This window comes from Nocardia salmonicida NBRC 13393 (assembly GCF_001613085.1).
Taxonomy (GTDB): domain Bacteria; phylum Actinomycetota; class Actinomycetes; order Mycobacteriales; family Mycobacteriaceae; genus Nocardia; species Nocardia salmonicida.
Genome location: NZ_BDBR01000002.1, coordinates 113,641 through 171,074, shown reverse-complemented (window position 1 = coordinate 171,074; position 57,434 = coordinate 113,641). Strand labels below are relative to the sequence as shown.

Genomic DNA, 57,434 nt, shown 5'->3' with positions numbered 1-57,434 from the left:
TCGTGCAGGTCCTTCGCCACCGCGTCCAGTCGTGCCGCCGCAGAGCCGGCGGCGGCGTCGGCCGGGGGTTCGTCGACGATGTCGTCGGCCCACCGGGCAAAGCCGTAGAGCGCGTGGATCGCGGGCCGTTGGGCGGGCGCGAGCAGCCGAGTGGCGAGGAAGAACGTGCGTCCATGGCGCGCGTTGAGGTCCCGGCATCGCTGATAGGACTCCCGCAGCCCCGCAGCGCGGATGCCGGCGGCGTCGAGTTCGGTGTGCATCATCGTCGATCACTCCTGGTCGCAGTCGAGGTCCGCGAGGTCGACACCGTGCCGGTGACGCGGTCGGCGGCGAGACGGCCCGACAACAGGGCCGTCGGCACGCCGACGCCGGGCACGGTGCCGCAGCCGGCCAGCACCGCGTTGGCCGTGCCGCGTGGCATGTTCGCGGGGCGGAAGGGGCCGGTCTGGGCGAAGGTATGCGCGAGTGAGAACGGAGTGCCGGCCAGCAGGCCCTGCCGTTCCCAATCGGCGGGAGTATCCACGTGCATGATCTCGGCGTTTTCGACGAAGCCCGGGACCACACGGTCCTCGACGATCGCCGCGAGCTCCTCGCTGTAGGCGGTGGCGCGGCGATCCCAGTCCAATTCCTTGCTGCGGTAGAGGTTGGGTACCGGAGCGAGAACGGTGAACAGGTCGCGCCCGCGCGGAGCGAGGGCGGGGTCGGTCGCGGTGGGCCGGGTCACCAGCAGCGACGGGTCAGACATCAACTCCCCCGCACCGATCAGTTCGTCGAAGGTTCGCTTCCACGCTTCGCCGAAGACGAGGTTGTGATGTGCTGTCGGCACCGTGGCGGGCATTCCGATATGCATGACGACCGCAGAGGGTGCCGGGCGCCAGCGGATCGGACGGCGCGGTGTGCGATCGAGCAACTCGTAGGCAGTGGGCAGTTCAGTCGCCAAAACAACGGCATCGCAAGGGATTCGACGACCGCGGTCGGTGAGCACCGAGGTGATCCTGGAACCGCGCCGTTCCAGGTCGTGAACTGTCTCGCCGTAACAGAACGTCACACCGGCATCGACGGCGGCGGCGGCGAGGGCCTCCGGTAGCGCGCGCATTCCTCCGCGCGGGAAGTAGACCCCACCCACCGTGTCCATGTAGGAGATCACCGCGTACAGCGCCAACGCTCGTTGTGGCGACACCCCCGCGTAGAGCGATTGGAAGGTGAACACTCGGCGCAGTCGTTCGTCGGTCAGAAAGGATCCGATCGCCCTGTCGAGGCGCCGGAATCCGCCCAATGCGATCAGCCGCGCGAGCGCCGGTGTCAGCAACGAGAGGGGGGAATCGGCGTTCGCGGCGATGAACCGATCGAATTCGACGCGGTACAGCTCGCTCATCCACGCGCGCATTCGGCGATACCCGTCGACTTCCCTGGGTCCGGCGAATGCCAGAACCGACTCTTCCATCGCCGATGCGTCGCTGTGGACATCCAACCCGCTGCCGTCGGCGAAGTGCGCGCGGTACGCGGGAACGACCGGCAACAGGTCCAACCGGGAGTCGAGATCCTCTCCCACCGCGGCAAGGGTGTCGGCGACGATATCGGGCATGGTCAGCACCGACGGCCCGGTGTCGAGCAGATACCCATCGACATCGCGGCGTCCCGCTCGACCACCGGCGAACATCTCACGCTCCACCACCGTGACAGTGCGACCACGTCCGGCCAGGTGCAACGCCGCGGCCAGACCCGCCAGACCGGCGCCGACGACGACCACCTCATCGGTTCTTCCCGAGATCGTTCGCATCGTTCCCTTTCAGTCGGTGGTGACGGCGGTCAGTGCGTGCGGTGGGTGCACAGCAGCGCCATTCGGTGCAGAGCATCAGCCACCGATGGTTCGAGATCGGCGACGTCGAGCAGCCGACGCGCATGGTCGACGCGGTCGCCGATCATCTGTTCAGCGCACTGTGCCGCGCCGCTGTCGGTGACCACCGCCTGTGCGAGCGCCACGTCGCGCTCATCGATGACCTTCTTCGTCCAGAGATCTCGTAGCCGGGCGCGGTCCGACGGCTCGGCCAGCTGATCAGCCAGCGCGATCACGGTGGTCGCCTTCCGTTCTCGGACGTCGTCGCCGGTCGGTTTGCCGGTTGTCGCGGGGTCGCCGAAGATGCCGAGCAGGTCATCGCGAATCTGGAATGCCTCCCCGATCACTTCGCCGTATTCACCGAGAAGGCGCATCACCGTCGCGTCGCAGTCGGCCATTGCCGCACCCAGCTCGAGGGGTCGGCGCACGGTGTAGTTGCCGGACTTGCGGCGCGCGATGTCCATCACCGCGTCCAAGGTCGGAACGCGGTTCGCGTCGTTGGACAAATCCGCGAGCTGGCCGACCGCCAGTTCGCTGCGCATCGAGTCATAACGTGGCCATGCGCGATCCAACGCGGCGGCACCGACCCCACTTTCACGCAGCATGCGCTCGGCCCACACCAAGTACAGGTCGGCGAGCAGGATCGCCGCCGACTCACCGAATCGGGCCGACGATCCGGACAACCCCTGATCGCTGTGCCACGCGGCGAGCCGCAGATGGGCCGACTTCCGTCCCCGCCTGACCTGGGACTCGTCCATCACGTCGTCCTGCACGAGCGCGAACGCGTGCAGGAGCTCCGCGCTGGCGGCCGCGCGCAGCGCGGGTTCGGACTCACCGAGACCACCGCACAGCCAGCCGAGATAGACGAACACCGACCGTACGCACTTGCCGCCCGACGCGAAGTCGATCATCAGCCGACCGGGGAGCGAGAACCCTTCTGGGTCCAGTTCCGCCGTGCAACGCGCCCGGACGAACTCATCGACGTGATCGCGTACCGAGCGCTGCGTACGGTCGAGCCACCCTGCGAACTGCGCGGAACCGTCCTCGCTCGGCGACGCTCGGCAGTGCTGGATCGCGATAGCTGTTCGCTCTGCATCCACATCTCCCATTGTGGCATCAACTCCCGCATTTTGCATCGTTTATGCATCGAATACTGGGTCCGAGATAGATCACGCCTAGGTACAACACCCAAGATTCACACGGTTCGGCCCTGAGATCGGGCAGGCACGCACCAACGGCGACGTGTCGTGGCCCGGAGCGGCGGGTAGGCCCCGAGCGGTCGGCGGCCCACCCAGTATTGTGAATCGTTCACCTGCGGGGACGGGTGCCGAACGACGGGACTGACGACACATGAGCGACGAGCGACAAATCCTCACTCCCGGCGAAACCTGCTGGCAGATCGCCCAGGCAGATCGCCTGGCCTGCATCATCGACGCGGCGGACTACTTCCACTACGCCAAGGCCGCGATGCTGCGGGCGCGCAAACGCATCGTGCTGATCGGCTGGGACTTCGACACCCGGATCAAGTTCGAACCGCAGGGCAAGACCCTCGAAGGGCCCGATCGGCTCGGCAAATTCCTGTCCTGGCTGCCGAAGCAACGTCCAGATCTCGAGATCTACCTGCTGAAGTGGAATGTCGGTGCGTTCGCCGCGATCGGCCGGGGGATGACACCGATCTTCGTCGTCAATTGGATGACCGACCGACGCCTGCACTTCGAAATCGACGGCGCGCACCCCGTCGGCGCGGCGCACCATCAGAAGATCATCGTGATCGATGACCAACTCGCGTTCTGCGGCGGCATCGACATGACCGTCGACCGCTGGGACACCAGCGACCACCGCGACGACAACACCTACCGAACCGCGCCGAACGACGACCGCTACGGCCCTTGGCACGATGCGACCACCGCCGTGGACGGCGCCGCGGCGAAGGCCATCGGCGAACTGGCCGCCGCCAGGTGGAAATCGGCGACGGGACAAGAACTGAGCCCGGTCGACGAGATCGCCGGGGACACGCCGTGGCCGGAAGACCTGGAGCCGACGATGCGCTCCGTCGACGTGGGGATCGCCCGAACTCTGCCCGAACTCGCCGACCGCACCGAGGTCCGTGAGATCGAGGCGCTGTATCGCGCGGCGATCGCGGGCGCCACCCGCGCGCTGTACATCGAGAGCCAGTACCTGGCATCGCGCACCCTCGCCGAGGCGATCGCCGCGCGCCTACGCGAGCCGAACGGCCCGGAGATCGTGCTGGTACTCCCCCGCAATGCCGACGGTTGGCTCGAGCAAGCGGCCATGGACGGCGCCCGCCGACGCCTCCTGCATCTGCTGTGGAAAGCCGACATCCACCATCGACTCGGCGTCTACTACCCGGTCACCGCCGCCGGTGCGCCCATCTATGTCCACGCCAAGGTGCTGGTGATGGACGACCGCCTGCTGCGGGTCGGATCGTCGAACCTCAACAATCGATCGATGGGCTTCGACACCGAATGCGACCTCGCCGTCGAGGTCACCCCGACAACCGCCGACGGCGAAGTCCTCCGTGACACCATCCTCGGCATCCGCCGCCGCCTGCTCTGCGAACACCTCGACGCCGACCCCGCGAAATTCGACGCCACCCTCGCGGAAACATCCTCGCTCGTGCGCACCGTCGAAGCGCTGCGCGGCGAAGGCCGCACCCTGGTCCGATTCGACCCCGACACCGTCGCGGACGAGGACAGCGTCCTGGCGGAAAACGAGCTGATGGATCCCGAACGCACCCCGACAAAACTGTGGGACAGCCTCTTTCCGAGCCGAGACGTTCGCCGCACGAGGTCGACTCGATAAGCACGGCTACCTCCTCGGCGGGGCACTAATCCGCGCCACACCCATTCTTGCCAGGCCGAAAAGGCGCGACTCAGCCGTGGACCAGCGGGCTCAGGGCCTTGCCCGCCAGTTCGAGGATGCCCGGTTCGTGACCGTTGGCGACCATGTTCACGATGAGGCCGTCGACCCCGTGATCGAGGATGCGGCGCTGGACCTGCTCCGCCACATCGTCGGGGGTGCCAGCGAACACGCTGTCCTGCGAGATCACCACCACGACATCGCGCTGCATGAACTCCCGCGCCAGCTTGCGCGCGCGGTCGCCGTTCTCGTCGACGACGACGACCGCGCGGAAGCTGGTCTCCAGGGTCTGCGGGTCGCGCCCGGCTTCCTCGCAGCGCTGTCGCAGTGTGGCCAATTTCCGCGGTAGGTCGGTGGTGTGGCAGAGGAGGTTCAGGTGGTCGGCGTACCGCGCGGCCAGGCCGAAGGTCTTCTTCTCACCGCCGCCACCGAGCAGGATCGGTAGGTCGTCACGCACCTTCGGCTCGTTGATCGCGTTCTCGGCGCGGTACCACTTGCCCTGGAAGGTCGGCCGCTGCCCGCGCAGCATCGGCGAGATGATCTGCAGGGCCTCGTCCAGCCGCTGGAACCGCTCGGTGAAGCTGCCGTATTCGAAGCCGTAGCCGAGGTGCTCCTGCTCGAACCAGCCCGCGCCGATGCCGAGGGCCGCGCGGCCGCCGCTGATCACATCGAGCGTCGTGACGATCTTGGCCAGCAGCGCCGGATTGCGGTAGGTGTTGCAGGTCATCAGGGTGGCCAGCTGGATTCGCTCGGTGACGGTGGCCAGCCCGGCCAGGGCGGTGTAGGCCTCCAGCATCCAGTCGTCGGGTTGCCCATAGACCTGATAGAAGTGGTCCATGAAGAGCACGGCATCGAATCCGGCCGCTTCCGCCTCCCGCGCCTGCGCGATGACCTGCGGGAACAGTTCGCGTGGGGAGGCCGCGTAGCCGAAGTAGGGCATCTGGTATCCGAGACGAATGCTCATGTTCGACGACCCTACGGCCGTTTCGAGCGTCGACAGCGAGCGATAGCCCATGGCAATCAACCGAACCTCACACAGCAATGGCTCGGAAATTCACCGCACGCAACGGGCGCGCGACTATGGAGATTTCCCAGTGGGCGGGACCGTACAGGTCAATTGTCCAATTTGCGGGGTGTCGTAGTCGCTCGGCAACTACGGTGCCGCGCATGTCTCGTACTCACCGCATACTCGCTGCCGCCACCTTGGCTGCTGTCCCCTTCGCCGCGGCAGCGCCCGCCCCCGCGGCTCCCGTCGTGAACAAGGTCGTGGTCATCGGCATCGACGGCACCCTGTGGAGTGAGGTGTCGGCGGCCGATGCCCCCAACCTCGACCGCCTGGCCGCGGAGGGCACCCTGGCACGCACCTCCATCGCCCCGCACACCACCATGTCGTGCGTCTCGTGGGCAACGGCGCTGACCGGTGTGTGGGATACCAAGCACGGGATCCAGGACAACGGCTCCACTTGCACCGCAGGACCTTTCGCACAGTATCCGACGGTGTTCACCCAGGTGGAGCGGGAGCGTCCGGCGTTGTCGACGGCCTCCATCGGGACCTGGGACAAGATCGGCATGATCGCGCGCACCGGCAGCCCGCAGGCCGACCGGGTGGCCGTCACCCAGATCGATCCCACCGGTGCGGGCGTCTGTGAGACCACCGCCGATTCCCATGCCACCGCGGAGGTTGTCGCGGCCATCACCGAGGAGGCGACCGATCTGCTGTTCACGCACCTCGATCAGGTGGACATCGTGGGTCACACGCTGCGCGGGGTCTGGCCGCAGGCGTATCGCGATGCCATCGGCCGAGTCGACGGCCTGGTCGGGCAGATCACCGCCGCGGTGGACGCCCGAGCGGCCGCGCATTCGAACGAGCGGTGGACGATCCTGGTGACCACCGACCACGGACACAAGCCGGACGGGGGGCATGGCGGGCAGAGCGCCTACGAGACAGCCAGTTTCGTGATCGCGCGGGGAGCGGGGTTCGCGGCGGGAACGCAGAACAACGGATACACCCTCGCCGACATCACACCGACCGTTCTGGACCTGCTCGATGTCTCGGCTCCCGCGAATCTCGACGGCGCGTCGATGCTGACGGGCGGCTCGGGCAACCCGTCAGCACCGGTGCCGAATACGCCCCCGGTCGACTCCGGGATCACCGGTTCGTCGTCCGGTTCGGCACAGGCTGCCATGGTGGCGAATCCGCTGTGCATCCTGGGTAGTGGATCGGCGAGCGGTTCGTCCGAGAGATAGTGCGTTGAAAGCTGGCCTACCGATCGCCCCCGCCGGTGTCGAGGGCGCCGAGTTGGAGTTGTGTGGCGAGGGCTTGCAGTGCGTCCGGGTCGTGCGGTGGTACCCGTTCCATAGCGCTGAACGCCAGGTGGTCGGCGATCAACATGGTGCGTACCTCGGCGTCGGTGAGCTCGCCGGTCAGCGCGCCTTCGGGCAGGGTATGCACCATGGCGAAGGTGGTGTCGACGATCAGCGGTACCAGCGAGGTCGGCATCGACAGCGGGTCGCCCACCACGAGCGCCTCGGTCACCGTGTTCGTCCCGTCGCCGAACTCCGGTGAGTCGTCCAGCATTCGGTGGACTGCCACGTCGACACTTCGCCGCACCCGATCCAGCATCCTGGTCCAGTACTTCGACGAGGCCGCCGCGAGGAGCGCGGCGCCGACCTTGCGCCGGAAGGGCGGCGGCGCGTCGACGGCACCGCACAAAAACGCGGTCGTGGTGATGGTCATGTGCGCCATCGCCGCCCGCGCACCGAAACTCGGCGTGGCGGGACCGAGCCTGGCCAGCAGGGCGAAGCCGCCCAACGCCGGCACCAGGAGCTGAAGCATCACCTTCCGCTTCAGTTCCGCACGGTCGGCGACGCCGTAGATCTCCAGCTCGTTGTCGCGCAGGTCGTTGGCGGACTGGGCGATGATGGCCAGACAGCCGGCCAGTTCGCGCAGATCCGCCTCGGGCACAACGGGTTCGGTGACGAGTTCACACGCGTAATAGGTGACCCGGCCGAGCACACCTTCGCTGTAGGCGACCCGCGGTAGCGGCGAGTCGATGTTGCGGGCCATCACCCGTGCGACATCGATGACCACCGCGCCGACACGCTTGCGCCCGGCCGGCGACAGCGCTGTGAGCAGAGCCCTGATGTCGCCGATGCGCTCGGCCAGAAGCCGGTCGACCGCTTCGCTGTCGCGGGCTTCCGCGCTGACCGAAGGCAATGCGGGAGGCTTGGTGTCGGTGTTGCCGTTGAGGTAGTCCGCGGCGTCCAGCACGGCGCAGCTCGCGATCGCGCGGTCACTGAGGTCCTCGAAGGCGTCGAGAACTCGGCAGGCCAGCAGGGCGGCGGTGGCCTCTGCCTGCAGATGCGTAGGCAGGAAGCTCACCGAGATACCCAGGTTGCGACCGGCGGGGATCAGCGCCAGCCGGGCCAGCTCCTCTGGTGAGGAGGCGGCCCGTAGCGCGGCCATGTCCGGTGCGCGGCGCAGGTGTCGAAATCCATGGGCGAGTGATCCGATTCTGGTCTGTCTCATCGGGTGATCACTTCCTGTAGCAGTGCATGGAGGTCGTCGCGAGCAGACGACGACGGGAAGATGTCGAGCGCAGCGCTCGCCTTCTGCGTGGCGTCGAGGGCAACCGTGCGCGCGGCTCCGGTGGCCCCGCTGTCGATCAGATCGGTTTGCAGGGTCGCGCTCGAGGTGTCCGCGGACAGCCACATCTCCCGCGCTCCGGGGCGCATCTCGAGCCATTCGATCACCGGCCAGGTCGGAACCCGTCGTTCCAGGTCGCCACCTGCGTCCTTGCCCAGTTCCGGACCGCCCTCGATATCGCGGACGTCGTCCATGATCTGGAACGCGAGTGCGAGCTCATCGGCATATGTCATCAACGCTCGCAGGCGATCGTGATCGGCGCCGCCCGCGGTGCCGCCGTAGGAGCATGACAATCGGAACAAGGTGCCGGTCTTGGCGCCGGCGACGAGTCGGTAATGACGGCGCAGCGCGGTCGCTTCGACCGCGGGCGGCAGCATCTCGATGAGCTGGCCGAATGACAGATCCGACAGCCCGTCGGAATACGTCACACCGGGCAATTCACCCAGACACGCGAACGCTCTCGGGTTGTCGGCAAGCACCTGCGCGATCAGTTGCACCGCAGCACCTGCTATGTGGAATCCCGCTCTGGCGGCGACGCGCACACCGAACGCGGCGGGCACCGAGGTCGCGCCGCGGCGCAGCAGCGAACCATCACAGATATCGTCGTGCACCAGCGAGGACTCGTGCAGCATGTCCATCGCACAGGCCAGATCGATGGCGGCGCGACTGGGTTCGCACGCGTCGGTCACGAGCAGACCCGCACTCGCGAGAACCAGACGTGCCCGCACCCGCTTGCCGGGAGCGGCGAGGATGTGCCTGCAGATATCGTCGAATTCACCACCGCTGATGAGGATTTCGTACAGGCGCGCGTTGACCAGCGCGAGCAGTTCGCGCGTCGCGGAGCCCTGGTATTCGGTGATCGGCTCAGTCGCACTCGGATGTCTGAGCATCAGCGCGACGGGTTCGCCCTGGCGCTGCGGGTTCCCTGTCGGACGAGCATCGTTACGGCGGACTTCGGGTAGCGCGGGATTGTCCATAACGCTGAATTCCTTTGGTGCGGCCACATGGCGGTGAGATCCCCGGATGGTTCACTGGGGCTGACAGGATCGAGACGGGTCAGTTGACCTCCCCCTGATCTGAGGCCTCGAACCTCACGCCAGGAACCTGCGGACAGATCCGTAGCGTCGTGGCACGTAGGCATACGGTGCGCTGGTCTTGCGCTGGAACGGTGAGTTCGGACGTCACGATCCATGGATGGTCACGTCGACATGACGGGGACAATGTGGGTACGGCCGGGAAACCTGCACAGACCGTTCACGAAAACGCCATTGTCCGGCGATCGGTCATCTGAAGAGAACGACTTCGCTGTGCCGACGACTCTACGTCGTCAATTATGTTGCTGCACAAGCGATTCAGTGCTTTGTAACATTCCACGGGACCGATCGCGGATATTTGGGTTCTACCCAATTCCCCGGCCACGACACGACCGTGGCCACGCCGGTCCGAGGCGGCACTACTGACGTCTGCCGCCGACGCGAACCCCCTGACAGGTTCTCGAATACCGTTGCGCCACAGTGTCTTAACTCCGCACCGGGGTACCGACTGCCGGAGCTCAACGGCAAGGGGTACGTGCGATCGCAACCCCGCGAAATGGCCTGGGCCCGCTGGCGAGACCGCCCCCGATATGGCCGACCACCGAACTGTGACGATTCGTCCTCGCCGAAGGACTGCCCACCAGGACTCCACAGACGGGAGCACATGCTCCACAATCAAACAAGAGCGTGTGCTCTAATTAACCGGAGCAGTTTTAGAGCGGACGCTCTGTTATGCTTCGATCATGCCCCGCCCTCGCGTACATGCCCTGGATTCGCTCATGGATGCCGCCGAACAGCTGGCGGTCGACTCCGGACCCGCCGCGGTCACTGTCCGCGCGCTCTCGGAAGTCACCTCGGTGTCCAACGGCGTGATCTATCACGCCTTCGGCTCCCGCGCCGGGCTGATGGGGCGGGTCTGGCTGCGCGCCGCTCAGCGGTTCCTGACCCTGCAACGTGAGGCGGTCGACCGCGCGCCGGCCGTCGGCCGCTCCCACGAAAACGCGATCGAGGCGGTCGTCGCCGCCGCCGATACCCCCGCCGAATTCCTTGTGCAGCAACCGGTCTCAGGACGTTTCCTGCTGACCGTGCCTCGCCGGGAACTCCTCGGTTCCAGCGAGATCCCTGACGACATCGCCGATGAGCTCCGCCGACTCGATCAGACCCTGTCCGAGCTGTTCGTCAATCTGTCGCGCCGCGTGTTCGACCGCGCCGACCGCGAGGCCGTGGCCGTCATCCGCGATTGCGTGGTGGAACTGCCCACCGCGCTGCTGCTGCGAGGCCGCCGAAACCCCGATTTCGCAGTGCGCCAACGCCTCGCGGCCGCGGTCCGCGCGGTCCTTGCCCAACCTCTTTCCACCATCACTCCCACCACAACGAAGTGAAGGAAACATCATGACCGCCAACCTGCACTACCAGGACACGATCGCCGTGCTGACCCTCGGAGTCGACGAGAACCGCTTCTCCCCGGACTGGCTCGACGCCGTCAACGCCCACCTCGACTGCGTCGAGCGCGACGCTCAGGGCTTGGTCACCACCGGCAGCGGGAAGTTCTACTCCAACGGCCTGGATCTGGACTGGCTCATGGCCAACGGCCATCGCGCCGACTGGTACGTCGGGCGCGTCCAGGAACTGTTCGCCCGCATCCTGACCTTTCCGCTGCCCACCATCGCCGCGGTCAACGGCCATACCTTCGGTGCGGGCGCGATGCTGGCCCTGGCCCACGACTATCGCGTGATGCGGGAAGACCGCGGCTACTACTGCTTCCCCGAGGTCGACATCAACATTCCCTTCACCCCCGGCATGGCCGACCTCATCCAGGCCAAGCTCAGCTCCCAAGCCGCGGTGACCGCCATGACCACCGGGCACCGTTTCAGCGGACCGGAGGCGTTGGCCGTCGGTCTCGTCGACGCCACCGCCCCCGAAACCGAGGTCCTCACCACCGCCGTCGACCGGATCACCCCCGTCCTCGGCAAGAATCCGGCAACGCTGGCCGCCATCAAAACCACCATGTACAGCGCCGTCACCGCGACCCTGCGCCCACATCAGAGGATCGGCGATAGCCTCGGGGTATGACTGACAACGATCAGCCTGCACTGAGGCATCGGCGACCCGTCGGCGTCGACTCCCCGACAGTGGCAGCGGTCGGCAAACTGTCGGAGGCGTTGGAGACGACCGAACGGGCTCGCGGACACCTCTACAGCTTCCACCAACTCACCGGCGGTGCCGATCTCGCTCTCGGTGAGGCCGTGGACATGCTGCGCGAGGCCGGCCACCATCAGCTCGCCGAGAAGCTGGCCGCCGAGCTCGTCGGCCGCAACGTGCTGCCCGGCCGGTGGACTTTCCAGATCGTGGAGGAATACGACGAGGGCTACTACGCGCGGTTCCGGCAGATCGAGCGTGAGATCCGCGACGAACTCGTCGACGGCCGCACCCACCTGTACGAGGCCGAGATGAAAGAAGCCCGCCGCTCCCATGGTCGTCCTGGGCACGAGGCCGGACCGGACAGCTAGTCCGGACCCTGCTGCCCGGACGACCGCCCGCGGGCGGATTCTGACAGCGACAGCGACGTCGATCGACCGAACCGGTGTGGGTGCCGGATGAACGAGGGAACAAGAAGCTGCATCGGTCGGGACACGCGCCCGCGCGACGAAGGGGAAATGGCCGTCGGTGTCGCTAGTGTCCGGGGTCATGTTGCGAATCATCCGGAGAGTGAGCTGTGCCGCCTCAGCGCTGGCCATACTGTCGCAGCCGACCGCACATGCCGATAGCGTCAATCTGCCACCGCACGAGAAGACTTTCGAGTCGGCTATAGGCAGTTTCACCGTCGGCACACATGACGAGGTCATCTATCGAATCGCGCCGTTGAACAGCTCCCCCATCAGCCGTGAAGCGTTGGTCTCCACTGTCGCCTACGGACGGCTCGACGGGCAGGCAGAGGGCGTGCTCAAGACCGGATACTCGGTCGGCTGTGCGGCCAGGCTCGATACTGCGGTCCCTGGCGTCGATCCCACCACGGAATTCGGGCTCGAGGGACCGCAGCAGAACTACGCGACGGAGCAGGCGCAGCGGCAGGCGACAGAGCAGGCGCAGTCGCGGTCTGTCGAGCGGTCGAGTTCCGGCGAGTCGGTGGAGATCGAGACGCAGGAGTCCGGGCAATCACAGGAGTTCGAATCGGGACAGGTGCAGGAGTTCAACGGCATCACCCCCTCCATCGCGGTGGACCCGGGTCTGTTCCTGGAATTGCAGCTACAACCCGGCGACATCACCAACTTCGATATCGGTGACGGCAAGCCGCTCATCCCGGGCAAGACCGTGCAGATCGTGGCCCGCGACTTCCACATCAAAGTCGACAACTGCGTAGGCCCGGCCACCATCCGCCAATACACCTACGTGCAAACCAGAACACCCGAAGTCGACGACAGCGGAGCGGTGTTCGGCGAGCCCACCAGTCTGTAGTGAATCCCGCACCGCGCGGCGACAGCCTTCCTCGCGATCACTTCGACCCGCGCCTCACACGCTGAGTGCGGCCGGGCATCGTATTGGCTCGGGTGAGGTCGCCGTCGTAATGCGCCAGGACCCGGTGATCCATAGTGCGCCGCCACAGTGCGGGCACCGACGCCATAACGATCATGGTGGCATAGCCCGCGGGCAGCTGCGGGGCCTCGGGCGCGGTGCGCAGGGTTTGATATCGGCGGCCGGGATTGGCGTGATGATCGCTGTGCCGCTGTAGGTGAAACAGGAAGATGTTGGTGACAAGGCGGTCGGAGTTCCAGCTGTCGGCCGGCGAGCAGCGCGCCCAGCGACCGTTCGGCAATCGACGTCGGAGCAGGCCGTAGTGCTCGACGTAGTTCACCGTCTCGAGCAGCCACACGCCCATCACCGCCTGAATGGCGAGATACGGCACCACACTCGGCCCGAACGTCGCGACGAGCCCGCCGAACAGCACCAGCGTCATCGCCCACGCCTGCAGAATATTGTTGCGCGGGCCCCACCACGAGCGTTGCTGGCGGCGCAGCCGCTCCCGCTCCAGTTCGAGCGCTGACCGAAAGCCCCCGATCACGCTACGGGGCAGGAATTCCCACAACGACTCACCGAACCGCGCGCTGGCCGGGTCCTGCGGCGTGGCAACCCGAGCATGATGGCCCCGATTGTGCTCGACGTAGAAATGCCCGTACCCGGATTGCGCCAGCGCGGCCTTCCCCAGCCACCGCTCGAGCCGCTCGACCCGGTGACCGAGTTCGTGTGCGGCGTTGATACCGATTCCCGCCAAGAAGCCGACGGTCACCGCCAGTCCCAGCTTATCGACGAATCGAAGTTCCGGACCGGCCCACAGGTGGCAAGCGATCGCCAGAGCAGCGACCTGAATCGGCAGGAACAGGTAGGTACACCACCGGTAGAAGCGGTTGGCACCGAGTTCTTCGTAGTCCTCGTCGCTGGGATTGTGGCCGTCTTCACCGACAAGTCGATCCAGCACCGGAATCACGAACAGCACGATAATCGGTTCGATCCACCAGAAGATCGACAGACCGGTACGCATCACCAACTGTGAGGGCAGCAGCGCGCACACCGGCGCCAGCAATCCGAATGCCCAGAGGAATCGTTTCGGATCTGCCGCCGGCATCAAGTACCGCCCGAGCAGGTGCCGCGGTCCCGGCACCCGCATCGACATCCTCATCGAAATGTTGGAGTCAAGGCAGCCTCGGGCAGTTGGTCGGTGCGGGATGACCCGCGAGCCGATCGATCATCCATCGCTGCGACCCTTCCAGCGCCGGGAAGAACGACACCACGTGGTCGGGTGCGGTGCCTGCGATCGCGGGCATTTGGAGGTCGGCGTCGAGTTCGACGGTCGCACCAGCTGCGCACCACTGCTCCACCGTCGAACGGACTGTGCCGTACGGCGGTACGTCATCGTTGCGGCTCGACGCTACGAGCACCGGCACCGCCGGAGCCTGATTCCCGAGCTGCTGCTCGGCGACCGCTCGCGACACCGCGGGCAAACGCTCGATGACCGCGCGCAGCGGTTCACCACTGGTTGTCCACTGCGCGGTGCTCGGGAAGCGCTGCGCGATTCCGCTGAGCACAGCGCATTTGCCCTGCTCCTCCGCCAGGATCGCCTTGCCGGTGTCGTTGAGTTCGGCGTCCAGTTCCGGACGGGCATCGGGATAATCGGCGGCGATACCGTTCAACAGCCAGGCGTAGGCGGGCGCCAAATTGGACTTGCCGTCGCTGTGCGCGATGAAGGCCATGAGATCGACCACCGGGGCACCCGCATACGCGCCGCGCACGTTCAATTCGGGAGCGTACGACGGCTGCAATTCGGCGGCAGCGCCCGTGGCCGAACCGCCCTGGGAATACCCGTACAGCATGACCGGAGCACCGGCACCGATGCCGTTGCCGGGCAGCGCCAATGCCGCCCGCGCGGCGTCGAGCACGGCATACCCTTGCGACTTCCGGTTGAGGAAATCGTGCACGGCTGGCGTGCCGAGACCTTGGTAGTCGGTCATCACGACCGCCATCCCGCGAGCCAGCAGCGCGTACAACGCCAGCACATCGAACTCGACCATCACATCCATCGGCGGCTGGACATCGACGAGCTTCGCGAGCAATTTCGACGGAGCACACTGATCGCCCTGCCCCTTCGAACCACCCGCGAAAGCGACCAAGGGTCGCTCACCCGGCCCGGTCCATGGCGCTGCGGGTTCCAGATACGTCCCGACCACAGCGGTCGGCTCGTCATGGGTGTCGTTGCTGCGATACATGATTCGCGTCGCCGATGCGGGAATCATCTCCGGCTGACCCGGAACAGACAGGGCCAGATGCGCGGGCTCCGTCCGGATGATCGCCCCCGCCGCCACATCGGGCAGTGGCATCGGCGTGCTGTAGAAGTCGCCGACGGCCACCTCAGCGGTCGGCAACGACGATGCCACCGGCGCCGATACCAGCCCCGCGCCGACCGCGACGACCGCTCCTGTCAGAACTGCGGACCACTTGCACATTCGCCTCCCCAAGATTGCACCCCTCAGTGATGTACAGCACTCGAATACCTGAACGGGATAGACCGTACACACAAGGTTCGGCGGAGGATGCCTTCGGCAGAAAATACGGGATAATCAGGCGTTTTATCCCAAATATCCCAGTTCTCCAGTCATACATCGAAGTACCCGAGATCTGCGATAGGCGCGCTCGAGATCTGTTTTTATATAGCCTTAGGCTATGAATTAATCACCGGCGACACCCGTTTTTCGATAGAAGCGTGCCCCACGTCGACAGGCGGCCTTCGACGAACGACAACACTGGTTCTCCACCGAGGACCGGACAGGACGCGCCTCAACTCCTGTCGGAACTCGAAGACCCACTGTTCGCCCGGGACTCGATGATGACCTCTCGGTGCGAATCGTCAGGGCCTGTGGCGACGGGCGCGGCGGCGCGGCGTCGGCCCGGTGTCCAGACGGCGATGAGAACGGCCGCGCCGATGGTCAGAAAGCCCAGCACTGTGGCGGATTGGTGCATGCCGTGGATGAACGCGGACTTCGCGAAATCGACAAGGGGCTGCGCCGGTGGACCCGCACGCTCGGCTACCTGGAGCGCCGCCGCGAGGGAGTCGCCGACGGGTTCGCGCGCGGCCTCGGGGAGGTTGGGCAGTGCGGGGGCGATGCGCTGGCCGTAACCCGCCGCGAGCACACTGCCCGCTATCGCGATACCGATCGCTGCGCCGACTTCGCGGGCCGCGTCGTTGACCGCCGCGGCGACACCGTGCTTCTCCACCGGGGTGCCGTCGACGATCGCGGCTGTGGCGGGCGCGGTACACAACCCGATCCCCGCGCTCATCAGCAACAGCGGGCCGAGTAGAGCCAGGTAGGAGGTCTGGGCGTCGACTTGCGCGATCATGAGCAGACCGCCCCCGATTGCCAACAACCCCGCGAAAGTGGGGATTCGCAATCCGATCCGCTCCGCCAGCCGGGGTGCGAACGCGGAGATCACCACCATCGGAATACCCATCGGGGCAAGTGCCAGTGCCGAGACCAGCGGCCGGTAGCCCATGATGAGCTGAAGATGCTGCACGATCAGCATGAACAGGCCGAAGGTCACCAGGAACTGCACTGTCACTATCGCAGTGCCACTACCGAAGCCTCGGTCGGCGAAGAGCCGGATGTCGATCAACGGATGAGCGACCCGCTTCTCGATGACGACGAAAGCCAGGGCGAGGGTCAGCCCGATCACGGTCGCGGCGATCACCATCGGATCGAGCCAGCCACGCGCGGGCACTTCGATCGCCGCGACCACGATCGCGCCGATTGCCAGGGCGCTGGTGACCGCGCCGAGCGGGTCCATCGCGGGCCTGGATGTGTCCACCGATTCGGGCACGGTGAAGGCTGCCACCGTGAGCACCGCGCCGGCAACGGCCATCCCGACGAAAATAGAGACCCAGGACCAACTTTCGATCAGGATACCCGAGCCGAGGATACCGAGAATCGCGCCGACTCCCGAGACGCCGGCCCACAGTCCGATCGCGCTGCCTCGCCGTTCCACCGGGAATCCCGCGGTCAACATCGACAGCGTGGACGGCATGACCAGCGCGGCGCCGACTCCCGTGAGGGCTCGCGCGGCAATCAGCCAGATCGGGGTGTCGAGGATCAGCGGCGCCGCCGAGGCGAGCGAGAAGATGAACAGTCCTACGATGAGGACCACCCGCCTCCCGTACCTGTCGCCCATCGCACCCGCAGGCAGGACGAGGCAGGCCAGCGCGAGGGTGTATCCGTCGACGATCCAGGTGAGTTCGGCCTGACTGGCACCCGTGGCGGCCGCGATCTCCGGCAATGCCGTGTACAGCGCCGCCATCGAGGAGGTGACGAGAACGACCGCCAGACAGGACAGTGTCAGTAGCCAGCGCTGGGCCGCGGACAATCGCACACTTCCGGTGGAATCCATCGGGCCTCCGATACTATTAGTATTGCTACGCTACAACTTGTAGCACAACCACACTGCCGGAGGCAGGCCGATGAGGTTATCTGCCTGGACGGAGGAATACTGGGCTACATGAGCGGATCCGACGACGTCGAAGTCGACCCACGCAAGGCTCGCTCGCGCGCCCGCCTGCTCGATGCCGCTGCCGACCTGTTGCAGGCCGGTGGAGTGGAGGCGGTGACCATCGAGGGCGTCACCAAGTTGTCGAAGGTCGCCAGAACCACCCTGTACCGGCATTTCGACAATGCGATGCAACTGCGGGCGGCCACCATCGAACGTTTGCTTCCACCGGCGCTGGAGACTCCGCCGGAAGGCCCGCTGCGGGATCGGCTCATCACTTTGCTGGAACGGCAGGCCGACGCGATTCGTGATGCGCCACTACAGGTGTCGACATTGGCGTGGCTGGCGACCGGGGCGGACCGCAACACCGACAATCCGGCCATCACCTCGCTCAGCCAGCGCATCATCGACCAGTACCGGGTGCCGTTCGACCAGGTGCTCGATACCCCCGATGCCCGTCGGCAACTGGGCGAATTCGACACCTACTTCGTTCTGTCGCAATTGGTCGGTCCGCTCGTTTTCGCGAAGCTCATCGGCTTGCGCCCCTCGACTCACCAGGATTGCGCCCGCATCGTCGACGACTTCCTGGCGGCACGTGCCGCGACTGCGCCGATGGAACGTCAGGCGTAGCACCGCGGTATCCGCGCCGAGCGGGCCGTTCGTCCCCGTACAGGTCGACGACGATCGGCCCGCCGGCGCTTATCCGCGTCGGCGCCTCGCTCAGATCACCACACCGACATCAGTGCGCACCAGGACGTCCAATGCGCGTTCGGCGATCGCGGCGATGGTCATGGACGGGTTGCACGCGGCGGTGTTGCCGGGCATGAGAGCTCCGTCGAGCACGTAGAGCCCCCGCTGGCCGAGCACCCGGCCGTCCAGATCGCACACACTGTCCATGTTCGCGCCGCCGAGCGGATGCCAGGTCGACGGGAAGATCGCGTTGGTGTCGATCAGTTGCGCGTCCGGTCCCGCGATTCGGCGAACGGCGGGGTCGATATGGCCGTCCTGGATCGCCCGATCGCCGTCGGACGGCCATCGCAGTGTCGCGGCGTCGGAACCCGCGTCGTAGACGAATTCACCGCGTCCCTCGCTCACGCCGTAGCCGACCAACATGGTGCTGCCCGCGTCCAGCGACAGCGGTGGGAGAGAAGCCTGGATGACGGTGAACGCCGACCGCGGATCGTCCCAGTTCTTGCTGCCGTAGACCACCGGACCACCTTGCGGGGAGCCGAAATTCGCGCCCGGATCACGCCAGACGTAGATGCGGTCGGCATTGGTGCCCCAGCCCTTGCCCAGTGCGTCGGGGAGGTCCGGGATCGCACCCGTGGCCCCGGCCCGCACGAGCAGGCGCGTGGTGTTGAGGCTGCCCGCGGACAGTACGAGCGTGCCTGTCGTGATGACCTTGTTCTCCTGGACGACGCCGTTGGTGTCGACCCGGTCGACGCGCACCACCCAGCGGCCATCGGAAGCACGTTCGATATCGGTGACCTCGTGCAGGGTCTGCACGTCCACTTTTCCGGTCGCCTCGGCGGCGGCGACATAGGTGACATCGACGGTGTGCTTGCCGCCGTTGTTCACGCCCATCGCACCGTCACCGTTGGTGTAGGACGGTTTCATCTCCCCACGCAGCTCAGCCAGCGCGTAGTCCCAGTCGATCGGCATCGGGATCTTCGACAGCGGCATTCCGGCGCCGCGGACTCGCTCGGCGAAAACCCGTGCGGCGGCATAGGGCCCACTGTTGACCAGTTCGTCCGGCGCGGTGGCCAAGCCGAGCATGCGCGCGACGCGAGGGTAGAACACCTCGTCCATCCGCTTCCAGTCCAGCCCGGCGGGAAAGTGGGTTTCGAATACCTCGCGGGTCGGCTGCAGCGACATGCCCTGGTAGACCAGCGATCCGCCGCCGAGTCCGGCGGCGCACAGTGCCGTCATGCCGGCACCCGGCACCGCTTCGACCAGGCCGGTATAGGGCTCGAACAGCAGTGGCGTACCGAACAGCGTCGGGCTCGAACGATGCCAGAGCAACCGTTTGTCGGGCTGGGTGGCCCGGGGGAAGGTCTCCGCGTTCGGCCCGGTGACCCAGCGCTTTCCGCGCTCGAGCAGCAGCACCGGCACCCCGGCTTGGGCCAGCCGTAGCGCGGTGACACCGCCGCCGAATCCGGAGCCGATCACCACCACCCGACGCTCCTCCTCGGTCAGCGGGACACCCCCGGTGCGGGCGGCGATCGGGTTCTGCGCAGCGGCGCCACGGGCCGAAGCGAGCAGCAACCCCGCAGCGGCGGCACCGCCCAGTAGCGAACGGCGTGTCATCGTAGACATAGCAATACCTTCATCGTGTGTTGTCCGGGGCACGGGTCAGTTCCCGCGCCGGTCCAGCAGTAGGGACATCAGTCCGATCTCCTGCCCCTGGGTGCGCACCATCTCGCGGGCCGAGCGTTCGACCTCACCGCCGGTGAGCAGGGCGTCCGCAGCGGTCGCCATGTCGATGCCGCCGGCGTGATGGCGCCGCATCAGGCGCAGGAAAGTGATCTCGGCCTGGCCACCGCGCGCGGCGGCCAACTCGTCCAGCTCGGTGGCCGAGGCCGTCCCCGGCATCGATCGGGCCGAGTGATCAGCCGAATGTCGGTGTCCGTCTTCGGAATCCGACATCCATGCCATCGGGCGCTCGTTGACGACGGGCGCGCCCGCCAAGCGGAGCCAGCCGAGCAACATGCCCAGTTCGGTGCGCTGACTGTCGGCGATCTGCCGGGCCAGGCCGATGACGAACGGATCAGCGTCGGCGTGGAGCCGCTGAGCGAGCAGCAGAGCTTGCCCATGGTGGGCCACCATGTCCTGAACAAAACCGATTTCGGTCTCGCTCAGAACCCTCGGGGCGGTGGTGTCAGCGGGCAATACAGGCCGCAGGGCCGCGCCCATCGCGAGCAGCAGCAGTGCCAGCCCACCCAACGCGGCGAAGCGGAAGCCGCTGCGCCAGCTCATGATCCGGTGGTCGAGTTCTGGTCGAGCGGCGGGGTGTAGACCTGCGGTGACAGCTCGAGCGCCAGGAACCCGTTGTCGGCGCAAGTAGTCCAGAGCTGATTTCCGCGCCACTCCGGAGGCGAAAAACACCAGTCGGTCGACAGGTCCCCGAAGGCCACCGTGCCGGTCCGTGGGCTCAGCGCCTGCTCCGGATCGAATTCGCCCCGCAAGATCGCCTGCGCGACCGAGGGCGCCGACAGCAGCGGCAGGCCGATGATCGAGGCGAGCGCGTGCGGCGAGTTCGACAGTGCGGCATTTTCCCCGGTGCGGGCGGGTGGGTTGAAATAGCCGATCTCGGTGACCTTTCCGGGATCGCGCACGTCGAAGACGCGGATTCCCGACGAGGTCCAGCCGCAGGCCAAGGCCGTGGGATCGGCGGGCCGGTCGGCGGCGCAGTAGTGCGCGTCGTAGGAGAACAGCGACCCACCCGCCGCCGACGCGAGCATGGCGTCCTGGTGCTCGGGCAGGTTGATCTCGAGCTTGATCGAGCCGGTGATCCGCGGCTGACGATCGTCGGAGACGTCGATGAGTTTCACACCACCGGACCCGGCTTCGTCGACGGCGAACACATGGGGCACTCCCCCGTAGGTCACCGGGACGGTGTGCTGTGTCGCCCAACCATCCGACCACGTCATATCGGCGAGCTCGGGCACCTGCGGTGCGGGATCGCGCCGCTGGACCGCGCTGATGTCGAGGATCTTCATCCCGCCCATGTTGTTCGCCAGATAGAGACGGTTGCCGTCCGGCGAGACGCCGATCCCGTGCATGGAAAGGCCGGGCAGCCCTTGCCACACGACCCGCGGGTTCGCCGGGTCGGTCAGGTCGACCGCGCTGAGCAGGCCGGGCGCGGTACCCGAGCTCCAGTAGGTGCGGCCGTCCGGAGAGAAGCCGCCCTCGTGGGCGGTGATCGGCAGCGGCAGGGACAGATCGGTCCCGGTGCCCGGGTTGAGCAGGCGCGGATGCGCGCAGTCGCTGATGTCGTAGACCGAGAGCAAGCCCGCCCCGACCAGGGCGGGCACGCCCGCGCCGACCAACAGCTTGCGGGTCTTGTTGACCTTCAGACTCTCCCAGGTTCCCGCCAGCATCGCGGGTTCGGTCAGTGTGGCGGTGCGCACGGGTGCGGCCGGATCGCGCACGTCGAGGACGTGCACGCCGGCGTCCGGACTCCCCAGATCACCGGAGAAGAACGTGCCGACGTAGGCGCAGTGTTCGAAGGTCACCGAGGTGATGCCACCGCCCCGGCCGCCCGCGGCACCGAGTAAGCGCATGTTGCAACGGAATCCGTCCCGAGAACGACCGCTGTCACGGTCGGCGGCGGGGACGTCGCCCTGTAAACCGGATTCGGGCGCCGAACCGGGCAGACAGTCGGCGCGGGTCGCGGGCGGCGCGGAATGCGCGCTCACCGCGCCCAGCGACACCAGCAGCGCGGCAGCCAGTATCAGTCCGGCGCGTCGATGCGCACGGGCAGAAAAAGTGATCATAGGTGCAGTTGTCGCCCCGACGAGAGGGCGCCTTTCTCGAGTAGTAACCGTGTTACTGGTCGCAGACGGTACCACCCGAGGAGGGCTCGGACCCGGAATCGGACGAATCAGTGAAGAGCGCCCGAAGCCGCCGCTCACCCCCGGCGGCTGGGCTACCGCACCCGGCCCCGACGCTCCCCTTCGAGCTCACGCAGGAACGACTCGATGAGGTCGATGACGTCGGCGTGGCCGGTGTCGACGTCGAAGGCCTCCTCCATCCGAAGAAAGCGGGAGATGCTCGACATCAGCAGCACGAGGGCGCCGGGCGTGTAACGGACCGCACTCGCGCCGTAGTCGGCGAGGATCTTTGCCACCGCGTCGAGTTGGAGCGAGCGGAATCGCCGGGAGGATTCGGCGATCTCGGCCTGAATCGCTTTCCTGTGGTTTGCCAGGGCCACGAATTCCATGGTCAGAGCGGTGTGCGACTGGTCATGAATGGAGTCCCACAGCGCCCACAGCGGCTGCGCTGATTCCAGTGCGCGTAGCTGACGTTCGTAGCTGCGGTCGGCCCCCCGCCGGAACAGCTCGACGAACAGGTTGTCCATGTTGTCGAAGTAGTAGTAGACGAGGGCGGGGTTCACCCCGGCTCTGGTTCCGAGTCGGCGTGAGCTGACGGCGGCGTAGCCCTCCTCCAGCATGATGTGCTCGGCCGCGTCCAGCAGTGCGGAGCGGGAGGTGGAGTTCTCGGCGTCAGAGCTGCGCTCGGGCTTCACATGGGGACCTGTCTGTCGTGCGAGAGGCGCTCGGCCTGCCGCGTGGATCGCGATTCATGATCGGACGGCGCCCAGCGGTGTTGGGGTTCACCAGTTTACGGCCGCGTGGGCCGTGATCGTCAGCAAGGCCGGTTCGCGATTCCGACTCTTGACAGTCGTGAGCGCCGTCACGTATATCTTAATCACTCGCTCAAATTGAGCACTCGATTAAATAAGGAACATACCTCGTCGGTCGTTGCGGCAGCCCACCGACGGCCGGCCCATCGCGACCACCCATTCCACGGAGGAAGTGCCTCCCCCGCGCCGACGACGGCGCCATCGCGCCCTGGCGGCGATCGCCCACCTTGCCGACGAGCAGAGGAACACGGATATGAGCAGCACAGCCACTACGGTTTCGGAGCCGGTACGCGGCCGGTCGACACAAGCCAGAGTTGCGGTGGTGACCGGCGGAGCGTCCGGTATGGGCGAGTCGATCTGCATGGGGCTCGCCGATTCAGGACATCGAGTCGCGGTTCTCGATATCGACGGCGCGGCCGCGCAGCGCGTCGCCGAGCAGTTGCGTGCCACCGGTGCGACGGCAATGGCCTGCGCGGTCGACGTCACCGATCGCGACGCGGTCCGCGAGGCGATCGGCAAGGTTCGCGTCGAGTTCGGCGCGATCGAAATCCTTGTCACCAGTGCGGGTTCCGTCGATTTCGCGCCGTTCACCGAGATCACACCGCAGGCGTGGAATCGCATCGTCGACGTGAACCTGAACGGGGTATTCCATTGCGCCCAAGCCGTGGTCGCGGACATGGTCGCGGCCGGCTGGGGTCGCATCGTAACGATCTCGTCGTCGAGCGCGCAGCGCGGCTCGCCGGGCATGGTGCACTACACCGCGTCCAAAGGCGCCGTTCTCTCGATGACCAAGGCCTTGGCGCGCGAATACGCCGCCGCGGGAATCACGGTCAATACGATTCCGCCTTCCGGCATCGATACGCCCATGTCGCGCCAGTCGCAGGCCGCCGGGCATCTGCCCGACAGCGCCCGGATGGCCGAGGCGATCCCAGTCGGTCACCTGGGAACCGGCGAGGACATCGCCGCGGCGTGCGTGTTCCTGTGCTCGGAGCAGGCCGGCTACATCACCGGGCAGGTCCTCGGAGTGAACGGCGGGTCGGTGATATGACACATTCCACCGTTCCTCGACTGGCGCCGCTGCCGGTACGGGAGTGGGACGAGAACACGCGAGCCGTGTTCCGCGGACACGTCAAATCGGCCGACCGGTACCTCTCCGGAGCACCCGACGCCCCAGCCATGCCGGGCATTCTCGGGGTGCTGGCCCATCACACCGAACTGGCGGGAGCGTGGCTGGCCTACAACGGCCTGCTGATCGAGCGCCCCACGGTCGACCCGCGAGACCGCGAACTGGTGATCCTGCGGGTCGCGTGGCGCAGCCGGTCGGATTACGAATGGACACAGCATGTTCGGATCGCCACGGCCCTCGGCCTCACCGAGGAGCAGATCGTCGGGGTGCGCTCCGGACCGCGGGCGCCGGTGTGGTCGCCGGTGCAGCGCTCGCTGCTGGCGATGACCGACCAACTACTCGATCAGCATCGCGTCGACGACGCCACCTGGGCACAGCTCGAACTCCATTTCGACAATCGGCAACTGATCGAGCTGTTGTTCGTCGCCGGCTCGTATCTGTGCCTGGCGATGGTGTTGAACAGTGTTGCCCTGCAACCGGACCCGGAACGGGAGGAACGATCATGAGCAAAGTCGTAGACGAACCGGCTACGCCCCATCAATGGCCGAGACCCATCGAAGGCAGTTGGACCCAGCACTACCCCGAGCTGGGTACATCGATGATGTCGTTCGAGGATTCGGTGTCGCCGGAGTTCTTCGAACTCGAGCGCGAGGCCATCTTCAAGCGCGCCTGGCTCAATGTGGGTCGGGTCGAGCAAGTGCCGAAGACCGGTAGCTACTTCACCAAGGAACTCGATGTCGCGCGCACGTCGATCGTCGTGGTGCGCGATCGTGACGGTGCCATCAACGCGTTCCATAATGTGTGTCGCCATCGCGGCAACAAACTCGTCTGGAACGAGTTTCCCCGGGAGGAGACCGCGGGGACATGCCGCCAGTTCACCTGTAAGTACCACGGCTGGCGCTACGGACTCGACGGCTCCCTGAGCTTCGTGCAGCAAGAGGGCGAGTTCTTCGACCTCGACAAAGCGGAGCTCGGTCTGGCTCCGGTGCACTGCGACGTGTGGGCCGGATTCATCTTCGTCAATCTCGATGCCACGCCGCGGCAGACGTTGCGCGAATTCCTGGGCCCGATGATCACCGATCTGGATGGCTACCCGTTCGACAAGATGACCGAATGGTACGAATTCAAGGCTGACAACCAGAGCAACTGGAAGTTGTTCGCCGACGCGTTCCAGGAGTATTACCACGTCCCCGGCCTGCATTCGCAGCAGGTCCCCAGCGCCGTGCGCACCCCCGGGAAAGGTTTCGAGTGTGCGCATTTCCAGGTCGGCGGCCCACATCGGATGGTCTCCACCGGTGGTGCGCGACGTTGGACGATGCCGGCGGAGTTCATGTATCCGATCGAACGGATCACCCGCAGCGGCCTGGTCGGCCCGTGGGAGTCGCCGGATCTGGGCGAGCCGCCCAAGGGCTTGAATCCTGGTCGGGTCGAGCCGTGGGGTATCGACAACTTCCAGATCTTTCCCAACATCGAGATCCTCATCTATCGCGGCTGGTATCTGCTCTACCGCTATTGGCCGACCTCCTACAACTCCCACCGGTTCGAGGGAATGCTGTGCTTCCAGCCGGCGCGTACGGCCCGTGAGCGAGTCGAACACGAGGTCGCCTCGGTGGTGTTCAAAGAGTTCGCCCTTCAGGACGCCGGCATGCTCACCGGCACACAGACCGCGCTGGAATCGGCATATCGCACGGCGGGCATGACTCATTTCCCGGTCAATGATCAGGAAATCCTCGTGCGTCATTTCCACAAGGTCGTCGCCGACTGGGTCGATGAGTACCGCCACGATCTCACCGGAGCCGGTGAGCGATGACATCGACAATGCTGCCGCCTGCCTTCGCCGACCTCGAACGGTTCGCCGTCACGTGGTGTCTGAAGACCGAATCCGAACGCTACGCCCGCCGCCTTGCCAGTCCCATGCAAGAGCTGATCGGCTTCTATGACGCGTGCTTTCCGCGTGTCGAGGACGCTATCGCCTACTGCGACAAATTCCCCCTCGAGGAATTACCCGAGGACGCCATACACCTGCTTCATCTGGTGTATTCGCTGGTCATGGTCGCGATGGCAGTCGAGATCTTCCAACAACCCAAGCCCGTCGACAGCGCCGACGCAGAACTCGCACGCGTCACAGGGCCCTGGCCGTAGGACACGAAGGAACTCCATTATGACGATTACCATCGAGAAACTCGGGCACGCTGTCGGAGCAGAGGTCATCGGCGTACGCCGCGAGCAGTTGCTCGACGATGACCGCGTCGCCGAGACCGTGATGACAGCCCTCGAGGAGAACGGGGTGCTGGTCTTTCGTGATCTGCATCTCGACCCGGAAACCCAGGTAGCGTTCTGCCGCACGCTCGGGCAGGTGGATACCTCACCCGGACATCATCCGGTGGAGGGCATCTATCGGGTCAGCCTCGACGCCGCCAAGAACTCGTCGGCGAGCTACCTGCGCGCGACCTTCGACTGGCACATCGACGGCTGCACGCCCGAAGACGACGCCTATCCACAGATGGCGACCGTGCTCACGGCCAAGGCCGTCGCCGCCAGCGGCGGTGAGACCGAATTCGCCAGCACCTACAAGGCTTTCGACGACTTGACCGCCGCGGAACGAACATCTCTGCGGTCCCTGCGTGTGGTGCATTCACTCGAAGCGTCGCAGCGTGGCGTGACAGCGGACCCGACACCGGACCAACTGGTGGCGTGGCGCAGACGTCCGACCAAAGAGCACCCACTGATCTGGACCCACAAATCCGGACGGCGATCGCTGGTCCTCGGTGCCTCGACCGACCACGTCGTCGGGATGCCCGCCGACGAGAGCCGGGCACTGCTCGACGGACTACTGGGCCGCTGCACCGCTCCCGACCGCGTCTACCGGCACACCTGGGCTGTCGGCGACACCGTGATCTGGGACAACCGTGGGGTCATCCATCGCGCCGCGCCGTACCCGGCAGGTTCTCCGCGAGAGATGTTGCGCACCACGGTGCTCGGTGAAGAACCGATCGAATAGCCCACCGATACAGCCTTTCAGGAGTACATCATGGCTCGTTGGCCCAAACCCGCAGAGGGTAGCTGGACTCAGCACTACCCAGAACTCGGGACCGACCCGATGTCCTACGAGGACTCGATCTCCCCGGAGTTCTTCGAACTCGAGCGCGACGCGATCTTCAAACGCGCCTGGCTCAATGTCGGTCGCATCGAACAACTGCCGCGCACCGGCAGCTATTTCACCAGGGAGATCCACGCCGCGCATTCCTCGATCATCCTGGTGCGCGATCGCGACGGCAGCGTCAACGCCTTCCACAACATCTGTCGGCATCGGGGAAACAAGCTGGTGTGGAACGAGTTTCCCCGCGAGGAAACCGCCGGTACGTGTCGCCAGTTCACCTGCAAGTACCACGGCTGGCGCTACGGACTCGACGGCTCGCTGAGTTTCGTGCAGCAGGAAGGCGAGTTCTTCGACCTGGACAAGGACAACCTCGGGCTCGCGCGCGTGCACTGTGAGGTCTGGTCGGGATTCATCTTCGTCAATCTGGCCGCGCAACCGCGTCAGACACTGCGAGAGTTCCTCGGCCCGATGGTGACCGGTCTCGAGGGATACCCGTTCGACCAACTGACAGAACGTTATTCCTACCGGGCCGAGGTCGGCGCCAATTGGAAGCTCTACCTGGACGCTTTCCAGGAGTTCTACCACGCACCGATCCTGCACGGAAAGCAGACGCCGGACAATTTCTCCGTCGCCGCGCAGCAGGCCGGATTCGAAGCACCGCACTACCAGCTCGACGGACCGCATCGGCTGGTCAGCACCTCCGGTGTGGTGACCTGGGAACTCGACGCCGCGATGCGTAAACCGATGGAAGACATCACCCGCAGTGGCTTGTTCGGTCCGTGGGATGTCCCGGATCTCGGTCCGATGCCGGCCGGGCTCAACCCCGCGGGCTGCGAACCCTGGGGGCTGGATTCGTTCCAGCTGTGGCCGAATTTCACCATTCTCATCTGGTCCGGGGGTTGGTATCTCACCTACCAGTACTGGCCGACCTCGCACAATACGCACATCTTCGAGGGCAACCTGTACTTCACGCCCGCCCGCACCCCGCGCGACCGCGTCGCCCACGAAATGGCCGCGGTCACCTTCAAAGAGTATGGGCTGCAGGATTCTTCGACGCTGGAGGCTACCCAGCTCATGCTCGAATCCCGCGCGGTCACCACATTCCAGCTCAACGACCAGGAAATCCTGCTTCGGCACCTGCACAAGGTCGCGGCGGACTGGGTCGGCGACTATCAGCGCGAGGGCACGGAGGCCAAGCGATGAGCACACCTCTACTGCCGGTCGAATTCGCCGACCTCGAGCAGTTCGCCTCTGTGTGGTGTCTGCCCTCCGAAACCGAACGCAACGACCAGCGCCTGAATTCCACGATGGTCGACATGCAGCGGTTCTACGACGTGATCGCGGCGCGGGCCGAAGACGCGCTCACCTACTGCGACAAGTTTTCGATCGACGATATGCCCGAGGACGCGAAGAACCTGATGTACCTGCTGTATTCGATGATTCAGGTGTCCTTCCCCGTCGAAGTGTGGCGACAGCCGCGCATACCCGACACCGGGGCCGCGTCGTTGACCTGTGTCATCGAGCCGAGCCTATGAGCGGGCAGGTCGTCGTGCTGCGTGCCGCGGCGTGGGTCGAGGTCGAGACCGGGCAGCGGCACACGCCGGCGGTGATCGTCGTGGACGGCAACCGAATCACCGCGATCAATCCGGTCGAGGTACCCGCGGACGCGCAGGTCATCGATCTGGGTGAGCTCACGCTGCTGCCCGGATTGATGGATATGGAGGTCAACCTGCTCATCGGCGGGCCCGACACTCCCTCGGGGTTGCCGAACCCGATGCACGGTGTGCAAGACGACCCGGTGTATCGAACATTGCGCGCCTCGGTGAACGCCCGCGTCACCCTGCACGCCGGTTTCACCACGGTCCGCAATCTCGGTCTGATGGTGAAGACCGGGGGCTATCTGCTCGACGTGGATCTGCACCGCGCGATCGAACAGGGCTGGCTCGAAGGCCCGCGCATCGTCTCGGCCGGACACGCCATCACGCCGACCGGCGGCCACCTCGATCCCACGATGTTTCAGCGGCTCGCCCCGCACATCATGCCGATCACGGTGGAGGAAGGCCGCGCCAACGGCGTGCCGCAGGTCCGCGAATCTGTGCGTTACCAGATCAAATACGGTGCCGAGGTCATCAAGATCTCGGCATCGGGCGGGGTTATGTCACACGGCACCGTCGCCGGAGCCCAGCAGTATTCCGACGAGGAGCTGGCCGCGATCGTCGACGAAGCGCACCGCGCCGGTGTGCGCGTCGCCGCGCACGCCCACGGTGACGCCGGAATCCGCGCCTGCCTGCGGGCCGGGGTCGACTGCATCGAACACGGTTCCCTCGCCGAGGACGACACCATCGCGCTGATGGTGGAGCAGGGCACATATCTGGTACCGACGAGTTATCTGTCGGAGGGCCTCGATGTCTCCAAAGCCGCTCCCGCACTGCAGAAGAAGGCCGCCGAGGTCTTTCCACGGGCGCGCGAGACGCTGCGCAAGGCGATCCGTGCCGGGGTCAAGATCGCCTGCGGCACCGATGCACCCGCGGTCCCGCACGGCAGCAATGCCAAAGAACTGTGGGCACTCGTCGACCGCGGCATGACACCTGCGCAGGCGCTGCGCGCGGCCACGATCACCAGCGCCGAACTGATCGGCGTCGACGACCGTGGGCGGCTGGCACCTGGATTGCTGGCCGACATCATCGCCGTCTCCGGCGACCCCACCGTCGACATCACCACTCTCGACGATGTGCGGTTCGTGATGAAGGACGGCCGCGTCCACAAGAAACCGTGACCAGCGAAAACCGTTCGCCCGCACTTCGAATGCGCGCATCAGATCCGAGGTAGCAATGTCGCCACGTCATCAGCTCTATATCGGTGGGCAATGGGTCGACCCCGCCGCCGGCGAGACGATCGAGGTGATCTCGCCGCACACCGAGCAGGTCATCGCGCGGGTCGCCGACCCGACGACCGCGGATGTCGATCGTGCGGTCGCGGCTGCGCGCGAGGCGTTCGACACGGGGCCGTGGCCTCGTATGGACCCACAGGCGCGCGTGGCGATCGTCCGCGAGTTGGCGCGGTGCTACCGCGCACGTGAAGACGAACTCGCACAACTGATCACCACCGAAATGGGTGCGCCGATCACCTTCTCGCGCTCGGCGCACGCCAAGCTGCCCGGCATCATGATCAGCGCCTTCGCCGACATCGCCGCCGGTTACCGCTGGCAGGAGACCAGAGCGGGGTTCCTCGGCCGTGACGTGGTCGTCGGCCACGAACCCGTCGGGGTCGTGGCCGCGATCATTCCTTGGAACATGCCCATGTTCCTGCTCGTGGGAAAGTTGATTCCGGCGCTGCTCGCCGGATGCACGGTGGTGCTCAAGCCGTCTCCGGAGACAGCGCTGGACGCGCACCATATGGCCGAGCTCCTCGACCAGGTCGGGTTGCCCCCCGGGGTGGTCAGCATCCTGCCCGCGGGGCGCGAAGTCGGCCGGTACCTGGTCTCGCACCCGGGCGTGGACAAGGTCTCGTTCACCGGATCCACCGGGGCGGGTAGGCAGGTCGCCGAAGTATGCGGTGCGGCACTGCGCAGGGTCAGCCTCGAACTCGGCGGCAAATCCGCCGCGGTGGTGCTCGACGACGCCGATCCCGACGCCGTGGCCACCGGCATGATGGTGGCCGGGCTGATGAACAGCGGACAGGCCTGCGTCGCCCAGACCCGCGTGCTGGTCCCCCAGCGCCGCCGGGACGAATTCGTCGACGCGCTGGCGAGTGTGATCGAAAACCTCACGGTCGGAGACCCGTTCGATCCAGCGACCCGAATCGGTCCGATGGTCTCGCACCGCCAACAGCAGCGGGTTCTGGAGTACATCGACCTGGGGCAGCGCGAAGGAGCCCGTCTGATCGTCGGCGGCACCGACCTCCCCGAGGGCGTCGAGCACGGCTGGTACGTCCGGCCCACCCTGTTCGCCGACGTGGACAACTCGATGCGGATCGCGCAGGAGGAGATCTTCGGTCCCGTTCTGAGCGTGATCGCCTACACCGATGACGAACACGCGGTCCACCTCGCCAACGACAGCGAGTACGGGCTGTCGGGTTCGGTGTGGTCATCCGACATCGAGCGCGCCACGGCGATCGCCCGCCGAGTACGCGCGGGCACCCTCGGCATCAACGAGCCCTACAGCATGGATCCGGTGGCGCCGTTCGGCGGAGTCAAGAACAGCGGCATCGGCCGCGAATTCGGAACCGAGGGTCTCGAAGGCTACCTCGACACGGTGTCGCTCTCGATTCGCTCGTCGACGAATGCCACAGTGCCGCACATCGATTCCGCCCGCGCTGCCGCCCCGCCGAGCGGAATCCGCAGCTCGTGAGTGATCGGGGCGGAGGCAGGGATGCGCGGTCAGGGCAGCTTGATAGCCGACATGTACATCTCGAGAATCGGCCCGTAGAGGTCGACGCTGTCGAGTTCGGTGCCGAGTACGACGGAGGGCGTCGTGTGGATGAGCACCCTCGCCATCGTCATCGGCGGGATCAGCGAGGTCGCGCCCAGTCGGTCGAGATTCTCGATGATGAACTGCCCCAGAGCTTCCACGGTCTCTTCCCGCCGGACGGCCACCCGTGCCCGAACCTCGGGGTTGCGCAGCAGATACAGGGTGAATTCCATACCGAGGGCGGCATGGTCGGTACCGCGGTCGGCGCCCAGCCGGCGCCACAGCTCACCGACGCGGTCCAACTCTTCGGTTCCCACACTCGAGGCGGCCGCCAGCACCTCGGTGAAGGTATCGAAGTAGCGCTGCATGTATCGATCGTTCACCCCGAGGAACAGTTCCTCCTTGGTGGCGAAGTGCTTGTAGATCGCGCCTTTGGTGTACCCGGCGGCGTGGGCGATGTCATCGAGTGTTGCCGCCGCGAAACCCTTTTCGGCAAATACTTCTTCGGCGGCCTCCAGGAGCAGCCCCCTGGTGTGCTCGAGTCTCCGCTCTCGGGTCCAACGCTCAGCCATATCAGCGATTATGCCACGAATCTTAGAAACCCCCTAGTATCTCAGATTCTCAGTGGTATATTTCGAGTCGTACGGATACTTCAGGAGAGTGACCGATGACTCCCTCATCGACTTCCACGGCCATCGCCGATTCCATTCCGAATTTCGAGCGTATCGACGCGCGTCGGACCCCGACCATTCACCGAGGAGGTGCGCTGTGAGCGGACCCTCGGAGCCGAAAAAGGGCACCACCGTCACCGAGCCGCTCGGCAACGTGGCCACCCTCGGCGCGAAAGTTCAATCGACCAGCAATGCGGTCAAGATCTGGGCCACCCTCGGCGGGTTGATCCTCGCCCTGCAGATATATGTGTGGCTGCGCTGGATCACCGGCCCCAATTTCGAACGCGTGCCCACAGGACCGAGCGATCCGCCGACTTTCATGAAGGTGATTCTCACCGTCTGGACCGCGGTGATTCTTCTCGGTCTGCCGATCGGCATGTATTTCTTCATTATCCGGCCGTGGCTACGGGAGCGGCGAATAACCCTCGACGGCATGCTGTTCGTGGCCTGCGGCCTGATGTTCTTCCAGGATCCACTGCTGAACTACTTCAATACGTGGAGTACGTACAACACCTGGATGTTCAACAGGGGCTCGTGGGTGCAGGATGTGCCGGGCTGGCAATCCTATGGCGAACCAGGCGCCATGATGGCCGAACCGATCCTGATGAACGCACCGGGCTACTCCTACGGCGTCCTGCTGTGCACGATTCTCGGATGCTGGGTGATGCGAAAGACTAAGCAGCGGTTCCCGAATATCAGCACTATGGGATTGATCGGCGTGCTGCTCGTCTGGACATTCTTCTTCGATCTCGTCATCGAAGGTTTATTCCTGATGCCGATGGGTCTTTTCACCTACCCCGGCGCACTCCAGGCATGGTCGATCAACGCCGGCACCTATTATCAGTGGCCGCTGTATGAAGGGCTCATGTGGGGCGGAGTTCAGGCCGGCCTCTGCTCGCTGCGCTATTTCACCGACGACCGTGGCCGAACCATCGTCGAGCGTGGCCTGGATCAGATCCACGGCGGATTCGTCAGGCAACAGTTCACGCGCTTTCTCGCGATCTTCGCGGCCGTCAGCACATTCTTCTTCGTGGGCTACAACCTTCCCGCGCAATTCTTCGCCCTGCACACCGATCCGTGGCCCGAGGACATCCAGAAGCGCTCGTACTTCAACATGGGTATCTGCGGCGAAGGAACCGACCGGCTCTGCCCCCATCCTGATCTGCCGGTTCCCTTCCGGCACAGCGGCTACATAGATCCGACCGGCAAACTCGTCCTGCCCGACGGTGCCGAGCTGCCGAAGATCATTCCCTTCGCCGACACCGACAAAGGAAACTGACATGACCAGTCGATCCAGCGCTGTACTCGACGTTCCACGGGCACCGTTCTACCGCGCGGTCGGTGACGAAGTAGCGGTGTTTCGCGCGGCGGCCGTCGGCGGGCTCCCGCTTCTCCTCAAGGGCCCCACGGGCTGCGGTAAGACCCGCTTCGTGGAAACCATGGCCGCGGAGCTCGGCCGGGACCTGATCACCGTCGCCGGCCACGAGGACATGACCTCGGCGGACCTGGTGGGCCGTTTCCTGCTCAAGGGCGGCGAAACGGTCTGGGTGGACGGTCCGTTGACGCGCGCCGTGCGGTCGGGCGCCATCTTCTATCTGGACGAAGTCGTGGAGGCGCGCCAGGACACCACCGTGGTGATCCATCCGCTCGCCGATCACCGCCGCGAACTTCCGGTCGACCGGCTCGGGGTGACATTGCCCGCTGCACCCGGGTTCCAGCTGGTGATCTCCTACAACCCTGGTTACCAGAGCGTTCTGAAGAATCTGAAGGAGTCGACTCGGCAGCGATTCGTCGCTATCGAACTCGGCTTCCCGCCCCCCGAGATCGAGCGCGAGGTGATCGCCCACGAAGCCGGGGTCGACGAGGAGACCGCGCGGGCACTGGTCGCGGTCGGCAGCGCCATCCGCAACCTGGACAACTCGCCGCTGCGCGAGGTGTCCTCCACGCGAATGCTGATCCTCGCCGGTGGCCTCGTCGCGGGCGGGCTGGACCTACGCACCGCCGTGCAATCGGCGGTGGTGCAGGCGCTGTCCGATGACGCGGATATCGTTGCCGCCCTCGGCGAACTCGTCGACGCTGTGCTGCCGCGGCCATGATCGACAAGGATCCGAGCGGGCCGGAGCGATACCGGCTCCTCGCCACTTACCTCGCCGGCAGGTCTGTGGGTATCGCAGAGCTGCCGGCGGGCGGGACGCCGTATACGAACGGGCAGATCGTGTTCGTTTCGGACGACGGTACCGGCACCGAGCAGCGTCGCGAAGTACTCGTGCAGAGCGCGCTGCTCGGTGCCGGGAGCCTGGATCCGGCACTGGTGAGGTCACTGCGGGGGCGTCCATCGACAGCGCGGCGCTACCTGGCCCTAGAAGGCCGTCGGGTGCTCGCAGAACTGGCTGGGCGGCTTCCACTCGCCGCCGGACTCGATCTCGAGGGAGAACCGAGTACAGCGAGCGCCGCGGAATCACTCGCGGCGGCCAAGGGAAAGCGGAAAGTCGACGAGCCACCGGAGTGGTTCGGCACCATCAAACCCTCCCAGTTGGTGGCGTCGGATCCTGGCCCGGGCGGGCGGGCGAGCGACGGAGAGCTGCGCCTGGAATTCGATCTCAGCGAGATACCCGAGGCCGACGACGAGGTCGAGGACAACGTCGAGAAGTCCGAGGAGAGCAAGATTCTCAAACTCTTCGAGAATCCACTCTTCAGCGGCAAGTCGGTGATGGATTTCTTCCGCAAGACGATGGGCAACTCACGGTCCGACGGAGACGGGCCCGCCGGCGCCGAAGCGCCGGTCAGTGCGGTGCGCCGGGCGCGGATGGTCGGACCGAATGCCCGGCCGCTGCCCACCCGGATCAAGTTCACCGATGCCGACAAGCCCGGCGCCGCCGCCGGAATCGGCGGCGCCCTCTATCCCGAGTGGGACGTATTCAACGACCGCTACAAACCGGATTGGTGCCGAGTCGTCGATTTCCCGCTGACGGTCCCCACGGATATCTCGGCCGCACGTGTGCCCGAAGACGATGTGCTCCGACGGCGGCTGGCTCGGGTGGGCCTTGGCCCGAAGGTGCTGCGCGGGCGCCCCGATGGTGACGAACTCGATATCGAGGCGCTCATCGATCTGTTCGTCGATCTGCGTTCGGGATACTCGCGCCCGGAGAACGTGTACCTCGAACACCGCAAGCTCGAGCGCAATCTCGGCGTGATGATCCTGCTGGATGCGTCCGGATCGGCCACCGATGCCGATCTGGAGGGCCTGTCCGTGCACGACCATCAGCGGCGGGCGGCCGCGACCATGGCCGTCACGCTCGAAGAGCTCGGGGACCGTGTCGCGGTGTACGCCTTCCGCTCCGAGGGCCGCCACGCGGTGTACCTGCCCGCGATCAAAACCTTCGATCAGCGGTTCGGCGCCGTCGGACGAGCCAGACTCAATCAGCTTCAGCCCTCGAACTACACCCGGCTGGGCGCAGGCATCCGCGGCGCGGGCGAGATTCTCAAAAACCGAGCGGGTACGCAGAATCGGCTGTTGGTCGTGCTGTCGGACGGCTGTCCCTACGACGACGGCTACGAGGGTCGCTACGCCGAAGCGGATGCCGCGAAGGCACTCGAGGAACTGCGCGCCGAGGGCGTGGCCTGCCTGTGCCTGTCCATCGGCTCCACCACGCCCGCCGACGCCCTCGCACGCGTCTTCGGCTCCGCGGGCCATGCCAACGCCGCGACCCTGAGCGAACTGAGCCCGCACATGGACGAACTGTTCCTGTCCTCTCTTCGCGAACTCGCCGCGCCCACACCGCGCTAGCGAGACATCTACACCGGAAAGAGGAGGTTCGCTGTGGAACCCAACGCATCCGCGGTCACCGAGATCAAGGATTGGTCGAAGCAATACTCCCGGCGACACCCGATCGCCTCGCTGCACACCGTCGGAAGACAGGTCGAACTCGGCCGGGACGCATTCCGCTATCTCGCCACCGACATCGTGGCGCGGCGCTTCCCCTTCGACGAATTCGTCGGGCAGGCGGCGTTCATGGTGAAGACCTCCCTGCTGCCGACGGTGGCCGTGGCGGTGCCGATCAGTGCGACCCTGTCCATCCAATTCGGTTTGCTGGCAGGACAAGTCGGTGCGACGGCACTGGCCGGCGCCGCGAGCGGCCTGGCCGTGATCCGCCAGTCGGCGCCGTTGGTCACCGCGATTCTGCTGGCGGCAGCGGTGGGTTCGGCGCTGTGCGCCGATCTGGGCTCGCGCAAGATCCGCGAGGAGATCGACGCCATGGAGGTGATGGGGGTCTCGGTGCTGCGCAGGCTCGTGGTGCCGCGACTGGCCGCCGGGATCCTCATCGCGATGGCGCTCACCGCAGTCAGCTGTTTTGTCGGATTTCTGGCCGGCTACCTGTTCAATGTCTATGTCCAGGACGGAACTCCGGGCAGCTACATGGCGACCTTCTCCTCCTTCGCCACCTCCGGTGATCTGTACCTGGCGATGGTCAAGGCCGCGGTGTTCGGCGTGATCGTCGTCGTCATCGCGTGCGAGAAGGGCCTCAACACCCGGGGTGGGCCAGGTGGCGTGGCGAATTCGGTCAATGCCGCCGTGGTGGCATCGATCGTGGTGCTGATGGTCGTCAATCTCGGATTCACCCAGATCTACACGATGCTGTTCCCGAGGACGACCCTGTAATGGCCAGCGTGTATCGCCCTCCCGGAGTGCGGGTCGCGCTCAGGGTGGCGGCCGGGCCGTGGCACGGTGTCATCCGATTCGGGCACATGTTCACCTTCTTCGTGCGCGCGGTGGTCTCGATACCCGTTGCCCTGCGCCACTACAGCCGCGAATCCCTGCGCATCCTGTCCGATGTGACCTGGGGCAACGGCTCGCTCATCGTCGGCGGTGGAACGGCGGGAGTGATGATCATCCTGGGCGCCGCCGCGGGCGGGATCGTCGGCATCGAGGGCTTCAACGCGTTGAAGCTGCTCGGCATGGAGCCCGCGACCGGAATGATCGCCGCGACCGCGGCGACCCGTGAACTCGCTCCGATCATGGCGTCGATCGCCTTCGCCGCGCAGGCGGGGTGCCGGTTCACCGCCCAGCTCGGCGCGATGCGGATCGCCGAGGAGATCGACGCCCTCGACGCGATCGCGATCCGCCCGGTCCCCTTCCTGGTCTCGACGCGATTGATCGCCTCGATCGTGGCGGTGATCCCCTTGTACCTGGCCGCGCTGGCCGCGGACTACCTCGCCGTCGAGCTGTTCGTCGGGCTCGTCGGCGGACAATCGTTCGGAACCTACGCCCACTATTTCGACCTGGTGCTCAGCGGCACCGACGTCGTGTTCTCGCTGTTGAAGGCGATCGTATTCGTCACCATCACCACCACGATCCAGTGCTACTTCGGCTACTACGCGCGCGGCGGGCCGCAAGGAGTCGGTGTCGCGGCAGGTCGGGCGATGCGCGCGAGCATCACCGTGATGATCTCGGTGAATCTGTTGATGACGTTGGCGCTGTGGGGATTCGACGCCGGCTCCAGGATCAGTGGGTAGTGCGATGTCGATAGTGTTCGAATCCGACGACAGGCACCTGAGCAATACCAAGTTGTTCGTGCGCGGGATGGCCGCGCTGACCGTCGTCGTCGCCACCGTCGCGGCGATGGTCGCCCGCTCGGAAGGCGCGTTCGCGGAGACGGTCGCGGTGACCGCGATGCTCGTCGACGTGGGCGACGGGTTGCCGAAACGATCCGATGTCAAATATCACGGCGTGCTGGTCGGGAGTGTGCAGGACGTGGTTGCCTCGGACGGCAGCCACCCCAACAAGGTTCACATCGAACTGATCCCCTCGCACGCCGCCGCGATTCCGGCGACGGTGACGGCGCGCGTCGTCCCCAGCAACGTGTTCGCGGTGCCCTCGGTCCAGCTCATCGACAACGGACCGGGCCCCGCGCTGAGGTCAGGAGCGTCGATACCGGAGGACCACAGCAAGGCCAGCGTGCAGTTGCAGACCTCGCTCACCGCGTTGAGCCGCATCGTCGACGCCGTGGGACGCCCCGACGCCGATCCCACCGTCGGGATCTTGGAGACCGTTGAACGGGCGACCCGTGGCCGCGGCGCGGACGCGATGGCAGCGGCCGCCCAGCTCGCGCGCATCGTGCGGGCCTACCAGGGCGAATTGTCGGGCGACGACGACTCCCCCGCGCTGCTCACCGGACTCTCGGAGGCTGTGCACGGACTGCAGGAATCGGCACCCGATCTGCTCGCCGCGCTACACAGCGCGGTCGGGCCGATGCACAGCGTCGCCGAGCAGCGAGTCCGCTTGACCGAACTGCTCACCGGCGGCATCGCGACCACCGAAACGGTCGGCACCGCGCTGAACAACCGCACCGAGACCATCATCGACCTCAACTCCAGGCTGGGCCCCGTGCTACAGATTCTCGCCGCGGGCAGCGGCAACTTCGTCCAGATGACGACCTCGCAAACCCGGATCGCGCACGTGTTCGCGCACGACTTCTGGCAACCCGACACCCAGACCGGCACCGCCAAAGTGATCGTCGAACTCACTCCGCACAAGCAATACACCCGGACCGACTGTCCGCGCTACGGAGAACTCGCTGGTGCGAGTTGCGAGAACGGACCCGCCGCGGGCCCACCGGTCATCGGCGCCGCCGACCAACCGGTGAACACGCTCGACCAGCGCGACATTCTGGCCGAAAGCCTCGGTCTGCCACAGGAAGCCGCCGGCCTCGCCGAGCTGTTCGGTCTGACCGTGCCCGCCCCACCAGCCGCCGGAGAACCACGGTGAAACACAAACGCGACCTCGCCGGACTGACCGCCTTTCTGCTCGTCTCCGCGCTGCTGATCTGGATGGTCCGGGTGACTCTGCAACGCGACGTCAGCGGCGACACGCACTCCTATTCCGCTGTCTTCAGCGATGTCTCGGGACTACGTGTGGGTGACGACGTCCGGATCGCCGGAGTACAAGTGGGCCGGGTCGACTCCATCGACATCCTCGGCCCGAACGCCGAGGTCGACTTCCGGATCCAGCGAGGTCAGCCCGTGTACGGCAACACCATCGCCTCGGTCATCTATCAGAATCTGATCGGACAGCGCTACCTCGGGCTGAGCAGAGCCGAATCCGGCGATCCGACGCCCATGGCGCCCGGCGCGCGGATCCCGCTCGATCGCACCGAACCGTCCTTCGATCTGTCGGGGCTGCTCAACGGATTCCAGCCGTTGTTCAGCGCCCTCGACCCGGCAGACGTCGACAATCTGACCTCCGCGTTGATCCGAGCGCTTCAGGGCGACGACGGCGCGGTCGCCGCGCTGATCACCGAGACCGCGACCCTGGTGCAGTCCTTCGCCGGGCCCGACCAGATCCTGGGCACGCTGATCGACAACCTGTCGGCGGTGATGACCACGTTAGCCGGGCAGAGCGCCGGGCTGCAGACGACTTTCACCCAGACCCGCAAGATCTTCGACGCACTCGAAACCCGGCGCGACACACTGCTGGACCAGACCGCGCAGATCTCCACCGTCGTCTCCGACGCCGCCGCTGTCATCGACGGCGCGGGCCCGTCGCTGACGGAGTTCATGAATCGCGAACCCGGCTTCGCGCGTCATTTCGTCGACGGCAAGGAACGTTTCGCGTTCCTCGGCTTCAATCTCCCGCAGCTGTTCCAGTCCATGATCCGGGCCACCGACGCCGGTTCTTTCGTCAACGCCTATGTCTGCGACATCAGTTTCAGCATCATCCCGGGCATCGATCCCGTGATCGCGCAGATCCTCGGCGCCGCCTCCCCGACCGGCCGACCCCAGCACTCCGCGATCTGTAGGTAGGACCATGAAGAATCCACTGCGCGCCCTCTCCTCTCTGTTGCCACGCCCGGGCGCCGCCGGTTCCGGCGCGATCGCCACCGACAGGTCGCTTCGGACCGGCCTCATCGCCGTGCTCTCCGTCGTGCTGGTGTTGCTCGTGCTGGTCGTGGTCAACTCGCTACACCTCGGCACACGCACTGTGCGGGCCGATTTCGCGCAGGCCGCGGGGATCGCCGCCGGTGACCCTGTGACGTGGGCGGGCATTCCCGTCGGCACGGTGACCAGCACCCGGCTCGCCGGCGACCATGTCGAGGTGAGCTTGTCGGTCGACGACGAGGTCGCCCTCGGCGCCGATGCCGCGGCCGCGATCAAACTGACCACGCTGCTCGGCTCGCGCTATGTCGAGTTGCGCTCGTCCGGCAACGGCGAACTGCGCGACGATCGGATTCCGTTGTCCCAGACCACCGTTCCCTATGACCTCGAGACCGCCCTGCAGGACGCGACCACCACTTTCGACGAACTCGACGCCGACCAGATCGCCGCGTCGATGACATCGCTGTCGCAGGGGCTCGACGGCCTGCCGTCGCTGGTCCCTGGCATCCTGCGCGACATCCGGTCACTGTCGAATGTCATCGCGACCCGACGCGACCAGATCGGCACCCTGCTCACCAGTACCGACCAGGTCAGCACCGTGATCCGTACCCAGCAAGCCGAACTCGGCTCGGTGGTGGGGCAGGGCGGCGCCGTGCTGCGGCAGATCCTCGCCCGCCAGGACGCGCTGCGTCGACTGCTCGCCGCGACCACCACGCTGGTCCAGCGGCTCGAACCGATCGTGGTCGGTGAGAACGCCGAAATCGAACAACTGCTGACCGACCTGCGCGACATGACCGCGATGATGGCGGGCCACGACGACCTGCTACGCAGTATCTTGCAGATCCTTCCGGTCCCCTGGCGCATGTTCGCCAATGCCACCGGCACCGGCGCGGAACTGAACGCCAACGCCCCCGACGGCGCTTTCGTCGACTCGTGGATGTGCGCGTTGAGTGCCGTCGCCGTCGATTCCGGCCGGGCCCCCTATCTCCAGGACTGCCGATGAACACACTGCTGTCCAGCCTGAAACTGGCCGCGATCGTGGTAACCGCCGCCTGCCTGACCAGCTGCTCGGTCGGGTCCGACACGGGAACCACCACCATCACCGCCGAATTCGCCAATGCCAACGGCCTGTACGAGGGCAACCCGGTCTCAGTGCTCGGAATGCGCGTCGGGCGCATCGTTCGGATCGAGGCCCACGGCACCGAGGTCGAAGTCGAGATGCGAATCGACAGCTCGATCCAGCTGCCCGCCGATGTGCAGGCGGTGACGATCTCGGACTCGTTGCTCACCGACCGCCACATCGAACTCACCCCGGTCTATCGCGGTGGGCCGACCTTGCCCTCGGGCGCGGTGCTCGATCCGGCGCGGACGAAGTCGCCGGTCGAGTTCGATGCCCTGCTGTCGATGGCGCAGAAGTTGTCCACCTCACTGGGTGGTGACGGCAACGGTGCCGGCCCGGTCGCCGACCTGATCGGCCTGGGGTCCGCCGCGACCCGAGGCAACGGCGACGACATGCGGGCCGCGCTCGGTGAGCTCTCCCGTGCGCTGCGACTGGGTGCGGACAACGGGACCGCCACGCGCGATGCGATCACCACCGTCGTCACCAACCTCGACGAGCTGACCGCGGCGGCGGCGCGCAATGATCAGACGCTGCGCGAATTCGGCGGTGCCGTAGCGCAACTCAGCGATTTCCTGGCCGATCAACAGCTGGGAACCGGCTCGACCGGCGCGGCGCTGAACCGGATCATCGGCCAGGTCACCGAGCTGCTCCGGCGCCACCAGGGCACTATCTCCGGCCTCGTCACCAACGCGAACACCGTGACCGGTTCCCTGGCGGCCTACGACTACAACCTCGCCCAGTTCCTCGACGTGTTCCCGATGGTCGTCGACAACGCCTACAACTCCGTCGACCCGAATGTCCGCGCGCTACGCGCCGGTGTGGACGTCAACCGGCTGCTGCTCGACGGCCAAATGGTCAAGGAGGTCTGCAATCTGCTGCAACTGCAGAACCACGGCTGCGCCACCGGCACCATGCGCGACATGGGACCGGATTTCGGTATCACCGCCATCCTGGCGGGAATCGCGGGAAGGAGCGGTCGATGACACCTCGGAACCGGACAGTGCTCAGGCTCGGGATCGCCGCCGCACTCACCTTGTCGGCCACCGGATGTGCCGTGGGGCTCGACCAATTGCCGCTGCCCGCACCGGGGCTCGGTGGGGACACCTACACACTCACCGCCACCTTCTCGAACGCCCTCAACCTTCCTGTCAAGGCGAAGGTCACGCTCAACGGCGCCGACATCGGCCAGGTCGAGTCGATGTCCGCCCGCGACTACACGGCTGAGGTGACGCTACGCATCACCTCGTCGGTACGGCTGCCCGTCGGCACGTCGGCCCAGTTGCGATCTGCCACACCGATGGGCGATGTCTTCGTGGCGGTGAAGCCGCCGCCGATCGTCGAGCCCGGCGCCGCCATGCTCGGCGACGGCGGCGCGATCGCGCTGGAGTCGACCTCGGCGGCCTCGACGATCGAGGAAATGCTCACTCGCGCATCGCTTCTCGTCAACGGCGGCACGATCCAATACCTCACCACGGTCGTCGCCGCGCTCAGCGACCACGTCGGGGGCCGCGGCGACCGGCTCGCCGCGCTGCTCGACGAGACCCGAGCACTGCTGGGCAGCCTCGCCGACCGCACCGACCAGATCAACGGCGTGCTGCACGCCGCGGCCGACCTCAGCGGGACCGTGGCCGCCCAGCAGACCACGCTCGCCGACACCGTCGCCGCGGCCGGACCAGCCATCGAAGTCCTCGCCGAGAACACCGACTCGGTGATCACGCTGGTGGATCGCGTGCACACGATCGCCACCCAGCTGGCCCGGTTCCCCAGTGTCGCCGGCACCAACACCACGAGCATGGCCGCCAACATCAACCAATTGGCCGCCGGACTCAACGCCGCGGCCCTCAATCCCGAGGCCGACCTCGACACGGTGAACGACATGATCAAGATCGTGCTCAAGATGATCAGTGGCCCCAACGGGCACGTGGCGGTCGACGTCACCCAGCTGGCGATTCCCGATCCCGCGAATCCGGGCGGGCCTGGCGGCAGGGCTCCCGATATCACCGACTGGACCGCGTTCGTCGGTTCGCTCCAACACATGATCGATCGGCTGGGCGGTCGGCTGACAGGAGTACCACGATGACCCCGCGGAGCATGATCGAACCACCCGCCCGCGCACTCGTCGAGGTCGTCCGCGCCGCGCATCGGCATCGGTCCGTGGTCTCGCTACTCGGACTACTCGTCGTTCTCACCGGCGCCTGTTCGCACCTGGTGCTGTCCACCTTCGGCGTCGATCCACTCGATCACCCGTATCGCGTGCGAGTCGAACTCGCTCAGTCGGGCGGGTTGCTGCCCGGCCAGGAAGTCACCGTGCGTGGTGTGCGCGTCGGGCGCGTCGATTCGGTTCAGGTGGTGGACGAGAAGGTGGTCGCCGTCGCCGCCATCGACGAAGATGTCCGGATCTCGGTGTCGGGGCAGGTGCGCGCCGCGGCGCTGTCGGCGGCCGGCGAGCAGTATCTCGATTTCCTGCCCGCGAGCAACGAGGGTCCTTATCTGAGCGACGGCGCGCTGGTCACCGCCGACCGCACCTCCACCCCGGTACCGATGTCGGACATGCTGCAAAGCCTCAGCGGCACCCTCGCCCAGATCGATCCTGACCGGCTCGCGACCATCTCGCGGGAACTGGGCGTCGGTCCGGCGGGCCCCGACAAACTGGCGGCGATCATCGACGGTGGCACGTTCCTCATCTCCACGCTCGACACCGTGCTGCCGAACACCGTGAACCTGCTGCGCAACAGCCGAGTCGTGGTCGCGACCCTGCACGACGGGCGCACCGCGCTGCGGTCGACATCGGCGAATCTCGCGGGCGTACTCGGCGGCACGGCGTCGATGACCGGCGGCTACGAACAGCTGCTCGCGCAGACACCGCCGATGCTGACCGAGCTCGACACCATCCTCGCGCAGAACTCTCCGACGATGGTGCAGTTGCTGGGCAACCTCGTCACTGTCTCGCAGGTCGCCTACTCCCGGATCCCCGCACTCGACGAGTTCTTCTTTCCCCGCCAACGCGCCGGATCGGCTCTCGACGCGGTGGCCTCGGCGTTCCACGACGGCGGAGTCTGGGCACTGGCCAGCATCTACCCCCGCTACGCCTGCGACTACAACGTGCCGCGGCGGCCCGGCTCCGTGCCCGACTACGCGCAGCCCTACGTCAACGCGGACTGCACCGACCCGGATCCCACCCTCATGCCGCGCGGCGCGCGCAACGCTCCGCGCCCGCCGAACGACCCCGTTCCCGGCGCACCGCCCGCCGACCCCCTGCAGACCGCCGAGCCTGCCCCGGTGGGACCGCAGACCGTTCCCACTCCGTACGGCGGCCCCTACACGCCGGGTCCGCGGTGACGGTGCCATCATGAGTCCATGGCCGCTCCCGCTCCCGATCGTGACGCGACGAACGTCGGGAAAAGCGCGCGGCCCACCCACGCCGACGTCGCCCGGCTGGCGAACGTGTCGACCGCGACCGTCAGCTACGTCCTGAACAACTCCGCGGGCAAACGGATCTCCGCACGCACCAGAGAAGCGGTCTACCGTGCCGCAGGACAACTCGGCTATCGCCCCAATGTCGCCGCGCGCAACCTCGCGCGTGGCGGGAGCGGGGTGGTGCTCTCCGTGCTGCCACGGGTCGCGGTGGGCGACATGCCGATTCAGGCGGGCAGCCTGATGGCCACCGCACTGGCACAGCACGGTTTGCTCCAGGTGCAGATCTTCGAGACCGAGGACCACGAGCGAGTCATCGACGCGATCGACAATCTCGATCCGATCGCGGTAGTGAGCCTGTTCCCGTTGAGCAGTGACGCACGCGCCAAGGTGCAGGCCGCGAAGGTGCCCCTGATCGAGATCGGGCTGCTGCCCGCGCTCGGCGACCCTTTGCTCACCGTCGGGGCGTTGCGCGTCGATCACCTGGTCTCGCGGGGGCACCGCAGGATCGCGTTCGGGCGCACCGACGTCGCCAAATGGCGTGCCCTCGGCGACTATTGGCTCCAGGGAATCGTCGACGCCGCGCGCGCGCACGACCTGCCGCCGATCACGGTGGACGAGGTCACCGCGAGCAATGCGGCCGAGGTGGTCACCGGCTGGGTGCGCGACGGGGTGAGCGCGGTCTGCGCGCAGAGCGACGAGATCGCGGGTCTGGTGTTGCACGGTCTCCGGGAGGCGGGTTTGCGCTGCCCGCACGACCTCGCCGTGATCGGCATCGACGCCAATCCCATGGGGGCGCTGTGTGATCCGCCGCTGACCACGGTGGAGTACAACCCCGCCGCGGTCGCCGACGCCGCGATCGCCGCTGTCCTCACCGAACTGGGATATCCGGCACCGCCCGCTCCCCAGCCGACCGATGTCGCCCACCTGATCGTGCGGGCTTCAACCTAGCTTCCCGGTTCCTCACCAGAGGCCGTTCGGGGTCTGGACACCCCGATGGTTATGCGCTTAACCTAACGACGACGGTGGATTGCGCGTACCGAATCCGTTGCGCTCGAGAACACCGCTGACACGCGAGGAGCTACACCATGACCGTGCAGAATGTGCTGGACGAAATCCGCAACCGACCGGGCACCGGAGACGCGATCCCCGTCGTCGATCCCGTCACCGAGGAACAGCTCACCGAATTCACCGACGGCGGCGCCGAAGCCGTCGACGACGCCGTCGCACGGGCGAAAGCGGCGTCGAAATCCGGCATCTGGAAGAACCTGGCGGGCAGCGAGAAGGCCAAGATCCTCTGGCGCGTCGCGGATCTGATCGACGAGAACACCGAGTTGCTGGCCGACCTCGAATCGGCCAACGCCGGAATCCCACAGAACCAGGCCGCGCTCACCGTTGGCATCGGTTCGGAATGGTTCCGCTACTACGCCGGTTGGTGCACCAAGATCGACGGCATCGCTCACGACGTGAACGCCGGCGGGCTCACCGGCGTGGAATCGCGACAGCACGGCTACACCCTCAAGGAGCCCTACGATGTCGTGGGGCTGATCTTCCCGTGGAACGGGCCGGTCTTCAACTACTGCGCCAAGGTCGCTCCCTCCCTCGCGGCCGGGTGCAGCAGCGTGGTGAAACCCGCCGAGGAGACTCCTCTTTCGGCGCTGGTACTCGACCGGCTCCTGGCCCAGGCCGGCGTACCGGAGGGCGTGGTCAATCTGGTCAACGGCCACGGACACACCACCGGCGCGGCGATCACCGCGCACCCGGACGTGGACAAGGTCGCCTTCACCGGCTCCACCGAAGTCGGCCGGGCGATCGTGCAAGCCTCGGCGGCGAGCAACCTCAACAAGATCACCCTCGAACTCGGCGGCAAATCACCGGTGCTGATCTTCGACGACGCCGATCTCGATATGGCGATCATGATGGCCGGATTCGGCGCCTTCGTACATTCGGGCCAGGCGTGTGTGTGCGGTTCGCGCGTCTTCGTGCAGCGCGGCTCCTACGAAAAGGTCGTGGCGGGCATCGCGAACCTGGCCGACAACATGAAGATGGGTGGGCCCAAGGAAGAGGGCACCATGGCAGGCCCGCTGATCAGCGCCAAGCAGCTCACTCGGGTATTGGGTTATGTCGATCAGGGCAAATCCGAGGGCGTCGAGTTCGTGGCCGGCGGTCAGCGTCTCGATCGAACCGGGTACTTCGTGCACCCCACCGTGGCCACCGGTGTCGACCCCGCCACCAGCCGCCTCTACCGCGAGGAGATCTTCGGCCCGATCGTCACGATCCTGCCTTTCGACACCGAAGAGGAGGTCGTCGCGATGGCCAACGACAGCACCTACGGCCTGGCCGCCACCGTCTGGACCAAGGACCTCGGCCGTGGCCATCGACTGGCCAAACAGCTGCAAGCCGGCACCGTCTCGTTGAACTGCCAGATGGTGTTCGACCACTCCATGCCCTTCGGCGGCTACAAGCAGTCGGGCTGGGGCTACGAAGCAGGCAAGGCGGGGCTCGAGGCCTACCTGCAGACCAAGACGGTATGGGCGCAAATGTAGCTATCGAATATTGCCATGCGCATCTTGTGAGAATATGATTCTCATAACCCAACAAGGAGGCTCTCATGACGCAGCTGGATCTGCCGTATCAGTTGTTCGACGCGGACAACCACCTCTACGAAACCAAGGAGGCGCTGACCAAGTTCCTCCCCGCGGAGTACGAGGGGACCATCAAGTACGTCGAGATCAACGGGCGCACCAAGATTGCGGTCCTCGGCCAGATCAGCGAGTACATTCCCAACCCCACGTTCGAGGTTGTCGCCCGTCCCGGCGCGATGGAGGATTACTTCAAGAACGGCAATCCGGAGGGCAAGAGCAAGCGAGAGATCTTCGGCAAGTCGATGCGCTCCATCCCGGCCTTCCGTGAGCCGGGCGCGCGCCTGGAGCTCATGAACGAGCTGCAGTTGAATCGCTCGCTGATGTTTCCCACGCTGGCCAGCCTCGTCGAAGAGCGGATGCGTCACCACCCCGATCTGATCCACGCGGTGATTCACTCGCTGAACCGGTGGTTGCTCGAAACCTGGGGCGAGGACGGCAATTTCGTCTACAAGGACCGCATCTTCACCGTCCCGGTGGTGAGCCTGCCCATCGTCGAGAAGGCGATCGAGGAGCTCGACTGGTGCGTCGAGCACGGCGCCAAGGCCATTCTGGTGCGCCCGGCCCCGGTCCCCGGTCTGCGCGGGATGCGCTCGTTCGCGCTGCCGGAGTTCGACCCGTTCTGGAAGCGGGTGGTCGAGCACGACATTCTCGTCACCATGCACTCCTCCGACAGCGGCTATTCGCGCCACAACGCCGAGTGGGAGGGCTCCAGCCTGGAGATGCTGCCGTTCCAGACGAACACCTTCCGGATGACCACCGAATGGCGCCCGATCCAGGACGCGGTGGCGTCATGGGTGTGCCACGGCGCGCTGTTCCGCTTCCCCGAACTCAAGGTGGCGGTCATCGAGAACGGCGCGTCGTGGCTGGCGCCGCTGCTGGAGAATCTGGCCGATGTCGCCAAGAAGGCGCCGGAGGGCTTCGGCCATCAGGACCCGGTCGAGGCGCTCAAACGCAGTATCTTCGTCAGCCCGTTCTGGGAAGAGGATCTCGGCGGGATCGCCGACCTCATCGGAGTGGACAACGTCCTGTTCGGCTCCGACTACCCGCATCCGGAGGGCTTGGCCGAGCCTGCGCGCTACATCCATGAGATCAAGGATCTGAGCCTGGAACACCAGGCCAAGATCATGGGTGGCAACCTCGCGAGGCTGCTGAAGGTATGACATGGGAGACCATCCCGCAGATGGTCCTGAGCGCCGGCGATCGCTTCGGGGATGCCGAAGCGATCGTCGACGGACCACTGCGGTTGAGCTTCACCGACCTCGCGAACCGAGTGCGCAGGGCCGCGGGCGCGTTCGCGGCCGCGGGCATCGAGAAGGGCGATCGGGCGGCGATCTGGGCGCCCAACTCGGCCGAGTGGATCATCGCCGCGTTCGGGCTGGTCACCGCGGGGGGCGTGCTGGTACCGATCAACACCCGATTCAAGGCCGAGGAAGCCGCCGACGTCGTGCGGCGCAGCGGCGCCGAGCTGCTGTTGGTGCAGCAGGGCTTCCTCGGGACGGACTACACGGGCCCGCAGGGCGTCCCGGTGATCGATCTGAAATCGGACTTCCTTGCCAGCGGTAAGCCTTTCGAACGGACGATGAACGGCACCGACATCGCCGACATCATCTACACCTCGGGCACCACGGGTCGCCCCAAGGGCGTGATGATGAATCATCGGCAGACCCTGCGGCTGTACTCGGAATGGTGCGATCTGGCCGACCTGCGCGAGGGTGACCGCTATCTGATCGTCAACCCGTTCTTCCACACCTTCGGCTACAAGGCGGGGGTGATCAGCTCGCTGATCCGCGGCGCCACCATCCTGCCGGTGCCGGTGTTCGAGATCGATCGGGTGCTCGAACTCGTCGAACGTGAACGGGTGACGATGCTCCCCGGGCCACCCACCCTGTATCACGCCCTGCTCGACGCTCCCGATACCCACGATCTGTCGTCCTTGCGGACCGCGGTCACCGGGGCCGCCGATATTCCGGTCGAACTGATCCGGCGGGTCAAGACCGAACTGCCGTTCCAGTCGATCATGACCGGCTACGGGCTCACCGAAGCCGGAACCGCGACGGCATCCCGTCCCGGCGACAGCTTCGAGCAGGTCGCGACCACCGTGGGAACCCCGTGTGACGGTGTGGAGGTGCGCATCGCCGAGGACGGCGAAGTGCTCGTCCGCGGATACTCCGTCATGCAGGGCTATTTCGACGATCCGGACGCGACCACGGCGACCATCGATGCCGACGGCTGGCTGCACACCGGCGACCTCGGCAGTCTCGACCTGGACGGCCGCTTGCGGATCAACGGGCGCAAGAAGGACATGTTCATCGTCGGCGGCTTCAATGCCTATCCCGCCGAGGTCGAGGCCTTCCTGCTCGAGCACCCCGCCGTGGCCCAGGTCGCTGTGGTCGGCGTGCCCGACGAGCGGCTCGGACAGGTCGGCCGTGCCTTCGTCGTCGCGAAAAGCCCGGTGTCGGAGGCGGAACTGGTGTCGTGGGCCCGCGATCGGATGGCCGGATTCAAGGCACCCCGATCCGTGCGGTTCCTCGACGAGTTACCGCTCAACGCCACCGGCAAGGTCATGAAAGACCAACTGCGTTAACCGTATTCGCCTGACTCCGAGGAACCCTCCATGAACTTCACCGACATGATCCTGGTCAGCATCGATGACCATGTGGTCGAGCCTGCCGATATGTTCGCCCGGCACACGCCCAAGAAGCACGCCGAGTACATCCCGAAACTGATCACCAACGACCAGGGCGTCGATCAGTGGGTCTATCGAGGTAAGCCGGTGGGTGTCACCGGCTTGAACGCGGTGGTGGGGTGGCCGAAGGAAGAGTGGGACAAGAATCCGGCCCGCTACGCCGAGATGCGTCCGGGGGTCTACGACATCCACAGCCGGGTGGCGGACATGAATGCCAACGGCATCCTGTCCTCGATGTGCTTTCCGACCTTCGCCGGCTTCAGCGCCGGACACCTGAGCCAGTTCAAGGACGAGATCACCATCGCGGTGATCTCCGCCTACAACGACTGGCACATCGATGAATGGTGCGCCACCTACCCCGGCCGGTTCATTCCGAATGCCATTCTCCCGCTGTGGGAACCGGCGCTGGCCGTCGCCGAGATCAACCGGGTGGCCGCCAAAGGATTCCGTGGCGTCACCATGCCCGAACTCCCCCACATCGACGGACTGCCCTCCTATCACGACGGCGAGTACTGGGGCCCGGTCTGGGCCGCGCTCGCCGATACCGGGCTGGTGATGAACCTGCACATCGGACAGGGTTTCGGGGCGCTGCGTTTGGCGCCGAACGCGCCGATCGACAACCTCATGTGCCTCGCGCCGACGGTGTCCCAGATCGCGATCCAGGATCTGCTGTGGGGTCCGGCGCTGCGTACCTATCCCGGTCTCAAGGTCGCGCTGTCCGAAGGTGGGATCGGGTGGATTCCGTTCTACCTCGACCGCTCCGACCGCCACTACACCAATCAGAAATGGCTGCGCCGCGACTTCGGCGGCCGGATGCCGAGCGATGTGTTCCGCGAGCACGTCATGGCCTGCTATGTCACCGACCGCAATTCGCTCAAGATGCGCCACGAGATCGGCATCGACATCATCGCGTGGGAGTGCGACTACCCGCATTCGGACTCACTGTTTCCCGATGCCCCGGAATTCGTCCTGGAAGAACTCACCAGCGCCGGCGCCGATGACAGCGACATCCATCAGATCACCTGGCAGAACGCCTGCCGATTCCTCAACTGGGATCCCTTCACCCACATTTCCCGCGAGGAGGCGACGGTCGCGGCACTGCGGAACAAGGCCCGCGATGTCGACCTGACCATCCGGCCTCGCGCGGAATGGGCCGAACGCTATGCCGCCCAGCACATCAGCTGATCACCCGAACAACCGAACAACCGAAGGACGCTGTCATGCACCTGATCGTTTTCTCCAGTCCGCGCGCGGGCATGGACGAGGAATACAACACCTGGTACACCGAGGTCCACATCCCCGACATGCTGGCGATACCCGGGGTCAAGTCCTGCAACCGATTTCGCGCCCAACCGGTAGGCGGGCAGCCCCCGGAATTCGCCTATCTGGCCGACTACGATATCGACGGCGACGCCGGTCCGGTGCTGAAGGAAATCCAGGCCCGCTCCGCTGACGGGCGCATCCAGCTCAGCCCGGCCATCGACCCGGCGGCCATGAAAGTGACTGTCTGGGAATCACTCTGATGGACTTCGAGCTCTCCGGTGACCAGCGGTTGTTTCGCTCGACCACCCGCGAATTCCTCGCGAAATCCGTTCCCCTCGACGTCGTGCGCGGCCTCGCCGCGTCCGGCGTCGGGTTCGACCGCGAGTGGTGGCGGCAAGGTGCCGAACTGGGTTGGACCGCACCGCTGGTCCCGGAGCGGCTCGGCGGCGGATCGGTTTCGGCGGTGCCGATGGCCGACCTCGCACTGGTCGCGATGGAGTTCGGGCGGGCCTGCGCACCGGGCCCGCTCGTCACCACGAGTGCGGTGCTGACCTCCCTGGTCAGGGAGCAGAACCGCTTCGTGGACCTGCTCGCCACGGTGTGCAGTGGTGAAACCATCGCCGCCTGGGCACATTACGAGCCGGGGCACGGACTGGAAGCCGCGGCGGTCGACACCCTTGCGGTGCCGGAGGGCACCGGCTTCCGGATCTCCGGTGTCAAGGACCGGGTGGAGTGCGGTGATCAGGCGGACGTGTTCCTGGTGTCGGCCCGCGGTCCCGACGGACCGGTCCAGGTCCTGATCGCCGCCGACGCACCCGGTGTCACCGTCATCCCGACCTGGACGCTCGACCTCGTACGCCGCACCGCGAAGGTCTCCTTCGTCGACGTCGTGGTCGGCGAAGACGCGGTGGTCCAGCGCTATCCGGGCGAGACCGCCGCGGCACTGGATACCCAGGTGCAGGTCGCCGCCGCGCTCACCGCCGCGGAGTCGACCGGCGCGGCCGAGCACGCCTTCGAACTGACCCTGCAGTGGATGTCGGACCGCTACACCTTCGGTCGGCAATTGGCGTCCTATCAGGCGCTCAAACATCGTGCGGCAGAACACAAGACCTCACTCGAAGCGTGCTGTGCCACCGCGTGGGCCGCTGCCAACTCCTTCCACGGCGACCCGACCAGAACCGCCGAGGCCGTCAGCGTCGCGAAGTCCTATATCGGCGCTGTCGCCCCCGGCCTGCTCCAGGATTGCGTGCAAATCCACGGCGGCATCGGGGTGACCTGGGAACACGATATCCATCTCTACCTGCGGCGGGTCACCCTCGGACGCGCGTTGTACGGAACGCCGGAGGAGCATCGGCGTCGCCTCACCGATCTCCTGGACAGGAAGGTCGCATGACCGAACAGAGCACCGCCGATCTCGAGCCCGTCGACGAGTTCCGCGTTCGCGCCCGACGGTGGTTGTCGGACAACCTCACGCCCGCACCACCGAACCAGCACGGAGAGACCAGTAAGTCCGAGGCCTCCTGGCAACGCGCCAAACAGCTGCAACGCGTCCTGTACGACGGTGGCTTCGCGGGGATCTGCTTTCCGAAGGAGTACGGCGGGCTCGGCCTGACGCCCGCGCATCAGCGGGTGTTCAGCGAGGAGTCGCGCGCCTACGAAATGCCCCTGGCACTCAACATCCCGACCCTGACCATCTGCGCGCCGACGATTCTGGACATCGGCAGCGAGGAACAGAAGCGCACCCATCTCTCGGCGGTGCTGCGTGGTGAGGAACTGCTCGTGCAATTCCTGTCCGAACCGCGTGGTGGCTCGGACCTGGCCGGACTGACCACCCGCGCCGAACGCAGGGGCGATACCTGGGTTCTCAACGGCGCCAAGATCTGGAGCTCAGGGGCCTACGCCGCCGACTACGGTCTGTGCCTGGCCCGCACGGACTGGGGGGTGCCCAAACACGCCGGGCTCACCATGTTCCTGGTTCCGGTACACGCGCCGGGTGTCACCGTCCAGCGGATCACCCAGGTCGACGGGTCGCAGGAGTTCTGCCAGGAATTCTTCGACGATGTCGTGCTGCCCGCCGATGCGGTGCTCGGCGAGGTCGACGCGGGCTGGGCGACCGCGAACCGGCTGCTGAGCCACGAGCGCAGCGCGGTCGGAGGCGCGTCGCCCTACGCCAGCGGTGTCCAGACCCACAGTGGGCGCGACGTGTCCGCGCTCATCGAATTGGCAAGACGGACCGGACAGTTGGACGATCCTCGGGTCAGGGAAGACATCGGCGAGGCGCGGGCGCTGAACATGGTGCACGATCAGCTGATCGCCCGCGTGACCCGCGGCATCGCGGCCGGGGCGCTCGTGCCCGCGGCCGGATCGATGGTCCGCCTGTTCAGCGCCCAGAATTCGTGGCTGCAAGCCGATATGGCGGTGCGGATCGCGGGCGCCGCGGCCGCCACCGGTGCCGACGTCGAGGACGCCGGAGCAGGCCGGGCCGGACAGGACTACCTGATGCGGCAGGCATGGAGTCTGGCCGGCGGCAGCACCGAGATGGCTCGCAACATCATCAGCGAGCGGGTACTCGGCATGCCCCGCGAGGCGGCCGCCGACCGGGGTCTGCCGTTCGATCAGGTCCAGCACGGCCGTTAGAGGGCTCCGGCGGCGACCGAGCGGCCGCCGCCGGAGATTGCCCTAGGTGATCGCGCCCGCTGTCTTGAGGGCGATGACCCGTTCCCAGTCCAGCCCGAGTTCGAGGAGGATCTCCTCGGTCTGCGCGGCGAACTCGGGGCCGGGCGCCAACTCGGGCGCGGTGACGTCGAATTGCACCGGGTTGGAGACCAATTCGAGCTCACCGGCTCGTACCAGGTATTCGTTGGCCCGGATCTGCGGGTCGTCGCCGACCTGCAGGCTGTCCTGCACCGGCGCCCACGGTCCGGACAGGGTGGTCAGACGCTGGGTCCACTCGGCGAGGGTTGCGCTCGCGAACGCCTCCCGCAGGATCACCACAGCTTCCTGCGTATTGGCCGCGATATCCGCGGCGGTGCCGAACCGGGGGTCAGCCGCCAGCTCCGGACGACCGATATGGCGGCACACATCAGCCCAGAATTTGGTGGGCTGCAACATCACCAGCGACAGGTAGCGACCGTCCGCCGTGGCGTACAGGCCCGAGAGCGGATTGGTCGGCGCGCCATGGGCGCCCGGCACCGGTGCCACCATCGGCTGCCCGAGATGCGCCGAGAGGGCGATGGTGTGGCCCAGCGCCCACAGGCCGCTGCCGAGCAGCGAGACATCGACCACCGACGGCTCGCCCGTGCGTTCCCGCTTGAGCAGCGCGGCCGCGATACCCCCCGCGAGGTTCGTCCCGGAGATGGTGTCGCCGAAGGCGGGTCCCGGCGGCGAGATCATGCCCTCGGTGCCCGGCGGGGTGATGGTGGCGGCGACCGCACCGCGGCACCAGAAGGCGGTCATGTCGAACCCGCCCTTGTCCGACTCCGCGCCGCGTGGGCCGAGCGCACTGCCGCGGGCGTAGACGATCTTCGGGTTCACGGCGCGGATGTCGTCCACGTCGATCCCGAATTTCGTGCGCGCCTGGGGCAGAAAGCTGGTGAGGAACACATCCGCACCACGGACGAGCTCGTGGATAACCTCGCGCCCCTCTGGCACCGACATGTCGACGCCGATGCTGCGTTTGCCCCGATTGGCATGTTCGACATTGGGATTGGGGTCACCGTCGACCCGGAAGCGCCCGATCTGTCGAAGGCCGCGTTGCGGATCGCCAGTGACCGCGTGTTCGACCTTGATGACATCGGCGCCCCAATCGGCCAGCACCGCTCCCGCCGACGGCACGAAGCCGTACATCGCGACCTCGAGTACGCGAATTCCCTCCAGCGGCCGCACTACTCGGCCCCGCCCGACGCTTCGCTCAACCCGACTACTGCGGCGTAGGTCTTGCTCTCCAGGAATTCCTCGAGCCCGGCGACGCCGCTCTCTCTGCCGATTCCCGACTGCTTGAAACCGCCGAACGGGGCGTCCGGCGAGAAGTAGTTACCACCGTTGATGCTGAACGTACCGCTGCGGATCCGCCGGGCGAGCGCGAGCGCACGGTCGGCATCGGCGCTGAAGATCGCACCGGAGAGGCCGTAGATCGAATTGTTGGCGATGCGCACGGCATCGTCGTCATCGTCGTAGGGAATCACAACCAGCACCGGTCCGAAAACCTCTTCCTGGGCGATCTCGCTGTCGGGGTCGACGCCGGCGAGCAGAGTCGGCGCGTAGAAGAAGCCCGGGTCGACCTTCGTACCACCGGTGACCAGCGTGGCTCCGGCGGCGACCGCCCGGTCGACCAGGCCGTGCACCTTGTCGCGCTGTTTGGCGCTGATCAATGGCCCCATATACGTTTTCGGGTCACTGGGGTCGCCGCTGCTGACCCAGCCGAGATTGGTGGCGACCAGTTCGACGATCTCGTCGTGGCGGGCCCGCGGTACCAGCAGCCGGGAGGTGAGCGCGCAGCCCTGTCCGGCGTGCGTGCAGATGGTGAACGCGGCGAAGACGGCCGTGGTGGCGAAGTCGGCGTCATCGAGCAGGACCATGGCGGATTTGCCGCCCAGCTCGAGGAAAACCCGCTTGAGCGATTCACTCGCCGCCGCCATGATCTGGCGCCCGACCGGGGTGGAGCCGGTGAAGGTGATCAGGTCCACGTCAGGATGGGTGGTCATCAGTTTGCCGACCGCGACATCGGCGGCCGACAACACGTTCACCACGCCGGGCGGAATGTCGGTGTGCTCGGCGATCAGTTCCCCGAGCGCGAGCGTGGCCAAGGGGGTGTCGGGGGCGGCCTTGAGTACGACCGTGCAGCCGGCGGCCAGGGCGGGCATGAGTTTGGCCAGGGCCAACTGGTGCGGGTAGTTGTAGGCCACGATCGCCGAAACGACTCCGGCGGCTTCCTTTTCGATCCAGCGCCGGTGGCGCTCACCGCGGATCTCGAGCTCGCCGAGTTCCTCGGTCAACGCGTACGCGGGCAGGAGATCGGCGTAGTAGCGAGCGATCTCGATCGGGAAGTCGAGCTGATTGCCGTGGGTGAGCCGCCGGGTGGCGCCGACCTCGGCGATGGTCAGCTCGCGCAGGTCCTCCACGTTGTCGAGCAGTGCCCCATGGAGTTGGCCGAGGCAGTGGGCCCTGAACGCGGCATCGGTCGACCAGGTGGTGGTGTCGAAGGCTCGACGGGCGGCCACGATGGCCGCCTCGGTCTGTTCGAGCGTGGCCTCGGGGGCGTAGCCGTACACCTCGCCGGTCGCGGGATTGAGCGAGGCGAACGTCTGTTCCGCCTCGACCAGCTCTCCGTCTATCAGAAGCCGCTTGGTGACTGCCGTGGTCGGCGCCGACGCGCCGACCGAGTCCGTGTCCTGGGATGACATCCCGTCTCCTCGCTGAGCGTTGGAAATGTGATTCTCTCTTCAAGAGAACAATATATCCATAGACCGTGTCGCGTATCAGCCGAATGCCGCGACGACACCCCGATCAGCAGCAGGCCACTCGCCAAGAAGGGGAATATCAGGCCTTGCGGAGTAACTCTCGGCGAGAGTACGGTTCTCGCAACTGGAAGGGAGATTCTTGTGATCCACACTACAGCGCTGCGTCCCACGATCGGGGTGGAAGTCACGGGCGTCGCCGATCTGCACGACGAGACGGTGGTCAGCCGGTGCCTCGAGGCACTGAAATGGCGCGGTGTGCTGGTCGTGCGCGGTCTGCACCTCGACGACGACGCGCAACTCGCGTTCTGCCGCGAGCTGGGCACGGTGTTGGCCCCCGGCGGCCGGGAGATCTTCACGATCACCCTCGATCCCGCGAAGAACCGGGCGGCCAAATACCTGGAGGGCACGTTCTTCTGGCACATCGACGACACCACCAACGAGGTGCCGGCCAAGGCCACCGTGCTCACCGCTCGCCATGTCGCCATGGAAGGCGGCGGCACCCAGTTCGCCAGCACCTATGCCGCCTACGAGAACCTCCCCGAAGCGGACCGCAAGCGCTACGAGGGGCTACGGGTGGTGCACAGCTTCGAAGCGTCGCAGCGACTGGTGCACCCTGACCCGACACCCGAACAGGTCGCCGACTGGCGTACCCAGCCCTCCCACGAGACGGCCCTGGTCTGGGAGCGCGCGGACGGCCGCAAGTCCCTGGTGATCGGCGCCACGGCCGATCACATCGTCGGCATGGATCCCGGGGAAGGTCGGGCGCTGCTGGACGAGTTGCTCGACTGGTCGACGCAGGAGCGCTTCGGCTACACCCATGACTGGTCCGTCGGCGACCTGGTGATCTGGGACAACACCGGAATCCTGCACCGGGCGTTGCCC

General features: G+C 66.2%; 52 protein-coding genes (2 of these 52 only partly in view). 36 read left to right on the top strand and 16 right to left on the bottom strand.

The genetic code is table 11. The features are described 5' to 3' along the window. The 3 genes in view from NS1_RS01400 to NS1_RS01390 are tightly spaced (at most 29 nt apart) and all read right to left on the bottom strand, a layout consistent with a single transcriptional unit that may run on beyond the window. On the bottom strand, nt 1-263 hold the 5' portion of the coding sequence (locus NS1_RS01400; protein WP_062980759.1) for a phytoene/squalene synthase family protein. Its footprint begins 706 nt before the window's first position; the window shows 263 of its 969 coding nt (coding positions 1-263); the start codon lies at nt 261-263; its stop codon lies beyond the left edge, outside the window. Further along, entirely contained in the window at nt 260-1,780 is a 1,521-nt protein-coding gene (gene crtI, locus NS1_RS01395; RefSeq protein ID WP_062980757.1) for a phytoene desaturase family protein, read from the bottom strand. Before crtI ends, NS1_RS01400 begins: the two co-directional genes overlap by 4 nt. A 29-nt stretch (nt 1,781-1,809) precedes the next feature. Then, nucleotides 1,810-2,946 (bottom strand): polyprenyl synthetase family protein, encoded by a 1,137-nt coding sequence (locus NS1_RS01390; protein ID WP_084503334.1) that lies wholly within the window; start codon nt 2,944-2,946, stop codon nt 1,810-1,812. 241 nt (nt 2,947-3,187) lie between these two features. Here NS1_RS01390 and NS1_RS01385 point away from each other — a divergent pair, with 241 nt between their 5' ends. Further along, nucleotides 3,188-4,660 carry a phospholipase D-like domain-containing protein gene (locus NS1_RS01385; RefSeq protein ID WP_062980755.1) on the top strand — a complete coding sequence of 491 codons (1,473 nt, stop codon included), beginning with the start codon at nt 3,188-3,190 and terminating at the stop codon, nt 4,658-4,660. Between the two features lie 70 nt (nt 4,661-4,730). Here the strand turns inward: NS1_RS01385 and NS1_RS01380 are convergent, their stop codons facing one another. Next, nucleotides 4,731-5,681, bottom strand: coding sequence for an LLM class F420-dependent oxidoreductase (locus NS1_RS01380; RefSeq protein WP_062981434.1), 951 nt, complete (start codon nt 5,679-5,681; stop codon nt 4,731-4,733). Between the two features lie 203 nt (nt 5,682-5,884). Between NS1_RS01380 and NS1_RS01375 the strand changes: the two genes are divergently transcribed. Beyond that, nucleotides 5,885-6,964, top strand: a complete 1,080-nt coding sequence (locus NS1_RS01375) for an alkaline phosphatase family protein (RefSeq protein ID WP_062980753.1) — start codon at nt 5,885-5,887, stop codon at nt 6,962-6,964. 16 nt (nt 6,965-6,980) lie between these two features. Here the strand turns inward: NS1_RS01375 and NS1_RS01370 are convergent, their stop codons facing one another. Next, nucleotides 6,981-8,246: a hypothetical protein gene (locus NS1_RS01370; RefSeq protein WP_062980751.1), complete on the bottom strand. Its 1,266-nt coding sequence runs from the start codon at nt 8,244-8,246 to the stop codon at nt 6,981-6,983. Next, nucleotides 8,243-9,340, bottom strand: a complete 1,098-nt coding sequence (locus tag NS1_RS01365; RefSeq protein ID WP_062980749.1) for a polyprenyl synthetase family protein — start codon at nt 9,338-9,340, stop codon at nt 8,243-8,245. The genes NS1_RS01370 and NS1_RS01365 overlap by 4 nt, the downstream gene beginning before the upstream one ends. An 800-nt stretch (nt 9,341-10,140) precedes the next feature. Here NS1_RS01365 and NS1_RS01360 point away from each other — a divergent pair. The 4 genes from NS1_RS01360 to NS1_RS01345 all read left to right on the top strand — a co-directional run bounded on the left by NS1_RS01360 (nt 10,141) and on the right by NS1_RS01345 (nt 12,853). Next, a complete protein-coding gene (locus NS1_RS01360) occupies nt 10,141-10,779 on the top strand; it encodes a TetR/AcrR family transcriptional regulator (RefSeq protein WP_062980747.1) in 639 nt (212 codons plus the stop codon). 10 nt (nt 10,780-10,789) lie between these two features. Next, nucleotides 10,790-11,470, top strand: a complete 681-nt coding sequence (locus NS1_RS01355; RefSeq protein ID WP_062980745.1) for an enoyl-CoA hydratase/isomerase family protein — start codon at nt 10,790-10,792, stop codon at nt 11,468-11,470. Then, nucleotides 11,467-11,907 carry a hypothetical protein gene (locus tag NS1_RS01350; protein ID WP_062980743.1) on the top strand — a complete coding sequence of 147 codons (441 nt, stop codon included), beginning with the start codon at nt 11,467-11,469 and terminating at the stop codon, nt 11,905-11,907. The genes NS1_RS01355 and NS1_RS01350 overlap by 4 nt, the downstream gene beginning before the upstream one ends. Before the next feature lie 178 nt (nt 11,908-12,085). Further along, nucleotides 12,086-12,853, top strand: a complete 768-nt coding sequence (locus NS1_RS01345) for an MspA family porin (RefSeq protein ID WP_062980741.1) — start codon at nt 12,086-12,088, stop codon at nt 12,851-12,853. A 37-nt stretch (nt 12,854-12,890) separates the two neighbouring features. On the opposite strand, the gene NS1_RS01340 is transcribed toward NS1_RS01345, so the two are convergent. The 3 genes from NS1_RS01340 to NS1_RS01330 all read right to left on the bottom strand — a co-directional run bounded on the left by NS1_RS01340 (nt 12,891) and on the right by NS1_RS01330 (nt 17,326). Next, nucleotides 12,891-14,060 (bottom strand): alkane 1-monooxygenase, encoded by a 1,170-nt coding sequence (locus NS1_RS01340; protein WP_062981432.1) that lies wholly within the window; start codon nt 14,058-14,060, stop codon nt 12,891-12,893. Nucleotides 14,061-14,085: 25 nt separating this feature from the next. Next, complete coding sequence (locus tag NS1_RS01335; protein WP_062980738.1) at nt 14,086-15,393, bottom strand: lipase family protein; 1,308 nt, start codon at nt 15,391-15,393, stop codon at nt 14,086-14,088. Between the two features lie 331 nt (nt 15,394-15,724). Next, entirely contained in the window at nt 15,725-17,326 is a 1,602-nt protein-coding gene (locus NS1_RS01330; RefSeq protein WP_063816041.1) for an MFS transporter, read from the bottom strand. Between the two features lie 108 nt (nt 17,327-17,434). On the opposite strand from NS1_RS01330, the gene NS1_RS01325 reads away from it, so the two are divergent. Beyond that, on the top strand, nt 17,435-18,052 hold the full coding sequence (locus tag NS1_RS01325; RefSeq protein WP_062980736.1) for a TetR/AcrR family transcriptional regulator: 618 nt from the start codon (nt 17,435-17,437) through the stop codon (nt 18,050-18,052). Between the two features lie 90 nt (nt 18,053-18,142). Here NS1_RS01325 and NS1_RS01320 read toward each other — a convergent pair whose 3' ends face one another. From NS1_RS01320 to NS1_RS01305, 4 genes are all read right to left on the bottom strand, one after another. Then, entirely contained in the window at nt 18,143-19,738 is a 1,596-nt protein-coding gene (locus NS1_RS01320; protein ID WP_062980734.1) for a GMC oxidoreductase, read from the bottom strand. Nucleotides 19,739-19,774: 36 nt separating this feature from the next. Further along, a complete protein-coding gene (locus NS1_RS01315) occupies nt 19,775-20,398 on the bottom strand; it encodes a DUF305 domain-containing protein (protein ID WP_062980732.1) in 624 nt (207 codons plus the stop codon). Then, nucleotides 20,395-21,918 carry an LVIVD repeat-containing protein gene (locus NS1_RS01310; RefSeq protein ID WP_062980730.1) on the bottom strand — a complete coding sequence of 508 codons (1,524 nt, stop codon included), beginning with the start codon at nt 21,916-21,918 and terminating at the stop codon, nt 20,395-20,397. Before NS1_RS01310 ends, NS1_RS01315 begins: the two co-directional genes overlap by 4 nt. A 152-nt stretch (nt 21,919-22,070) precedes the next feature. Further along, entirely contained in the window at nt 22,071-22,670 is a 600-nt protein-coding gene (locus NS1_RS01305) for a TetR/AcrR family transcriptional regulator (protein WP_056809039.1), read from the bottom strand. A 370-nt stretch (nt 22,671-23,040) separates the two neighbouring features. Between NS1_RS01305 and NS1_RS01300 the strand changes: the two genes are divergently transcribed. From NS1_RS01300 to NS1_RS01260, 9 genes are read left to right on the top strand one after another with little or no spacing between them, the layout of a single operon-like run. Then, nucleotides 23,041-23,835, top strand: coding sequence for an SDR family NAD(P)-dependent oxidoreductase (locus NS1_RS01300; RefSeq protein WP_062981430.1), 795 nt, complete (start codon nt 23,041-23,043; stop codon nt 23,833-23,835). Continuing rightward, entirely contained in the window at nt 23,832-24,419 is a 588-nt protein-coding gene (locus NS1_RS01295; protein WP_056809043.1) for a carboxymuconolactone decarboxylase family protein, read from the top strand. The genes NS1_RS01300 and NS1_RS01295 overlap by 4 nt, the downstream gene beginning before the upstream one ends. Next, nucleotides 24,416-25,723 carry an aromatic ring-hydroxylating oxygenase subunit alpha gene (locus tag NS1_RS01290; RefSeq protein ID WP_062980728.1) on the top strand — a complete coding sequence of 436 codons (1,308 nt, stop codon included), beginning with the start codon at nt 24,416-24,418 and terminating at the stop codon, nt 25,721-25,723. Before NS1_RS01295 ends, NS1_RS01290 begins: the two co-directional genes overlap by 4 nt. After that, a complete protein-coding gene (locus tag NS1_RS01285) occupies nt 25,720-26,055 on the top strand; it encodes a hypothetical protein (RefSeq protein ID WP_056809046.1) in 336 nt (111 codons plus the stop codon). The genes NS1_RS01290 and NS1_RS01285 overlap by 4 nt, the downstream gene beginning before the upstream one ends. A gap of 19 nt (nt 26,056-26,074) precedes the next feature. Next, on the top strand, nt 26,075-26,914 hold the full coding sequence (locus NS1_RS01280; RefSeq protein WP_062980726.1) for a TauD/TfdA dioxygenase family protein: 840 nt from the start codon (nt 26,075-26,077) through the stop codon (nt 26,912-26,914). A 30-nt stretch (nt 26,915-26,944) separates the two neighbouring features. Continuing rightward, nucleotides 26,945-28,216, top strand: coding sequence for an aromatic ring-hydroxylating oxygenase subunit alpha (locus tag NS1_RS01275; protein ID WP_056809052.1), 1,272 nt, complete (start codon nt 26,945-26,947; stop codon nt 28,214-28,216). Continuing rightward, complete coding sequence (locus tag NS1_RS01270; RefSeq protein ID WP_062980724.1) at nt 28,213-28,548, top strand: hypothetical protein; 336 nt, start codon at nt 28,213-28,215, stop codon at nt 28,546-28,548. The genes NS1_RS01275 and NS1_RS01270 overlap by 4 nt, the downstream gene beginning before the upstream one ends. After that, nucleotides 28,545-29,789 carry a metal-dependent hydrolase family protein gene (locus NS1_RS01265; protein WP_062980722.1) on the top strand — a complete coding sequence of 415 codons (1,245 nt, stop codon included), beginning with the start codon at nt 28,545-28,547 and terminating at the stop codon, nt 29,787-29,789. The genes NS1_RS01270 and NS1_RS01265 overlap by 4 nt, the downstream gene beginning before the upstream one ends. 55 nt (nt 29,790-29,844) lie before the next feature. Then, on the top strand, nt 29,845-31,362 hold the full coding sequence (locus tag NS1_RS01260; RefSeq protein ID WP_084503330.1) for an aldehyde dehydrogenase: 1,518 nt from the start codon (nt 29,845-29,847) through the stop codon (nt 31,360-31,362). 29 nt (nt 31,363-31,391) lie between these two features. On the opposite strand, the gene NS1_RS01255 is transcribed toward NS1_RS01260, so the two are convergent. Further along, entirely contained in the window at nt 31,392-31,994 is a 603-nt protein-coding gene (locus NS1_RS01255) for a TetR/AcrR family transcriptional regulator (protein ID WP_062980720.1), read from the bottom strand. 253 nt (nt 31,995-32,247) lie between these two features. On the opposite strand from NS1_RS01255, the gene NS1_RS01250 reads away from it, so the two are divergent. The 19 genes from NS1_RS01250 to NS1_RS01160 all read left to right on the top strand — a co-directional run bounded on the left by NS1_RS01250 (nt 32,248) and on the right by NS1_RS01160 (nt 53,730). Next, entirely contained in the window at nt 32,248-33,372 is a 1,125-nt protein-coding gene (locus NS1_RS01250) for a spirocyclase AveC family protein (protein ID WP_165610173.1), read from the top strand. Between the two features lies 1 nt (nt 33,373). Then, on the top strand, nt 33,374-34,189 hold the full coding sequence (locus NS1_RS01245) for a CbbQ/NirQ/NorQ/GpvN family protein (RefSeq protein WP_062980718.1): 816 nt from the start codon (nt 33,374-33,376) through the stop codon (nt 34,187-34,189). Continuing rightward, complete coding sequence (locus NS1_RS01240; protein ID WP_062980717.1) at nt 34,186-35,880, top strand: nitric oxide reductase activation protein NorD; 1,695 nt, start codon at nt 34,186-34,188, stop codon at nt 35,878-35,880. Before NS1_RS01245 ends, NS1_RS01240 begins: the two co-directional genes overlap by 4 nt. A 33-nt stretch (nt 35,881-35,913) precedes the next feature. Then, nucleotides 35,914-36,753: an MlaE family ABC transporter permease gene (locus NS1_RS01235; RefSeq protein WP_255284366.1), complete on the top strand. Its 840-nt coding sequence runs from the start codon at nt 35,914-35,916 to the stop codon at nt 36,751-36,753. After that, complete coding sequence (locus NS1_RS01230; protein WP_062980713.1) at nt 36,753-37,607, top strand: ABC transporter permease; 855 nt, start codon at nt 36,753-36,755, stop codon at nt 37,605-37,607. The genes NS1_RS01235 and NS1_RS01230 overlap by 1 nt, the downstream gene beginning before the upstream one ends. 4 nt (nt 37,608-37,611) lie before the next feature. Beyond that, complete coding sequence (locus NS1_RS01225; protein WP_062980711.1) at nt 37,612-38,859, top strand: MlaD family protein; 1,248 nt, start codon at nt 37,612-37,614, stop codon at nt 38,857-38,859. Further along, nucleotides 38,856-39,893, top strand: coding sequence for an MCE family protein (locus tag NS1_RS01220; RefSeq protein ID WP_062980709.1), 1,038 nt, complete (start codon nt 38,856-38,858; stop codon nt 39,891-39,893). The genes NS1_RS01225 and NS1_RS01220 overlap by 4 nt, the downstream gene beginning before the upstream one ends. Nucleotides 39,894-39,897: 4 nt before the next feature. Beyond that, nucleotides 39,898-40,968, top strand: coding sequence for an MCE family protein (locus tag NS1_RS01215; RefSeq protein ID WP_084503328.1), 1,071 nt, complete (start codon nt 39,898-39,900; stop codon nt 40,966-40,968). Next, a complete protein-coding gene (locus NS1_RS01210) occupies nt 40,965-42,068 on the top strand; it encodes an MCE family protein (protein ID WP_157125051.1) in 1,104 nt (367 codons plus the stop codon). Before NS1_RS01215 ends, NS1_RS01210 begins: the two co-directional genes overlap by 4 nt. Further along, nucleotides 42,065-43,165 carry an MlaD family protein gene (locus NS1_RS01205; protein WP_063816040.1) on the top strand — a complete coding sequence of 367 codons (1,101 nt, stop codon included), beginning with the start codon at nt 42,065-42,067 and terminating at the stop codon, nt 43,163-43,165. The genes NS1_RS01210 and NS1_RS01205 overlap by 4 nt, the downstream gene beginning before the upstream one ends. After that, nucleotides 43,162-44,424 carry an MlaD family protein gene (locus tag NS1_RS01200; protein ID WP_062980705.1) on the top strand — a complete coding sequence of 421 codons (1,263 nt, stop codon included), beginning with the start codon at nt 43,162-43,164 and terminating at the stop codon, nt 44,422-44,424. Before NS1_RS01205 ends, NS1_RS01200 begins: the two co-directional genes overlap by 4 nt. An 18-nt stretch (nt 44,425-44,442) precedes the next feature. After that, complete coding sequence (locus NS1_RS01195; protein WP_062980704.1) at nt 44,443-45,450, top strand: LacI family DNA-binding transcriptional regulator; 1,008 nt, start codon at nt 44,443-44,445, stop codon at nt 45,448-45,450. Between the two features lie 137 nt (nt 45,451-45,587). Beyond that, nucleotides 45,588-47,045, top strand: coding sequence for an aldehyde dehydrogenase family protein (locus tag NS1_RS01190; RefSeq protein ID WP_056809078.1), 1,458 nt, complete (start codon nt 45,588-45,590; stop codon nt 47,043-47,045). A gap of 65 nt (nt 47,046-47,110) precedes the next feature. Then, on the top strand, nt 47,111-48,304 hold the full coding sequence (locus tag NS1_RS01185) for an amidohydrolase family protein (protein ID WP_056809080.1): 1,194 nt from the start codon (nt 47,111-47,113) through the stop codon (nt 48,302-48,304). Then, nucleotides 48,301-49,728, top strand: coding sequence for a FadD3 family acyl-CoA ligase (locus tag NS1_RS01180; RefSeq protein WP_062980701.1), 1,428 nt, complete (start codon nt 48,301-48,303; stop codon nt 49,726-49,728). Before NS1_RS01185 ends, NS1_RS01180 begins: the two co-directional genes overlap by 4 nt. Nucleotides 49,729-49,758: 30 nt before the next feature. Continuing rightward, the gene (locus NS1_RS01175; RefSeq protein ID WP_062980700.1) at nt 49,759-51,015 is read left to right on the top strand and encodes an amidohydrolase family protein; all 1,257 of its coding nucleotides are present in this window, start codon (nt 49,759-49,761) and stop codon (nt 51,013-51,015) included. Between the two features lie 35 nt (nt 51,016-51,050). Beyond that, nucleotides 51,051-51,353 carry a DUF4286 family protein gene (locus tag NS1_RS01170; protein WP_062980699.1) on the top strand — a complete coding sequence of 101 codons (303 nt, stop codon included), beginning with the start codon at nt 51,051-51,053 and terminating at the stop codon, nt 51,351-51,353. Then, the gene (locus NS1_RS01165) at nt 51,353-52,486 is read left to right on the top strand and encodes an acyl-CoA dehydrogenase family protein (protein ID WP_062980698.1); all 1,134 of its coding nucleotides are present in this window, start codon (nt 51,353-51,355) and stop codon (nt 52,484-52,486) included. The genes NS1_RS01170 and NS1_RS01165 overlap by 1 nt, the downstream gene beginning before the upstream one ends. Further along, nucleotides 52,483-53,730, top strand: a complete 1,248-nt coding sequence (locus NS1_RS01160; RefSeq protein WP_062980697.1) for an acyl-CoA dehydrogenase family protein — start codon at nt 52,483-52,485, stop codon at nt 53,728-53,730. The genes NS1_RS01165 and NS1_RS01160 overlap by 4 nt, the downstream gene beginning before the upstream one ends. A 42-nt stretch (nt 53,731-53,772) precedes the next feature. On the opposite strand, the gene NS1_RS01155 is transcribed toward NS1_RS01160, so the two are convergent. Together NS1_RS01155 and NS1_RS01150 are read right to left on the bottom strand one after the other, a co-directional pair. Next, nucleotides 53,773-54,978: a CaiB/BaiF CoA transferase family protein gene (locus NS1_RS01155; RefSeq protein WP_062980696.1), complete on the bottom strand. Its 1,206-nt coding sequence runs from the start codon at nt 54,976-54,978 to the stop codon at nt 53,773-53,775. After that, a complete protein-coding gene (locus tag NS1_RS01150; RefSeq protein ID WP_062980694.1) occupies nt 54,978-56,495 on the bottom strand; it encodes an aldehyde dehydrogenase family protein in 1,518 nt (505 codons plus the stop codon). Before NS1_RS01150 ends, NS1_RS01155 begins: the two co-directional genes overlap by 1 nt. A gap of 198 nt (nt 56,496-56,693) precedes the next feature. Between NS1_RS01150 and NS1_RS01145 the strand changes: the two genes are divergently transcribed. Further along, nucleotides 56,694-57,434, top strand: the 5' portion of a protein-coding gene (locus NS1_RS01145; protein WP_062980692.1) for a TauD/TfdA dioxygenase family protein. 66 nt of this gene lie beyond the right edge of the window; only the first 741 of its 807 coding nucleotides appear in the window; it begins with the start codon at nt 56,694-56,696; its stop codon lies beyond the right edge, outside the window.

What these genes read in the sequence shown, in the direction of transcription:
- crtI (WP_062980757.1), bottom strand. Translation starts at nt 1,780, where the DNA reads ATGCGAACGATCTCGGGAAGAACCGATGAGGTGGTCGTCGTCGGCGCC.
- NS1_RS01390 (WP_084503334.1), bottom strand. Translation starts at nt 2,946, where the DNA reads ATGGGAGATGTGGATGCAGAGCGAACAGCTATCGCGATCCAGCACTGC.
- NS1_RS01385 (WP_062980755.1), top strand. Translation starts at nt 3,188, where the DNA reads ATGAGCGACGAGCGACAAATCCTCACTCCCGGCGAAACCTGCTGGCAG.
- NS1_RS01380 (WP_062981434.1), bottom strand. Translation starts at nt 5,681, where the DNA reads ATGAGCATTCGTCTCGGATACCAGATGCCCTACTTCGGCTACGCGGCC.
- NS1_RS01375 (WP_062980753.1), top strand. Translation starts at nt 5,885, where the DNA reads ATGTCTCGTACTCACCGCATACTCGCTGCCGCCACCTTGGCTGCTGTC.
- NS1_RS01370 (WP_062980751.1), bottom strand. Translation starts at nt 8,246, where the DNA reads ATGAGACAGACCAGAATCGGATCACTCGCCCATGGATTTCGACACCTG.
- NS1_RS01365 (WP_062980749.1), bottom strand. Translation starts at nt 9,340, where the DNA reads ATGGACAATCCCGCGCTACCCGAAGTCCGCCGTAACGATGCTCGTCCG.
- NS1_RS01360 (WP_062980747.1), top strand. Translation starts at nt 10,141, where the DNA reads ATGCCCCGCCCTCGCGTACATGCCCTGGATTCGCTCATGGATGCCGCC.
- NS1_RS01355 (WP_062980745.1), top strand. Translation starts at nt 10,790, where the DNA reads ATGACCGCCAACCTGCACTACCAGGACACGATCGCCGTGCTGACCCTC.
- NS1_RS01350 (WP_062980743.1), top strand. Translation starts at nt 11,467, where the DNA reads ATGACTGACAACGATCAGCCTGCACTGAGGCATCGGCGACCCGTCGGC.
- NS1_RS01345 (WP_062980741.1), top strand. Translation starts at nt 12,086, where the DNA reads ATGTTGCGAATCATCCGGAGAGTGAGCTGTGCCGCCTCAGCGCTGGCC.
- NS1_RS01340 (WP_062981432.1), bottom strand. Translation starts at nt 14,060, where the DNA reads ATGCGGGTGCCGGGACCGCGGCACCTGCTCGGGCGGTACTTGATGCCG.
- NS1_RS01335 (WP_062980738.1), bottom strand. Translation starts at nt 15,393, where the DNA reads ATGTGCAAGTGGTCCGCAGTTCTGACAGGAGCGGTCGTCGCGGTCGGC.
- NS1_RS01330 (WP_063816041.1), bottom strand. Translation starts at nt 17,326, where the DNA reads ATGGATTCCACCGGAAGTGTGCGATTGTCCGCGGCCCAGCGCTGGCTA.
- NS1_RS01325 (WP_062980736.1), top strand. Translation starts at nt 17,435, where the DNA reads ATGAGCGGATCCGACGACGTCGAAGTCGACCCACGCAAGGCTCGCTCG.
- NS1_RS01320 (WP_062980734.1), bottom strand. Translation starts at nt 19,738, where the DNA reads ATGTCTACGATGACACGCCGTTCGCTACTGGGCGGTGCCGCCGCTGCG.
- NS1_RS01315 (WP_062980732.1), bottom strand. Translation starts at nt 20,398, where the DNA reads ATGAGCTGGCGCAGCGGCTTCCGCTTCGCCGCGTTGGGTGGGCTGGCA.
- NS1_RS01310 (WP_062980730.1), bottom strand. Translation starts at nt 21,918, where the DNA reads ATGATCACTTTTTCTGCCCGTGCGCATCGACGCGCCGGACTGATACTG.
- NS1_RS01300 (WP_062981430.1), top strand. Translation starts at nt 23,041, where the DNA reads ATGAGCAGCACAGCCACTACGGTTTCGGAGCCGGTACGCGGCCGGTCG.
- NS1_RS01295 (WP_056809043.1), top strand. Translation starts at nt 23,832, where the DNA reads ATGACACATTCCACCGTTCCTCGACTGGCGCCGCTGCCGGTACGGGAG.
- NS1_RS01290 (WP_062980728.1), top strand. Translation starts at nt 24,416, where the DNA reads ATGAGCAAAGTCGTAGACGAACCGGCTACGCCCCATCAATGGCCGAGA.
- NS1_RS01285 (WP_056809046.1), top strand. Translation starts at nt 25,720, where the DNA reads ATGACATCGACAATGCTGCCGCCTGCCTTCGCCGACCTCGAACGGTTC.
- NS1_RS01280 (WP_062980726.1), top strand. Translation starts at nt 26,075, where the DNA reads ATGACGATTACCATCGAGAAACTCGGGCACGCTGTCGGAGCAGAGGTC.
- NS1_RS01275 (WP_056809052.1), top strand. Translation starts at nt 26,945, where the DNA reads ATGGCTCGTTGGCCCAAACCCGCAGAGGGTAGCTGGACTCAGCACTAC.
- NS1_RS01270 (WP_062980724.1), top strand. Translation starts at nt 28,213, where the DNA reads ATGAGCACACCTCTACTGCCGGTCGAATTCGCCGACCTCGAGCAGTTC.
- NS1_RS01265 (WP_062980722.1), top strand. Translation starts at nt 28,545, where the DNA reads ATGAGCGGGCAGGTCGTCGTGCTGCGTGCCGCGGCGTGGGTCGAGGTC.
- NS1_RS01260 (WP_084503330.1), top strand. Translation starts at nt 29,845, where the DNA reads ATGTCGCCACGTCATCAGCTCTATATCGGTGGGCAATGGGTCGACCCC.
- NS1_RS01255 (WP_062980720.1), bottom strand. Translation starts at nt 31,994, where the DNA reads ATGGCTGAGCGTTGGACCCGAGAGCGGAGACTCGAGCACACCAGGGGG.
- NS1_RS01245 (WP_062980718.1), top strand. Translation starts at nt 33,374, where the DNA reads ATGACCAGTCGATCCAGCGCTGTACTCGACGTTCCACGGGCACCGTTC.
- NS1_RS01240 (WP_062980717.1), top strand. Translation starts at nt 34,186, where the DNA reads ATGATCGACAAGGATCCGAGCGGGCCGGAGCGATACCGGCTCCTCGCC.
- NS1_RS01230 (WP_062980713.1), top strand. Translation starts at nt 36,753, where the DNA reads ATGGCCAGCGTGTATCGCCCTCCCGGAGTGCGGGTCGCGCTCAGGGTG.
- NS1_RS01225 (WP_062980711.1), top strand. Translation starts at nt 37,612, where the DNA reads ATGTCGATAGTGTTCGAATCCGACGACAGGCACCTGAGCAATACCAAG.
- NS1_RS01215 (WP_084503328.1), top strand. Translation starts at nt 39,898, where the DNA reads ATGAAGAATCCACTGCGCGCCCTCTCCTCTCTGTTGCCACGCCCGGGC.
- NS1_RS01210 (WP_157125051.1), top strand. Translation starts at nt 40,965, where the DNA reads ATGAACACACTGCTGTCCAGCCTGAAACTGGCCGCGATCGTGGTAACC.
- NS1_RS01205 (WP_063816040.1), top strand. Translation starts at nt 42,065, where the DNA reads ATGACACCTCGGAACCGGACAGTGCTCAGGCTCGGGATCGCCGCCGCA.
- NS1_RS01200 (WP_062980705.1), top strand. Translation starts at nt 43,162, where the DNA reads ATGACCCCGCGGAGCATGATCGAACCACCCGCCCGCGCACTCGTCGAG.
- NS1_RS01195 (WP_062980704.1), top strand. Translation starts at nt 44,443, where the DNA reads ATGGCCGCTCCCGCTCCCGATCGTGACGCGACGAACGTCGGGAAAAGC.
- NS1_RS01190 (WP_056809078.1), top strand. Translation starts at nt 45,588, where the DNA reads ATGACCGTGCAGAATGTGCTGGACGAAATCCGCAACCGACCGGGCACC.
- NS1_RS01185 (WP_056809080.1), top strand. Translation starts at nt 47,111, where the DNA reads ATGACGCAGCTGGATCTGCCGTATCAGTTGTTCGACGCGGACAACCAC.
- NS1_RS01180 (WP_062980701.1), top strand. Translation starts at nt 48,301, where the DNA reads ATGACATGGGAGACCATCCCGCAGATGGTCCTGAGCGCCGGCGATCGC.
- NS1_RS01175 (WP_062980700.1), top strand. Translation starts at nt 49,759, where the DNA reads ATGAACTTCACCGACATGATCCTGGTCAGCATCGATGACCATGTGGTC.
- NS1_RS01170 (WP_062980699.1), top strand. Translation starts at nt 51,051, where the DNA reads ATGCACCTGATCGTTTTCTCCAGTCCGCGCGCGGGCATGGACGAGGAA.
- NS1_RS01165 (WP_062980698.1), top strand. Translation starts at nt 51,353, where the DNA reads ATGGACTTCGAGCTCTCCGGTGACCAGCGGTTGTTTCGCTCGACCACC.
- NS1_RS01160 (WP_062980697.1), top strand. Translation starts at nt 52,483, where the DNA reads ATGACCGAACAGAGCACCGCCGATCTCGAGCCCGTCGACGAGTTCCGC.
- NS1_RS01150 (WP_062980694.1), bottom strand. Translation starts at nt 56,495, where the DNA reads ATGTCATCCCAGGACACGGACTCGGTCGGCGCGTCGGCGCCGACCACG.